We start from the raw sequence: 54,193 nt of genomic DNA, 5'->3' as shown, positions 1-54,193 counted from the left end.
CGACGTCAAGCGTGACGAGGTCGCCGCCGCGAAGAAGCGCATGCCGTTTGCCGACATGCGCCGCGACGCCGAGAGCCGCGTGCTCACGCGCGACTTCGTCGGCAGCATGCGCGCAAAAATGGCCGCCGGCCAGGCCGCGGTGATTGCCGAGATCAAGAAGGCCAGCCCGAGCAAGGGCGTGATCCGCGCCGACTTCTTCCCCGCCGACATCGCCCAGAGCTACGCCGAGGGCGACGGCCGGGTGAGCGCGGCCTGCCTGTCGGTGCTCACCGACCGCCAGTTCTTCCAGGGCCAGCCCGATTACCTGAAGCAGGCGCGCGCCAGCTGCCAGCTTCCCGTGCTGCGCAAGGACTTCATGGTTGACGCCTACCAGATCTACGAGTCGCGCGCCATGGGTGCGGACTGCGTGCTGCTCATCGCCGCCTGCCTGGACGACGGCGCCATGGCCGAGATGGAGGCCATCGCCCATGGCCTGGACATGGCCGTGCTCGTCGAGGTGCACGACGGCCATGAGCTCGAGCGCGCGCTGAAGTTGAAGACCCCGCTCGTGGGCATCAACAACCGCAATCTGCGCAGCTTCGAGGTCAGCCTGCAGACCACGCTGGAGCTGCGCCGCGAGGTGCCCGCCGACCGCCTGCTGGTGACCGAGTCGGGCATCCTCACGCCCGCCGACGTGCGCCTGATGCGCGATGCTGGCGTGAACGCCTTCCTCGTCGGCGAGGCCTTCATGCGCGCCGGCGAGCCGGGGCAGGCCTTGGCGCGGCTGTTTGCCTGAGCCCATGGGAGCGGCCTGCGCGGCCCCGACCATGCGACGCCCGCCCGAGCGGGCGTGGCTGCGTCCGCTGTGGTGGCTGGCGCTCGTCTGGCTGCTGCTCGGCATGGTGCTCGCCGCATATTCCTGGGGTGAGTACCAGCGCACGGAGCAGCGCGAGCGCGCGCTGCTGAGCCAGCAGGCCGGGGTGCTGCACGACAACCTCGTGCCGCAGCTGCAGGCCATCCATCACGCGCTCGCCGGCCTGCGGGCCGATCTGCAGCAGGGCGGCTGCCGGGCCGACGGGCGGGCGCGGCTGGAGGAGCGCCTGCGCACGTTTGCGGATGCCATACCGGCCGTGCGCGATTTCAGTCTGCTGGACGCGCACGGACGGGTGCTGGCCTCCAGCAATGCCGCGCTCGCGGGACGGGACCTCAGTGGCCGCGAGTACTTTCGGTCCGCATTGCGCTCGGCGCATGCCGACACCCTGTTCGTGGGGCAGCCCCGCACCGGCCTGTCGGGCGACAGCGTGCTGGTGCTCGGCCGGGCCTTGCTCGGACCCCAGGGCGAGCTGGCCGCCATGGTGACGGCATCGCTCGACACGCGACTCTTTCAGTCCCTGCTGCAGTCCGTGCGCTATGCGCCGGACATGCTCAGCGGGCTGACCCATGGCGATGGCCAGCCTTATCTGATGCTCGGCGACGATGAGGCGCCCGCGGGGCGTGACACGCCACGGCGCGACTGTGCATTCACGCGCCACCTGGCCAGCGGCCAGCCGGCCTCGATGCCGCTCGGGCCCGTGTACGAGCAGGGCGCGCCCTACCTGATGGCCTTGCGCACCGTGCAGCCAGCGGCGCTGCACATGGACGGGCCGCTCGTGACCGGGGTCGGCAGGCCCGTGAGCATGGTGTATGCGGAATGGCGCGCGCAGGCTCGGGGCCTGGCCATCGCGTATCTGCTGGCAGGGCTGGTGGTCGCGACCGGAGCGCTGCTGATGCTGCGCTACCGGCGCGGGCAGAACCTGCGGATGCGCTGGCTCGTGGCCGAGCAGCGCCGGCAAAGGGAGCTGCTGAACCGCCTTGCGGAAAGCCTGCCCGGCATGCTCTACCAGTACCAGCGCGAGCCCGACGGGCGCGAGCATTTCCCCTACGCGAGTCCCGGCGTGGCGGACCTCTTCGGCCTCACACCCGACGCGCTGCGCGAGGATGCCGCCCCGCTGCTGGCACGCGTGCATCCCGATGATGTGCAACTGGGCGCGTACAGGCTGCGCGAGGCGGAGTGCACGCTGGCCGACTGGCGCCACGAGTACCGCGTCAACCTGCCCGGGTACGGCGAGCGCTGGCTGCGCGACGTGGCGCGGCCCCAGCGGCTGGAGAGTGGCGCCGTGCTCTGGCATGGCTACGTCGACGACATCACCGACACCAAGCGGCAGGCGCTGCAGCTGCAGGAGACCGAGCGCGTGCTGCAGCATCTGATGAACGAGATGCCCCTGGGCCTGTGCATGGTCGACGCGCACAGGCGCATCTACTTTCGCAACCGGCGCTTTCTGCAGGACTTCGGCCTGGGTGAGTCCGAGGCGCCCACGCTGCACGCCTGGTCGCTGCAGGCCTATCCCGACCCCGCATACCGACAGCAGGTGGTGGAGACCTGGTCGCGGGCGCTGGAGCAGGCCAGGCAGGGCGATGGCCAGATCCCCGAGCACGACTACCGCATCACGTCCCAGGACGGCACGCAGCGCGTCGTCGCCATCGGCGGGCTGGTCTTTGGCGCGCATGTCTTGGCCATCTTCCACGACCGGACCGCGCAGCTCGCGCAAAGCGAGGCGCTGCACAGGCTGGCCTACGCGGACAGCCTCACGGGCATTGCCAACCGGCGCCATTTCGACCAGCAGCTGCAGAGCGAATGGCGCCGCTGCATGCGCAGTGGCAAGCCGCTGGCATTGGTGCTGCTGGACGTCGACCACTTCAAGCCGTTCAACGACCTCTACGGCCATCCGCGCGGCGATGCCTGCCTGCGCGTGGTGGCCCACGAGCTGCGCAGCCGGCTGGGGCGGTCACACGATCTGGTGGCGCGCTATGGCGGCGAGGAGTTCGCCTGCCTGCTGCCCGAATGCGACCTCGAGGACGCCAGCGAGATCGCCGGCGTGCTCTGCCACGCCGTGCGCGCGCTGGGCATCGTGCACGGCGCGTCGCCCGTGGCGGACGTGGTCACCATCAGCCTGGGCGTGGCCGCCCAGGTGCCCGACGCCGCCAGCACTCCCGAGGATCTGCTGGCCCGCGCCGATGCCCACCTGTACCGCGCCAAGCAGCAGGGCCGCAACCGCGTGGACAACGGCAGCGATTCACTATCGTAACCATAGCTGTTCGCGCTTGATGGACAAGCGCTGGAGGTCTGTCGGATGCAAGAAATGTCCGCCGATGCGTCGACCCAGCTGGCCAGTGCCAGCCCCGCCGACTGGCCCGTCGCGCCGCTCTGGCGGCCGCTGGTCGACGATTTTTTTGCCGGCGCGCGCGGCCAGGCGCTGCTCGCCTTTCTCAGCGCACGCCTGCAGGCCGGGGCCAGCATCTTCCCGCCGCGGCCGCTGCGCGCGCTCGAGCTCACGCCGCCCGAGGCCGTGCGCGTGGTCATCCTGGGCCAGGACCCCTACCACGGGCGCGGCCAGGCCGAGGGGCTGGCGTTCTCGGTGGCGCCGGGCGTGCGCCTGCCGCCCTCGCTGCAGAACATCTTCAAGGAGATGCGGCGTGACCTGGGCGTGCCGTTTCCGCCATTTCCCGAGCCCGGCGGCAGCCTGGTGGCCTGGGCCAGAAACGGCGTGCTGCTGCTCAACACCTGCCTCACGGTGGAGGAGGGCCAGGCCGCAAGCCACGCGGGCCGTGGCTGGGAGCTGCTCACCGACGCCGTGATCCGCCATGTGGCCCAGGGGCAGCGGCCCGTGGTCTTCATGCTCTGGGGCGCGCATGCCCAGTCCAAGCGCGCCCTCATCCCGCAGGACCGCGGCCATCTGGTGCTCACGGCCAACCACCCCTCGCCGCTGTCGGCGCTGCGCCCGCCCCAGCCCTTCATCGGCTGTGGGCATTTCGGCCAGGCGCGTGCGTTTCGCGTGCAACATGGCTATTGATACGGCCATCACCACGGCACAGCGACCACCATGCAGCAGCTCGACTGGAACCAGCCCTATGCCTCGCGGCGCAGCGCGGTGCTGGGGCGCAACGTCGTCGCCACCTCGCAGCCGCTCGCGGCCCAGGCGGGCCTGGCCATGCTGCAGGCCGGCGGCAACGCGGTGGACGCGGCGATTGCCTCGGCCATGGCGCTCACCGTGGTCGAGCCCACGGGCTGCGGCCTGGGCAGCGACGGCTTTGCCATCGTCTGGGACGGCCGGCAGCTGCACGGCCTGAACGCCTCGGGCCGCGCGCCCGCGGCCTGGACGCCCGAGTATTTCGCGCGCCTGGGCGGCATTCCCGAGAAGGGCTGGAACGCCGTCACCGTGCCCGGCGCCGTGTCCGCCTGGGTGGCGCTGCACCGGCGCTTCGGCACGCTGCCGCTGGCACGGCTGGCGCAGCCCGCGATCGGCTACGCGCGCCAGGGCTTTGCGGTCTCGCCCGTCATCGCGCGCCTGTGGCGGCTGGGCGCGGCCAGGCTCGGTGACCAGCCCGGCTTTGCCGAATGCTTTCTGCCCGGTGGGCGGCCCCCGCACGTGGGCGAGATCTTTCGCAGCGAGGCCCATGCGCGCACGCTCGAGCGCATCGCGGCCACCGAGGGCGAGGACTTCTACCGCGGCGCGCTGGCAGAGCAAATGGTGGCGCATGCCCGGGCCCATGGCGGCGCGCTCACGCTCGAGGACCTGGCCGCCCACCGGGCCGACTGGGTGGGCACGGTGAGCCAGCGCTTTGGCGACGCGGTGATCCACGAGATACCGCCCAACGGCCAGGGCATTGCCGCGCTCATGGCGCTGGGCATGCTGGACGCCCATGGCGTGGGCGCGCAGGGTGTCGATGAGGTGCAGACCGTGCACGCGAGCATAGAGGCCATGAAGCTGGCGCTGGCCGACCTGCACCGATACAACGCCGATAGCGACCACATGCGCGTGGCGCCCGCCGAGTTGCTCGCGCCCGACTATCTGCGCGCACGCGCCGCGCTGATCGACCCCACGCGCGCGGGCGATCCCGTCCACGGCGCGCCGCGCCCCGGCGGCACGGTGTACCTGGCCGCGGCCGATGCGCAGGGCATGATGGTCTCGTTCATCCAGTCCAACTACATGGGCTTTGGCTCGGGCGTGGTGGTGCCGGGCACGGGCATCAGCCTGCAGAACCGCGGCCATGGCTTCAGCCTCATCCCCGGCCATGCGAACGAGGTCGGCCCGGGCAAGCGTCCGTCGCACACCATCATCCCGGCCTTTGCCATGCATGCCGACGGCCGGCCGCTGATGGCCTTTGGCGTCATGGGCGGGCCCATGCAGAGCCAGGGCCATGTGCAGATGGCGCTGCGCGTGCTGCGCTACGGCCAGAACCCCCAGGCCGCGGCCGACGCGCCGCGCTGGCGCGTGACGGGCGGGCGCGGCCTGGCCGTGGAGCCGCACTTCGACCCCGCCGTGGTCGAGCGGCTGCGCGCCCTGGGCCACGAGGTCACGGTGGAGACGGGCAACGGCGTGTTCGCCTTCGGCGGCGCGCAGCTCGTGCTGCGCCAGGGGGACTGCTACATCGCCGGCTCCGACCCGCGCAAGGATGGCTGCGCCGTCGCCTTCTAGGTCAAATAGGGCTGAAGTGCTTGCCAGCAAAGCGCCGGCAGCTATTGTTTTTGGCTGTCAGGCGCCTGCCCACCGCCCATGCCGCCGGGCGGCGGCGCCGGCAGCCAGAGCTCCAGGGTGTTCGGCTGGCCCTTGAGGCGCGCGGGCAGCGGCGTGACCAGGACCTGACCGCCCGCCGGCGGGCTCCAGCGCTGCTGCAGCGCCTGGGCCAGCGCCTGTGCGCAGTCGCGGACCTGGGGGTCGTGCACGACGAGCGTGGGCTGCTGCCAGGGCACGGGCGGGCGCTGCTGGCGCAGGGTGGCGCTGCGTGTCACGTTCTCTATGGGGGCCTTCAGGGGCAGGCCGGCCTCGAGCAGCCGCTGGCGCAGCAGCTCGGCGCGCGGGCGCATGGCCTCGTCGTAGATCTGCAGGTAGAGCCGCGTGCCCTCGCGGCAGGCGCTCTGGAGCGCGGCCGCCTGGGCGGTCTCAAATGGGGCGTTCCAGGCCAGCGGCGCGGCGCGCTCCGGTGTGCGGCCGAGCAGCTGTGCCCACAGGGATGAAGCGAGCCTACGGGCATCGGGCTGGCTGCGGGGCGGGTGCCAGTAGTTGAGGGCGCTGCCGTCACTGCGCAGCATGAGCGCCACCTCGCACAACTCCTTCTGATGCGCCTGCTCGGTCGGGCCGCATGACTGCGGCAGCGCGGGGCCGGCCTGGCACTGCGCCTTCAGGCGGTCGAGCAGCCGGGTGACGGTGACCTGCTGGGCGGCGTCGAGCCGCGCGCTGCCGTCGAGCGCGCGCAGCTGCTCCACATGGCCCAGCGTCTGCGCGCCCACGCGCACACAGCTGCCGGCCGCGGCCAGCAGCTCCCTGGAGGCGTCGCCGAGCAGCTGGCGCATGGCGGCCTGCTCGCTGTCGGCCGCGCGGTTGAGCTGCTCCTGTACCTGCCACAGTGACAGCAGCAGCGTGCCCGTCACGCCCAGACCCACCGAGGTGCCTATCGCTGCCGCGCCCACGCCGCGGCGCCAGCGTGGCACGCCGGCCTGGGCGTCCGCGGGCTGCGGTGGCTGGACCTCGGGCGGCCGGTACAGGCGCGCGGTCTGCGCCAGCCGGTGCAGCTGCACCCGGTCCCAGCCGGGCAGCTGGCCCAGCCAGCGGTCATAGAGCGCCAGGCCCATGTCCTGGCCCAGGCGCTGGTAGCTCTCCCACTGCGCCTCGTCGAAGAACTGGTCGCCCGTGGACTCATGCGGAAAGCGCGGATGGCGCTGCGCGTAGGCCAGCAGGTCCAGGTCCAGCCCCACATGCAGATTGGGCTTGATGACGAGCAGCGTGGCCTCGCGCTCGCCATGGGCGGGGTCGCTGCGGCGGTAGCGTATGCGCGCGAGCAGCACGCCGCGGCGCGTGCTGTTGTCGACCAGCTCGTCGGGCGAGAGCACGGTCAGGCCGTCGCCCGACAGGCTCAGCAGGCGCGCGGCCTCCTGGCGCGAGTAGAACTCGATCTCCGCGTCCAGGTCGATGCGCGCCTTGCGCACCAGGTTCTCGATGTCGGCAAAGCGGTACTCGGGGTCGGCGCTGGCGTCGGCGAGGATGATGAAGTCGCACTCGCGCTTGATCAGCGCGTACACGCCCGTGTTGTCGAAGTGGCCGCCGTCGGACAGATACCACCAGGGCCGCGCGGGGCCGAAGAAGGTGGCGCGGGCCTCGCTCCACAGCATCAGCGGCTTGGCGGCATGCCGCCAGAGCCAGGACTTCAGGCGTGGCAGGGACTGCGGCAGGGGCGAGGCGATCCAGTGCCCCAGGCGTATGCCCAGCAGAAACATCACCAGCGCCCAGCCGCGCGAGGTGTAGGCGCCCGCGCCCGGCGCGGCCGCGGCGCCCGAGACGGCCACCCAGCGCCCGAGCGTGCCGGCGCTGCGGGCCGCGGGGCCTGCCATGTCGCCCGCCTCCCAGCGCACCACCTCTTGCGGCCCGACCTCTAGCGCGCGGGCCGAGGCGATGGTCAGCAGCCCCTTGCGGTCGGCGTTGAACAGGCCCGAGGCGTCGCTGCGCGTCTGGTTCAGGCAGGCGCCTATCAGGTGCAGCGGGCCGCCGCGCAGCTCCGGGCGGTGCGCGGTGAGGGCGATGTCGTCGTCCTCGGCCACCTCGGTCACGTTGCGCAGACGCTCGTCGGCCGGCGTGAACGGCGTGCACAGGCCGCGGCGCGGGTTGCCCACGGCCATCCAGGCGCGCACCAGCCGCGCCTGGTAGAAGCCCGAGAGCGACGAGGCATTGGCCGCCTGCGGCAGCCGCCCCGTGGTCAGCCACCAGGCCAGCGCCAGCACGGCCAGCAGGGCCCAGCGCAGCCAGGCCGGCCAGTCGCCCAGCACCTCCAGCGGGTCCGGGGCGAACACCCACCACTGCACGGCCAGCAGCCACGCCAGCAGCAGCACCACGGCCCCGAGGTGGCCGGCTGCGTTCAGGACCACCGGGCCCGGCGCCAGCGTGTGGCGGGCCTGCGCCTGGATGGCCAGCTGCTGCAGCACCGGCGCCAGGGCGCGCAGCGCCAAGAGCAGCGCGCCGCCCAGGCCCAGCCCGCCCCACACCCATTGCGGCGGCGCGGCGCTCGAGAGCATCAGCAGCAGCTGCCAGCTGAGCCAGTCCAGCACGCCAGCGCAGGCCAGCAGCACGGTGCCCAGCAGCGCGGCGCGCAGCCCGTAGGTGAGGCGGTGGCGCAGCCTGGCCACGGCCAGGGCTCGGACCTCGTGCGCGCGCGCCAGCCAGACCATGGCGCCCGCATGGCCCAGCGCCGCCGACCACAGCGCCAGCGCCAGCAGCGGCACGACGGGATGGGCCAGGCGCCAGGCCTGAAGCAGCGGCGGCTTGCCCGGCAGCAGGCTCACGAACAGCGCCAGGGCGATGAGCGCCGCGAGCAAAAGGCTGTCGGCCGGGTAGAGGCGGCGGCCGCCGAGCTCGGGGCTGCGCGTCTCGGGCGCGGCCCAGTAGCCCACAAGCAGGCCGGGCAGCAGGGCCGCGGCCCACAGCAGGGCCAGCGCCAGCCAGGGCGAGGGCCAGCCGTCCCAGGCCGTGGCGTCGAGCAGGTCCAGGTGCAGCTGCAGCAGGTGCGGCAGCGTGAGCAGCAGGGCCACGGGCATGAGGGCGAAGAAGGCCTCGATGTGCACGGCCAGGAAGGCGCGCAGATAGCTCACGATGAGGACGCCGACGTCGCGCGAGCCCGCCGGCGTGAGGTAGCGGCCATTGCTGCGCAGCCAGTCGAGCACCTGCGAGTTGCCCTCGGCGAGCCGCTGCTGCGCCGCCTCGAGGCCCAGCGCCGCTATCAGCCGCCCGAGCATGGCGCCCACATAGCCGCCGCCCGAGATCGTGGACAGGTAGTCCACGCGCGTGAGCAGCTCCTGCGCCGCGAGCCCGCGCAGCAGGCCCAGGCCGAAGGTGGCGCTGCGCACGCCCCCGCCCGACAGCGCCAGCCCCACGGTGGGCAGCTGGCGTGCGCGCGCATTGTCAAAGCCGGCCCGGCGCCGGCGACGCAGGATCGCCGCGCGTTCGTCGCGCCGCAGCTGCTCCGGCGCCGAGCGTGTGGACATGCGGGCAGCCATGGTCTGCACGATAGGCCTGCGCCCCCAGGCCGTCAACCGCTCTGGATGTGAGGTAAAAATAGCCTCCAGCGCTTGTGCATAAAGCGCTGGCAGCTATTGTTTTTGATGCTCAACGCGTCTCGCGCACGGTCAGCCAGGTGCTCGCCGCACCGCTGGCCGCGATCAGGCCCATGCCCAGCAGGGACCAGTGGTCGGGCATGTGGCCGTACACGGCCCAGCCCGCGAGCATGGCGAACGCGATCTGGCTGTAGAGAAACGGGGCGATGGTGGCCGGCGTCGCGAGCGCGTAGGCCCTGAGCAGCAGCATGTGGCCGAGTGCGCTCGACAGTCCCATGAGCGCGAGGCCCAGCCAGACCCAGGCGCTGGTGATGGCCGTCCACACGAAGGGCGCGGTCAGCGTCATCAGCGCCGCGGCGATCCAGCTTGTGTAGAACTGCGTGGTGGCGGGCTCTTCCCGGGTGGCCATGCGGCTGCTCAGGATCTGGTAGCCCGTGCCGCAGGCCAGCATGCACAGCGGCAGCACCAGGGCCCAGCCGGCGCCGGCACCCCCGCCGCCCGGGCGCAGTATCAGCAGCACGCTGGCCAGGCCCGTGGCCACGAGCAGCCAGCGCAGCGCGCTCACGGGCTGGCGCAGCCAGAGCGCGGCCACCAGCGTCACGCACAGCGGCGTGGCGGCGACGACGGCGGTGAACTCGGCCAGCGGCATGACATGGATGCTGAAGATGCCGAACAGGCTGGTTGCGCCAAACAGCAGCGCGCGCAGCACCTGAAAGCGCGGGTGGGCCGTGCGCGGCCAGCGCCAGCCGGTGCGCGGCAGCACGTAGGCGCAGGTGAACAGCGACTGGAACAGGTAGCGCAGCCACAGGGCCAGCACCAGCGGCGTGGTTGCGCTCACGAGCTTGGTGGAGGTGTCGAGCAGCGCAAAGCAGGCGCATGCGCCCACGGTGAGCGCGATGCCCGCCAGGGCCGTGCCGCGATGGTCGGCGCGCGTCATCGCCACCGCAGGGGCTTGGCGGGCCCGGGGCTCATGCGCGCTCGCCCTGGCGCTCGAGCAGCATGGCGTCGCCGTAGCTGAAGAAGCGGTACTGCTCGGCGATGGCGTGGCGGTACAGCGCCATCACCTGCTCGTAGCCCGCGAAGGCGCTGACCAGCATCATCAGCGTGCTCTTGGGCAGGTGGAAGTTGGTGATGAGCAGATCCACGACCCGGAAGCCGAAGCCCGGCGTGATGAAGATGCTGGTGTCGCCCGTGGTCCGGCCGGTCTGGGCCCAGGACTCGAGCGTGCGCACCGTGGTCGTGCCCACGGCCACCACGCGCCCGCCGCGCGCGCGGCAGCGCTCCAGGGCGGCCAGCGTGGCCGCAGGGATGTCGTACCACTCGCTGTGCATGCGGTGCTCGGCCAGGTTCTCGGTCTTGACGGGCTGGAAGGTGCCCGCACCCACATGCAGGGTGACGCTGGCGCGTTCGATGCCGCGCGCGTCCAGCGCATCCAGCACCCCCTGGTCGAAATGCAGCGCGGCCGTGGGCGCGGCCACGGCGCCGGGCGTGCGCGCAAACACCGTCTGGTAGCGCTCGGCGTCCTCGGCCGCGTCGGGGTCGTGAGCGGCGTTCTGCTGGCGCTCTATGTAGGGCGGCAGCGGCAGGTGGCCGTGGCGCTGCATGAGCTCCCAGGCGCTCTCGCCCGCCGGGCCCTGCAGCTCGAAGCGAAACAGCGGGCCGTCGGCGTCGGGCCAGCGCCCGAGCAGGCGCGCGTCGAACCCTCCCGCGGCCAGGCCGCCGGCCAGGTGCACGGTGGCGCCGGGCAGCGGCTTCTTGCTGACCTTCATGTGGGCCACGACCTCGCCGGGCGTGAGCACGCGCTCGATGAGCAGCTCCAGCCGGCCGCCGCTGGCCTTCTCGCCGAACAAGCGCGCCTTGAGCACGCGCGTGTCGTTGAAGACGACGAGGTCGCCGGGCGCGAGCAGCTCGGGCAGCTCGCGAAAGATGCGGTCGGTGGGCGGATGCCTGCGCGCGTCGAGCAGGCGCGAGGCGCTGCGCTCGGGCGCGGGATGCTGGGCAATGAGGGATTCGGGCAGCGCGAAGTCGAAGTCGCTGAGCGTGAACGGGTGGGATGGGGAGGACATGCGTTGCTTGAGGGCCGGACGGGCCCGTTCCAAGAAGAAGCCGGCGATTGTCCCAAATCCCGCGGTACCCTGCGCCCGTCAGGGCGGGTGCGGGGTATCGGCCCAGAGCCGGTCCAGATCGGGGAACTGCCAGCGCTCGGGGTCTTCGCGCCCCGCTATGCGCTCCCTGCAGTCGGGTGCCGACAGGTCGAGCTCGTAGGGTGGGATGCGCATGCCCGAGCGCGTGGAGAAGAACACGCGCACATGGGGCGTGGTGAGGGACTCATCGCTTTGCCGCGTGACGACCGCCAGGCGTCCCGAGCTCAGGCGCAGCAGCGAGCCCACGGGGTAGATGCCCAGGCTTTTGACAAAGGCCTGGAACAGCCGGCTGTCCAGATGGCCGCGCGTCCACTCCGCCATGCGGCGCAGCGCCTCGGCAGGGTCCCAGCCGCGCTTGTACGGGCGGTGGGAGGTGACGGCGTCGTACACGTCGCAGATCGCCGTCATGCGCGCCAGCGTGCCGATGTCGTCCTGGGCGAGCCGGTCCGGATAGCCCGTGCCGTCGATCTTCTCGTGGTGGTGCAGACAGGCGTCGAGCACGGGAGGGGGCACGCCGTTGCCCTGCAGCATGGCGTGGCCGATCGCGGGATGGCAGCGCACGATGGCGAACTCCTCGTCGGTGAGCCTGCCGGGCTTGTTCAGTATCTCCAGCGGAATCTGGGCCTTGCCCAGGTCGTGCAGCAGGCCGGCCAGGCCCGCCATGCGGCAGCCGTCCTCGTCCAGGCCGATCTGCCGCGTCAGCGCCACCATCAGCGCGCTCACCGCCACCGAGTGCATGTAGGTGTACTCGTCCGCCGTCTTGACGCGCGCCAGGCTCAGCAGCGCATGGGGGTGGCGCCGCACCGAGTCGGAGATGTCGTTGACCAGATCCTGCGCGCCCGCGAGGTCTATGGCCTGGCCCATGCGCGCCTCGGCAAACATGGAGATGACGGCCTCCTTGGCATGGGCGCAGATGGCGGCCGCGCGGTGCAGCTCCTCGTGCAGCGTCGCGGGCTCTGCGGCTGCGGGGAGAGGCGCAGGTGAGGGCGTGGGCGGCGGGGCTGGCTGGGCGTCATCGCCGTGGACCGGTGTCTTGGCCGCCGTGGGGGCGGTCGCAGCGGCAGGCGTGGCGCTCTCGGGCAGGTCCAGGCCCTTGTCCGTGTCTATCCACACCTCCCGGATCTGCGTCTCGCGTATGCGTGCCAGATCCTGCGCATCCTCCAGCAGGAAGCGCGTCCGCCAGAACGGGTGCTCTATCCATGAGCCGCAGAACTCGTGCAGGTACATTCCCAGACTGAGATGCCGCACGTCGATGCGCTTGAGCATGAAGCTTGGTCACAATGAAGTTGGTAACCAGATATTTTAATTGTTGCTGTGTATCAGAGGCGGCAGCGCCGGCGCCTGCGCCATGGCGGCGGCGATGACGGAGCGCAAGAGCCCCGCCCAGCAGGCCCTGGTCAAGCTGGGTCTGACGCGCGACATCGACCTGGCCCTGCACCTGCCGTTGCGCTACGAGGACGAAACCCGCATCACGCCGATCAGGAGCGCGCGCGAGGGCGAGACGGTGCAGATCGAGGCCACGGTCACGGCCAGCGAGGTGCAGCTGCGCCCGCGCCGCCAGCTCGTGGTGACGGTGGAGGACGGCACGGGCAGCTGCGAACTGCGCTTCTTCAGCTTCTACCCCTCGCACCAGAAGACCCTGGCCGTGGGCGCGCGCCTGCGCGTGCGCGGCGAGGTGCGCGGCGGCTTCTGGGGCCGGCAGATGGTGCACCCGGCGTTCCGCAAGGCCGAAGGGGAGCTGCCCGCGGCGCTCACGCCCGTCTACCCCACGGTGGCGCAGCTGCCCCAGGCCTATCTGCGCCGCGCCATTGCCACGGCGCTCTCACGCGTGCAGCTGCCCGAGACCCTGCCGCCGGGCCTGGAGCCGCCGCTCGCGCGGTTTGATAGAACAAATGGCCTGCAGCGCCCGTGGAGTCTGCGCGAATCGCTATTGTTTTTGCATCACCCCACGCCCGATGTGGCGCTGGCCACGCTGCAGGACCACAGCCACCCGGCCTGGCAACGCCTGAAGGCCGAGGAACTGCTCGCGCAGCAGCTCTCGCAGCTCACGGCCAAGCGCGAGCGCGCGCGCCTGCGCGCCCCGGTGCTGCGCCCGCGGCCCGAGGCCGGCGCCGGCGCGCTGCACGAGCAGCTGCTGGCCCGGCTGCCGTTTGACCTCACGGCCGCGCAGCGCCGCGTCTGCGAGGAGATCGCGCGCGACCTCGCGCGGGCCGTGCCCATGCACCGGCTGCTGCAGGGCGACGTGGGCTCGGGCAAGACCGTGGTCGCGGCGCTCGCGGCCACCGTGTGCATCGACGCGGGCTGGCAATGCGCGCTGATGGCGCCGACCGAGATCCTGGCCGAGCAGCATTTCGCCAAGCTCATAGGCTGGCTCGAGCCGCTCCTGGCCGTGCGCGGCCAGCAGGTGGCCTGGCTCGTCGGCGGGCAGAAGAAGAAGGAGCGCGCCGCCATGCTCGAGCGGATCGAGAGCGGCAGCGCGGCCCTGGTCGTGGGCACGCATGCGGTGATCCAGGAGCAGGTGCGCTTCAAGAACCTGGCGCTGGCCGTGATCGACGAGCAGCACCGCTTCGGCGTGGCCCAGCGCCTGGCGCTGCGGCAGAAGCTGCACAGCGACGGCAGCAGCGACGCCATGGAGCCGCACATGCTGATGATGAGCGCCACGCCGATTCCGCGCACCCTGGCCATGAGCTACTACGCGGATCTGGACGTGTCCACCATCGACGAACTGCCGCCCGGGCGCACGCCCGTGGTCACCAAGCTCATCGCCGACAGCCGCCGGCACGAGGTCGTCGAACGCATAGGCGCGCAGGTGGCCGCGGGCCGGCAGGTGTACTGGGTCTGCCCACTCATCGAGGAGAGCGAGGCGCTGGACCTGTCCAACGCCACGGCCACGCATGCGGAGCTGGCCGAGGCCCTGCAGGGCGTGAGCGTGGGCCTGCTGCACTCGCGCATGCCCACGGCCGAGAAAAAGGCCGTGATGGAGGAATTCAAGAGCGGGACCATGGGCGTGCTGGTCTCCACCACCGTCATCGAGGTCGGCGTGGATGTGCCCAATGCCTCGCTCATGGTCATCGAGCATGCCGAGCGCTTCGGCCTGTCGCAGCTGCACCAGCTGCGCGGGCGCGTGGGGCGCGGCGCGGCGGCCTCGGCCTGCGTGCTGCTGTACTCCACGGGCGACTCGGGCCGCCTGGGCGAGACCGCGCGCGACCGCCTCAAGGCCATGGCCGAGACCAATGACGGCTTCGAGATCGCGCGGCGCGACCTCGACATCCGCGGGCCGGGCGAATTTTTGGGCGCGCGCCAGTCGGGCGACGCGCTGCTGCGCTTTGCCGACCTGGCCACCGATACGCTGCTGCTCGACTGGGCGCGCGAGGTCGCGCCCGTGATGCTCGACCGCCACCCGCAGCTGGCCGAGCGGCATGTCCAGCGCTGGCTCGGTGGAAAATCGGACTACCTGAAGGCGTGATTGAAGGTGTAATGTGTCTGCGGCCGTGGTGCACCACAGCCCGGTACAGCGCAATGATCCGACCCAGCCGGCCCAACATCCCATGACGCTCACAGAACTCAAGTACATCGTCGCCGTCGCGCGCGAAAAGCATTTCGGCCGTGCGGCCGACGCCTGCTATGTCTCGCAGCCGACGCTGTCGGTGGCCGTGAAAAAGCTCGAGGACGAGCTCGACGTGAAGATCTTCGAGCGCAGCGCGGGCGATGTCTCGGTGACGGCGCTGGGCGAGGAGATCGTGCGCCAGGCGCAGAGCGTGCTGGAGCAGGCGGCCGAGATCAAGGAGATCGCCAAGCGCGGCAAGGACCCGCTGGCCGGCCCGCTGACGCTGGGCGTGATCTACACCATAGGCCCCTATCTGCTGCCCGAGCTCGTGCGCCACTCCATCGCGCGCACGCCGCAGATGCCGCTGATGCTGCAGGAGAACTTCACGGTCAAGCTGCTGGAGATGCTGCGCACGGGAGAGATCGACTGCGCCATCCTCGCCGAGCCCTTTCCCGACACGGGCCTGGCCATCGCGCCGCTGTATGACGAGCCCTTTCTCGCGGCCGTGCCCGCCAGCCACCCGCTGGCCGAGCGCAGGTCGGTGTCGGCGCTGGAGCTCAAGAACGAGACCATGCTGCTGCTCGGCGCGGGACACTGCTTTCGCGACCATGTGCTCGAGGTCTGCCCCGAGTTCGCGCGTTTTGCGAGCAATGCCGAGGGCATACGCCGCACCTTCGAGGGTTCGTCGCTCGAGACCATCAAGCACATGGTCTCGGCCGGCATGGGCGTGACACTGGTGCCGCGCCTGTCCGTGCCGCGCGACGCGCTGCATACGGGCGCGCGCCGGCGCAAGAGTGACGACGCGCATATCCGCTACCTGCCCGTGGTCGAGACCGACGGCAGCGCCCCGCCCATGCGCCGCGTGGTGCTGGTGTGGCGGCGCAGCTTCACGCGCTACGAGGCCATCGCCGCGCTGCGCAACGCCATCTATGCCTGCGAGCTGCCGGGCGTCAAGCGCCTGAGCTGATCGGGCCGTCGATGGCTATGCCGGTGATTGCCACAAGTCATGGCGCGGCCACGTCAGTGCGCTACAGTTGTTGCATGTCAACCAAGGAGTGAACAATGGCCAAAGCCACAAAAACCACCAAGGCACCCAAGACCTCCGCCGCCGAACAGGGCATCGCCGCACCCGGCATCCGCATCGGCATCAGCGACAAGGACCGCGCCGCCATCGCACAGGGGCTGTCGCGCCTGCTGGCCGACACCTACACGCTGTACCTGACCACGCACAACTTCCACTGGAACGTGACGGGGCCCATGTTCAACACCCTGCACACCATGTTTATGGAGCAGTACACCGAGCTGTGGAACGCGGCCGACCCGATCGCCGAGCGCATCCGCGCGCTGGGCCATGTGGCGCCGGGCTCCTATGCGGCGTTCGGCAAGCTCGCCTCCATCGCCGACGCGCCCGCCGAGCCGCCCAAGGCACTGGAGATGGTGCGCATCCTGGTGCTTGGCCACGAGGCCGTGGCCCGCACCGCGCGCGAGCTCTTCCCGCTGGCCGACAAGGCCTGCGACGAGCCCACGGCCGACCTGCTCACCCAGCGCATGACGGTGCACGAGCAGACGGCGTGGATGCTGCGCTCGCTGCTAGAAGATTGATAGCTTCCAGCGCTTCATACACAAGGGCTTCGGCCCTTTTTTGCTTTTGACCAGCCCATGTCCTCCACCCCGCGCAGCCGCCTGTCCCTCTATCTCGACCTGATCCGCTTCAACCGCCCGGCCGGCTGGCTGGTGCTGGTGTGGCCCACGCTGGTGGCGCTGTGGGTGGCGGCCGGGGGCTTTCCGGGCTGGCATCTGCTGATCGTGTTCGTGGCCGGCACGGTGCTCATGCGCAGCGCCGGCTGCTGCATCAACGACATTGCCGACCGCGACTTCGACCGCCATGTCAAGCGCACCACCGAGCGGCCCATCACCAGCGGTCAGCTCGGCGTGAAGGAGGCGGCGCTGGTCGGCGCGGTGCTGGCGCTCGTCGCCCTGGCGCTGGTGCTGACCACGCGCTGGGAGGCCGTGGCCTGGTCGGTGCCGGCCGTGGCCTTCACCATCCTCTACCCGTTCACCAAGCGCTTCTTCGCCATGCCCCAGGCCTTTCTGGGCATTGCGTTCAACTTCGGCATCGTGATTGCCTTTGCCGCCGTGCTGGGCCGCGTGCCGGGCCAGGCCTGGGTGCTGTGGCTGGCCAACATGTTTCTGGTGCTGGCCTATGACACCGAGTACGCCATGGTGGACCGCGACGACGATCTCAAGATCGGCATGAAGACCTCGGCCATCACGCTCGGGCGCTTCGACGTGGCGGCCATCATGCTGTTCTTCGTGCTGTGCCTGGCGCTCACGGCCGCGGTGCTCGCGCCCCTGGGCCTGGGCTGGCCGCTGTGGCTGGGCCTGGCCGTGGCGGCGGCGCAGGTGGCGTGGCACTACACGCTGATCCGCGGCCGCACGCGCGAGGGCTGCTTCGTCGCCTTCAGCAAGAGCCACTGGATTGGCGTGGCCATCTTCGCGGGCGTGGCGCTGGGGTTTGCGCTGCGCTGAGCGGCGGCCGGGGGCGCCGCTCCCAAGCCACGCTCAGGCGGCGCTGCCGAACTCGTCACCGAGCTCGCGCGCGCGGTGCTCGGCCGCGTCGAGTGCACGCATGAAGCGCTGGGCGATCTGGTCGGCCTCCATGGATTCGATGGCCGCATGTGTGGTGCCGCCCTTGGAGGTCACGCGCTGGCGCAGCTGGGCCAGGGTTTCGCTCGAGCGGCGCGCGAGCTCGGCCGCGCCGGAGAAGGTGGTGACTGCGAGCTGGCGTGCCTGCTCGCGCGTGAGGCCCATGTCCACGCCGGCCGTGGTCATGGCCTCGAGGAAATAGAACACATAGGCCGGGCCCGAGCCCGACAGGGCCGTGACGGCGTCGAGCAGCGGCTCCTGCTCCACCCACAGATGACTGCCCGTGGTGGCGATGACCTGCTCGACCAGCGCGCGCTCCTGCGCGCCGACGCCGCTGGCCGCGTACAGGCCGGTCATGCCCTGGCCGATCAGGGCCGGCGTGTTGGGCATGGCGCGCACGATGCGCTCGCTGCCCAGCCATTGGGCGATGCTGGCCGTGCGTATGCCCGCGGCCACGCTCAGGTGCAGCGCGCCCGCGGTGTGCGGCGCCGCCTGCTGCGCGGCCTCCTTGAAGGTCTGCGGCTTGACGGCCCAGACCACCAGCCCGACACGCGCGAGCGCCGCCGTGGGCGCGGCCTGTGCCGCGATGCCGAACTGCTGCGCGAGCATGGCACGCGCGGACTCCAGGGGCTCGACCACCTCGATCTGGCCGGCGGGCTGGCCGCGGCGGATCAGTCCGCCGATGATGGCGCTGGCCATGTTGCCGCCGCCGATGAAGGCAATGGGGGGAAGGGTGGGGGCGCTGGTGCTCATGGTCGGTAGCTGGGTTGGGGCGATGGTTTGATGTACGTCAGCTCCAATTGTGCGCCCGTGCGGACTGTCAAAAGGAATAGCTGCTCACGCCCGTAGTTGGCCGTTTCAAAGGCATTTGTCATTGAAACGACCGTGTGATGGGCGCTGGCAGCTATGCTTTTTGTGGCGCCGTCATGGCGTGGGCAGCACCGTCTGCGCCACCGCATGCTCCCAGCGCGCCATGAGGGCCAGGGCCTGGTCCCGGGGCAGGGTGGGCACGAACTGGCGCTCGGCGCGCCACAGGCGGGTCAGCTCCTCCTGGCTGGCGTAGATGCCGCAGGACAGTCCCGCGAGATAGGCCGCGCCCAGGGCCGTGGTCTCCACGCAGGCCGGGCGCACGACGGGGATGCCGAGCAGGTCGGCCTGGAATTGCATCAACAGGTCGTTCACGCAGGCGCCGCCGTCCACGCGCAGCTCGGACACGGGGGCGCCGCCCGCGGCCACGGCGTCGCGGCTCATGGCGCCGAGCAGGGCCGCGCTCTGGTAGGCAATCGATTCGAGCGCCGCGCGTGCGATGTGGGCGAGCGTGGTGCCGCGCGTCAGGCCCGTGATGGTGCCGCGCGCGTCGGGCTTCCAATAGGGCGCGCCCAGGCCGGTGAAGGCCGGCACCAGCATCACGCCGCCCGAGTCGGGCACGCTTTGCGCGAGCTGCTGCACCTCGCTGCTCGCGCGAATCGCGTTGAGCCCGTCGCGCAGCCATTGCACCACGGCGCCGCCGACGAAGACGCTGCCCTCGAGCGCATATGCCGGCGCCGCGTCGGGCTGGGCCGCGCTGGTCGTGATGAGGCCGTTTTCGCTGGCCTGGAACTGCCCGCCCGTGTGCATGAGCATGAAGCAGCCCGTTCCATAGGTGTTCTTGGCCATGCCCGCCGAGAAGCAGGCCTGGCCGAACAGCGCGGCCTGCTGGTCGCCGGCCACGCCACCGATGGCGATGGCGCCGCCGAGCAGGTCGGCCTGGGTGTGGCCGAAGTCGCTGGCCGAGGGCAGCACCTCGGGCATCAGGCTGCGCGGGATGTTCAGGAGCCCGAGCAGCTCGTCGTCCCACTGGTTGCGGTGCACGTCCAGCAGCATGGTGCGGCTGGCGTTGGAGACGTCAGTGACATGGCGCCGCCCGCCCGTGAGCTGCCAGATGAGCCAGCTGTCCACGGTGCCGAAGGCGAGCTCGCCGCGCTCGGCCTGGGCGCGCGCGCCGGGCACATGGTCGAGCAGCCACTGCAGCTTGGTGGCGGAGAAATAGGCGTCGACGAGCAGCCCGGTCTTGGCCGCGATGGTGGCCGCGTGGCCGGCCTCGCGCAGGCGCGCGCAGGTGGGCTCGGCGCGCCGGTCCTGCCAGACGATGGCGTGGTGCAGGGGCTGGCCCGTCCTGCGGTGCCACAGCACGGTGGTCTCGCGCTGGTTGGTGATGCCTATGGCGCGCACCTGCGCGGCGGTTATGCCCGCCTGCGCCAGCGCCTGGCGCGCCGTGGCCAGCTGGGTGCGCCAGATCTCCATCGGGTCATGCTCGACCCAGCCGGGCTGGGGGTAGATCTGCGGCAGCTCCTGCTGCGCCAGCGCCACGATGTGGCCCCGGGTGTCGAAGACGATGCTGCGCGAGCTGGAGGTGCCTTGGTCGAGGGCGAGCAGATAGGTCATGGTGGGCGGCGGGTCGGTGGTTCGGATCAATGGGGCTGCGCGACCGTGCATTCCACGGCCGCATCGTGCAGCAAGGCGGGGAAGGGCTCGGGCGGCGGCGCGTCGGTGAACAGCCGGTCGATCTGCGCCAGCGTGGCGAGCTGCACCATGGCCGGCCGGCCGAACTTGCTGTGGTCGGCGGCCAGCCAGACCTCGCGCGCCTGGGCGATGATGGTCTGCGCCACCTTCACCTCGCGCAGATCGAAGTCGCGCAGCGTGCCGTCGCTCTCGATGCCGGAGATGCCGATCACGGCGATGTCCACGCGGAACTGGCGCATGAAGTCCACCGCCGCCTCGCCCACGATGGCGCGGTCGCGCGCGCGCACCACGCCGCCGGCGACGATGACCTCGCAGTCCGGGTTGGCGCAGAGGATGGCGGCCACGTTGAGGTTGTTGGTGATGACGCGCAGCCCCCGGTGCTGCAGGAGCGCGCGCGCAATGGCCTCGGTGGTCGTGCCGATGTTCAGTATCAGCGAGCAGCCCTGGGGCACCTGGGCCGCCACCGCGCGTGCGATGCGCGCCTTGCCCTCGGCGTTGAGGTTCTCGCGCTGGGTGTGGGCCAGGTTCTCCACCGTGGAGCCGGGCATGCGCACGCCGCCGTGAAAGCGCGTGACCAGGCCCTCCTCGGCCAGCCGCTGCACGTCGCGGCGCACGGTCTGCAGCGTGACGCCCAGTTGTTCGGCCAGCGCCTCGACGCTGGCGCTGTGGCGCTGGCGCAGAACCTGGAGCAGTTGCAGTTGGCGTGGGTTGTGGGTGTACATGGGCGGATGAGACGGCGCGGGGATGGGATTGTCGCCGCCAGGGCGCGAAGGAAGCCGTTGTTTGTTCAATTGCACTGTAAAAGCGAACAGAAACGAACATATCGAGGGTAATCCCTTGGTTGATTCGATCAAAATCGAACAACAATGAACAGATTCGCGCGATCAGACCATGAGCGCAGCAATTCACGAGGGGCCCCGCGCGGGCGATAGGAAGGGAACAATGCAACTGGCTTTGGATGCCATCGTCAAGCGGGTAGGGCCCGAGACCTGGCTCTATCCCATGGACATGGCCTTGCACAGTGGCGCCGTGACCGTGCTGCTGGGCGCCACGCAGGCGGGCAAGACCAGCCTGATGCGCATCATGGCGGGGCTGGATGTGCCCACCGAAGGGCGTGTGCGTGTCGATGGCCGCGACGTGACCGGAATGCCGGTGCGCGAGCGCAACGTGGCCATGGTGTACCAGCAGTTCATCAACTACCCCTCGCTCACGGTGGCGGACAACATCGCCTCGCCTTTGAAGCTGCGCGGCGAGACGAACGTGGAGCAGCGCGTGCGCCAGATCGCCGAGCGCCTGCATATCGACATGTTCCTCGATCGCCTGCCGGCCGAGCTCTCCGGTGGCCAGCAGCAGCGCGTGGCGCTGGCGCGCGCCCTGGCCAAGGGCGCGCCGCTGATGCTGCTCGATGAGCCCCTGGTCAACCTGGACTACAAGCTGCGCGAGGAGTTGCGCGACGAACTCACCCAGCTGTTTGCCGCAGGCGACTCCACCGTCGTCTATGCCACCACTGAGCCCGGTGAGGCGTTGCTGCTCGGTGGCTACACGGCCGTGCTGCACGAGGGCGAGCTGCTGCAGTACGGGCCCACGGCCGAGGTCTTTCACGCGCCTTGTTCGCTGCGTGTGGCGCGTGCCTTCAGTGACCCGCCGATGAACCTGGTGCCGGCCGAGGCGGGCGGCCCGGGCCTGGTCCTGCCCGGCGGCCAGACGCTGGCGCTGGCCCTGCCGGCGGGGCTGGCCGGCGGCGTGACGCTGGGCCTGCGCGCCAGTGCCCTGCGCCTGCAGGCCCAGCCCGGCGATGTGGCGCTGGGCGCGCGCGTGCAGCTGTCGGAAATCTCGGGCTCGGACACCTTTGTGCACGCCGAGACGCCCTGGGGCGAGCTGGTGGCGCAGGTCCCGGGCGTGAACCATCTGGCGCTGGGCAGCCAGGTCACCCTGCACCTGCAGCCCGGCGATGCCTATGTGTTTGACGCCAGCGGCGCCCTGGCACTTGCGCCGCGGCGCGCCGCGCGCGCGGGAGGGCAGTGACCATGGCACGCATCGAATTGAAGCTGGCCCATTCCTACAAGGCCAACCCGCAGCAGGACAGCGACTACGCGCTGCTGCCGCTGGACATGACGTTCGACGATGGCGGCGCCTATGCGCTCTTGGGGCCGTCGGGCTGCGGCAAGACGACCATGCTCAACATCATGTCGGGACTGCTCGTGCCCTCGCATGGTCAGGTGCTGTTCGACGGGCGCGATGTCACGCGCACCAGCCCTCAGGAGCGCAACATCGCCCAGGTGTTCCAGTTCCCGGTGATCTACGACACCATGACGGTGGCCGAGAACCTCGCGTTTCCCTTGAAGAACCGCAAGCTGCCCGAGGCGCGCATCCGCGAGCGCGTGGGCAGGATTGCCGAGATGCTGGAGATGAGCGGCCAGCTCGACCAGCGCGCGGCCAATCTCGCGGCCGATGCCAAGCAGAAGATCTCGCTGGGCCGCGGTCTGGTGCGCGAGGACGTGGCCGCCGTGCTGTTCGACGAGCCGCTCACCGTCATCGACCCGCACCTCAAGTGGCAGCTGCGGCGCAAGCTCAAGCAGATCCACCACGAGCTGAAGCTGACCTTGATCTACGTCACACACGACCAGGTCGAGGCGCTGACCTTTGCCGACCAGGTGGTGGTGATGACGCGCGGGCGCGCGGTGCAGGTGGGCACGCCGGGCGAGCTGTTCGAGCGGCCGCGCCATGCCTTCGTCGGGCATTTCATCGGCTCGCCGGGCATGAACTTTCTGCCTGCCCGCGTGGAGGATGGGCGCATCAGCGTGGCCGGCATGCGCCTGGCCGCGCCGCGCGCGCTACCCGCTGGCGAGCTGCGCCTGGGCATACGCCCCGAATATGTGCAGCTGGCCGCGCCCTACCAGGCCGGCGCGCTGCCCTGCGCCGTGGCGCGCGTGCAGGACCTGGGCACGCACCAGATGCTGACGGCGGGCATCGACGGCCAGCAGATCAAGGTGCGCTGCGCCAGCGACCAGGCGCTGCCGCCCGTGGGCGCCACGGTATGGCTGCAGGTGCTGGGCGAGCACAGCTGCTTCTACCAGAACGAGGAGTTGCTTCCATGAGCGTAGCGGAGAACCGCTTCAAGCAAGCTCGCGCCCCCTTGGGGGGCAGCGAGGACACGCAGTGCCGAGTGTGGGGGACACCATGAGCGCCATCACCAAGCCCGTGAACCAGAAGGCCTGGTTCCTGATCCTGCCCGTGCTGCTGTGCGTGGCGTTCTCGGCCATCCTGCCCCTGATGACGGTGGTCAACTACTCCGTGCAGGACATCATCAGCCCCGAGCGGCGCGTGTTCGTGGGCACGGAATGGTTTGCCGCCGTGATGCGCGACGAGGAGCTGCACGCGGCCCTGTGGCGCCAGCTCACCTTCTCGCTGGCCGTGCTGCTGGTGGAGATCCCTCTGGGCATTTTGCTGGCGCTGTCCATGCCCGCGCAGGGCTGGAAGTCCTCTGCCGTGCTCGTGGTCGTGGCGCTGTCGCTGCTGATCCCCTGGAACGTGGTGGGCACGATCTGGCAGATCTATGGCCGCACCGACATCGGCCTGCTGGGCGCGGCGCTGCAATGGCTGGGCGTGGACTACAACTACACCGGCAGCGCCACCGATGCCTGGGTGACCGTGCTGGTCATGGACGTGTGGCATTGGACGCCGCTCGTGGCCCTGCTGTGCTTTGCCGGCCTGCGCTCGATTCCCGACGCCTACTACCAGGCCGCACGCATCGACGGCGCGAGCAAATGGGCGGTGTTCCGCTACATCCAGCTGCCCAAGATGCGCGGCGTGCTCATGATCGCGGTGCTCCTGCGCTTCATGGACAGCTTCATGATCTACACCGAGCCCTTTGTTCTGACCGGCGGCGGGCCGGGCAACGCGACCACCTTTCTGTCGCAATACCTCACGCAGAAGGCCGTGGGCCAGTTCGACCTGGGGCCGGCGGCGGCGTTTTCGCTGATCTACTTCTTCATCATCCTGCTGCTGTGCTTCATCCTCTACAACTGGATGCAGCGCGTGGGCACGGCAGACAAGCAAGGAGCCGGCCATGAATGAACCGCGCTTTCAGAAACGCACGCTGTTTCTCATCGCCTACCTGGTGTTCGCCATCCTGCCGATCTACTGGATGGTGAACATGAGCTTCAAGACCAACGAGGAGATCCTCTCGACCTTCTCCCTCTGGCCCCAGCATTTCACCTGGGCCAACTACCGGACCATCTTCACCGACGAGAGCTGGTATTCGGGCTACATCAACAGCCTGATCTACGTGGGCATCAACATGGTGATCTCGCTCACCGTGGCGCTGCCCGCGGCCTATGCCTTCAGCCGCTACCGCTTCCTGGGCGACAAGCATGTGTTCTTCTGGCTGCTGACCAACCGCATGACGCCGCCGGCCGTGTTTCTGCTGCCGTTCTTCCAGCTCTACACCACCGTGGGGCTGATGGACACGCACATCGCCGTGGCGCTGGCGCACCTCTTGTTCAACGTGCCGCTGGCGGTGTGGATTCTCGAGGGCTTCATGAGCGGCATCCCGCGCGAGATCGACGAGACGGCCTACATCGACGGCTACTCGTTCCCGCGCTTCTTCCTCACCATCTTCCTGCCGCTGATCAAGGCCGGCGTGGGCGTGGCGGCGTTCTTCTGCTTCATGTTTTCATGGGTCGAGCTGCTCCTGGCGCGCACGCTCACCAGCGTCAACGCCAAGCCCATCGTGGCCACGATGACGCGCACCGTGAGCGCCTCGGGTATGGACTGGGCAACGCTGGCCGCCGCGGGCGTGCTGACCATCGTGCCCGGCGCCATCGTGATCTGGTTTGTGCGCCACTACATCGCAAAGGGCTTTGCGATGGGCCGCGTGTAAGGAGCTGACATGTTTGCCTGGATGGCCTGGACCACACCGGTGGCCGTGTTCTTCATCTGCATCGCTCTCATGCTCGTCGGCATGACGGTGTGGGAAATCAAGTCGCCCACCATGGAGCGCAAGGGCTGGCTGCCGATTGCGACCACGCGCGGCGACCGCCTGTTCATCGGCCTGCTGACGGCCGCCTACATCAACCTCATCTGGGTGGGCCTGGGCGAGAAGATGCAGGAATGGTTCGACCTCGAGGCCGAGCCCACGGTGTGGATCAGCTTCGTGCTCTCCATGGCGGTCCTCGCGCTGCTGATGCGCAAGGGTTGATATGAAAACGATAGCTGCTTGCACTTGGTATGCGGCAGTTTCAATGCGAAATTGTTCGCACCTGGCGTGTACCAACCGCGGCAAGCTATCAAAGTGATAGTAAAAGGGCTGACCCGATCCTCCCCCGAGGTCATGCGCCCATTCACCCCAGGGGAGTCTGAACTGAGGAGACAGCAATGAGCATGCAATTCAAGGCGATCGCTTTCGCCGCGGCCGCCCTGGCGCTGGGGCAGGCCAGCTGGGCCGGTGAGGCCGAGGCCAAGAAGTGGATCGACAGCGAGTTCCAGCCATCGACGCTTTCCAAGGACCAGCAGATGGCCGAGATGAAATGGTTCATCGAGGCCGCCAAGAAGCTCCAGGCCAAGGGGGTGAAGGAGATCTCCGTCGTCTCCGAGACCATCACCACGCACGAGTACGAGTCCAAGACCCTGGCCAAGGCCTTCAGCGAAATCACCGGCATCCAGGTCAAGCACGACCTGATCCAGGAAGGTGACGTGGTCGAGAAGCTGCAGACCTCGATGCAGTCGGGCAAGAGCATCTACGACGGCTGGGTCTCGGACTCCGACCTGATCGGCACGCATTACCGCTACGGCAAGATCCTCAATCTGACCGACTACATGGCCGGCGCCGGCAAGGACTACACCAACCCGGGGCTGGATCTCAAGGACTTCATCGGCACGAGCTTCACGACCGCGCCCGACGGCAAGCTCTACCAGCTGCCCGACCAGCAGTTTGCCAACCTGTACTGGTTCCGCGCCGATCTGTTCGACCGCAAGGACCTCAAGGACAGGTTCAAGGCCAAGTACGGCTACGACCTGGGCGTGCCGCTGAACTGGAGCGCGTACGAGGACATCGCCGAGTTCTTCACCAACGATGTGAAGGAAATCGACGGCAAGCCCATCTATGGCCACATGGACTACGGCAAGAAGGATCCCAGCTTGGGCTGGCGCTTCACCGATGCCTGGCTGTCCATGGCCGGCAGCGCCGACATCGGCAATCCCAACGGCCTGCCCATCGACGAATGGGGCATCCGCGTGGCCGACGACAAGTGCACGCCCGTGGGCGCCAGCGTGGCCCGCGGCGGCGCGACCAACTCTCCGGCTGCGGTCTACGCGCTCACCAAGTATGTGGACTGGATGAAGAAATACGCGCCCAAGGAGGCGACGGGCATGACCTTCAGCGAGTCCGGCCCCGTGCCCGCCCAGGGCCAGATCGCGCAGCAGATCTTCTGGTACACCACCTTTACCGCGGACATGATCAAGCCCGGCCTGCCCGTGGTGAACGCCGACGGCAGCCCCAAGTGGCGCATGGCCCCCGGCCCCAACGGCCCGTACTGGAAGCAGGGCATGCAAAACGGCTACCAGGATGTGGGCAGCTGGACCTTCTTCAAGGATCACAACCCCGACCGTCTGGCGGCCGCCTGGCTGTACGCGCAGTTCGTCACCGCCAAGAGCACCTCGCTCAAGAAGACCATCGTCGGCCTGACGCCGATCCGCGAGTCCGATATCCGCTCCAAGGCCATGACCGACATGGCGCCCAAGCTCGGCGGCCTGGTCGAGTTCTACCGCAGCCCGGCACGCGTGGCCTGGTCGCCCACCGGCACCAATGTGCCCGACTATCCCAAGCTCGCCCAGCTGTGGTGGAAGAACGTGGCCCAGGCCGTGACCGGCGAAAAGACCCCGCAGGCCGCCATGGACACGCTGGCCGAGGAAATGGACCAGGTGATGGCCCGTCTGGAGCGTGCGGGCATGGAACGCTGCGCGCCCAAGCTCAACAAGAAGCAGGACCCGAAGAAGTGGCTGAGCGACAAGCACGCACCCTGGGCCAAGCTGGCCAATGAAAAGCCCAAGGGCGAGACCATCAACTACAACACCTTGCTGCAGGCCTGGAAGGACGGCAAGGTTCGCTGAGGCCATGCGGGGCCGCCAGCCGGCCCTGCGGCCCGGGCAAACCTTTGTTGCTCCCCGTGGATATCGTGAAAATACCTAGGGTTAACCCTGATATTTTTCGCGAAGCAGAGGACAATCACGCACCATGACCACCGATTCCGAAGCCCCCTCTGCCACCGACCGCGCCGCATTGCTGGCGCGCCTGGCCCAGCCGCAGACCTATGACGTCGCCGTCATCGGCGGTGGTGCCACGGGCCTGGGCGTGGCGCTGGACGCCGCGGCGCGGGGCTTTTCCGTGGTGCTGGTGGAGTCGCATGACTTTGCCAAGGGCACCTCCTCGCGCGCCACCAAGCTCGTGCACGGTGGCGTGCGCTATCTGGCCCAGGGCAACATCGCCCTGGTGCGCGAGGCCTTGCACGAGCGCACCACGCTGCTGCACAACGCCCCGCATCTGGCCCAGCCGCTGGCCTTCGTCATGCCCTCCTACAGGCTGTGGGAGACGCCGTTCTACGGCGTGGGCCTCAAGATGTACGACGCGCTGGCCGGCAAGGCGGGTCTGGGCTCCACCGAGTTCCTGGGCCGCATGGAGACCCTGCGCTGCCTGCCCACGGTGCGTGCCGATGGGCTCAAGGGTGGCGTCAAGTACTGGGACGGCCAGTTCGACGATGCGCGGCTGGCCCTGGCCCTTGCGCGCACGGCCGCGGGCCGCGGCGCGCTGCTCGTCAACTACTGCCCCGCGCGCGGCCTGCTGCACGAGGCGGGCAAGCTGGTCGGTCTGGTCTGCGAGGACGCGGAGTCCGGCCGGCGCTTCGAGCTGCGTGCGCGCGCCGTGGTCAATGCCACGGGCGTCTGGGTGGACGAGCTGCGCCAGCAGGACGGCCAGGCCCTGGGCAAGAGCGTGCGCCCCATGGTTGCGCCCAGCCAGGGTGTGCACATCGTCGTGGACCGCGACTTCCTGCCCTCCGACCATGCGCTGCTCGTGCCCAAGACGGCCGACGGGCGCGTGCTGTTTGCCGTGCCCTGGCTGGGCAAGCTCATCCTGGGGACCACCGACAGTCCGCGCCACGACCTCGCGCGCGAGCCGCTGGCGTTCAAGGAGGAGGTGGACTTCATCCTCAGCGAATCCGCCAAATACCTGCGCCGCGCGCCCGCTGCTTCGGACGTGCGCAGCATCTGGGTGGGCCTGCGCCCGCTCGTCAAGCCGCAGGACGACGAGGGCGGCAACACCAAGGCCATCAGCCGCGAGCACACGGTGCTGGTGAGCAGCAGCGGCCTGATCACCGTCACCGGCGGCAAATGGACCACCTACCGCGCGATGGCCGAGGACGTACTCCAGAAATGCTTCGATGCGCAGCTGTTGCCCGCGCGTCCGGCCGGCGTCACGCAGCAGCTGGCGCTGGTGGGTGCCCCGGCGCAGCCGCAGCGCAAGCGCATGTGCGATGCGCAGGGGCTGCATTCCTACGGCGCCGACGCGGCATGCGTGCAGCAGTTGCCCGGCGCCGATCAGTGGCTGGCCGATGGACTGAGCGAGGCCATGGTGCGCTTTGCCGCCCGGTTCGAATACGCGCGCACCGTCGAGGACATGCTGGCGCGCCGCAGCCGTCTGCTGTTCCTCGACGCCCGCAGGGCCGCCGAGCTCGCGCCGCGCGTGGCCGCCATCCTGCAGGAGGAGCTGGGCCGCGACCCGCAGCTGTCCGCCTTCGTGGCGCTGGCGCAGCAGTACAGCCAGCTGCCCGGATACGCCGATCGTGCAGGCGCTTGACTTTTCCTGAGAGTGCAACGACAATCGCAGGCTTCGCGTTAAATGCGCGAGGTTTCTGCCCAGACGGTTAAGCGCCGCAAAATGGTTTGCGGTGTGGACGACGGGCCCAAGACTGACTGGCTGCTCGCGGCCCTTGAGAGGTTCTCTGGGGCTGTTGGGATGTGCTGGAGCAAGTTGGGAATATTGAAATGATCCAAACAGAATCTCGGTTAGAGGTTGCCGACAATACCGGCGCCAAGTCCGTCCTGTGCATCAAGGTGCTCGGCGGCTCCAAGCGTCGTTATGCAAGCGTTGGCGACATCATCAAGGTGAGCGTGAAAGAGGCTGCTCCGCGTGGTCGCGTCAAGAAGGGCGAGATCTACAGTGCGGTGGTGGTTCGTACGGCGAAGGGTATTCGCCGTGGCGACGGCTCGCTCGTCAAATTCGATGGCAATGCAGCCGTGCTGCTCAACGCCAAGCTGGAGCCCATCGGCACCCGCATCTTCGGCCCCGTGACGCGTGAACTGCGTACCGAGCGCTTCATGAAGATCGTGTCCCTGGCTCCTGAAGTTCTCTAAGGAAGCGCCATGAACAAGATCCGCAAGGGCGACGAGATCATCGTCATCGCCGGTCGTGACAAGGGCAAGCGTGGCACCGTCACGCTGCGCAAGGATGACTCCCATCTGGTCATCGATGGCATCAATCTGGTCAAGAAGCACGTCAAGCCGAACCCCATGAAGGGCACCACCGGCGGCATCGTGGAAAAGGCCATGCCGATCCACCAGTCCAACGTGGCCATCTTCAATGCCGCCACCGGCAAGGCCGATCGCGTGGGCATCAAGGTGCAGGCCGACGGCACGCGCGTGCGCGTGTACAAGTCCAGCGGCGCCGAAATCAAGGCCGCCTGAGGAGTAGCACATGGCACGACTGCAAAAACTCTATCGCGAAAAGATCGCCGCTGAACTGAAGGAAAAGTTCGGCTACAAGTCCACCATGGAAGTCCCGCGCCTGACCAAGATCACCCTGAACATGGGTGTGAGCGAGGCCGTGGCCGACAAGAAGATCATGGACAACGCCGTGGGCGATCTGACCAAGATCGCCGGCCAGAAGCCTGTGGTCACCAAGGCGAAGAAGGCCATCGCCGGTTTCAAGATCCGCGAAGGCCAGGCCATTGGCTGCATGGTGACGCTGCGCGGCGCCCGCATGTACGAATTCCTGGATCGTTTCGTGACCGTGGCCCTGCCGCGCGTGCGTGACTTCCGTGGTATTTCCGGCCGCGCCTTCGACGGCCGTGGCAACTACAACATCGGCGTCAAAGAACAGATCATCTTCCCTGAGATCGAGTACGACAAGGTGGATGCCTTGCGCGGCCTCAACATCAGCATCACCACGACGGCCAAGACCGACGAGGAGGCCAAGGCTCTCCTGGCTGGTTTCCGTTTCCCGTTCAAGAACTAAAGGCAGCGCAATGGCTAAAGTAGCTTTGATCCAGCGCGAACTCAAGCGCGAAAAACTGGCCGCCAAGTACGCTGCCAAGTATGCGGAACTGAAGGCAATTGCCGGCGATGCCAAGCGCAGCGACGAAGAGCGCGAGGCCGCTCGTCTGGGCCTGCAGAAGTTGCCCCGCAACGCCAACCCCACGCGTCAGCGCAACCGTTGCGAAATCACCGGTCGTCCCCGTGGCACCTTCCGTCAATTCGGTCTGGGCCGCGCCAAGATCCGTGAACTGGCATTTGCCGGCGACATCCCCGGTGTCGCCAAGGCCAGCTGGTAAGCGCAGCAGGAGAGATACAACATGAGCATGAGTGATCCCATCGCTGACTTGCTGACCCGCATTCGCAATGCGCAAATGGTGTCCAAGGCCTCCGTGTCGGTTCCTTCCTCCAAGGTGAAGGTCGCCATCGCGCAGGTGCTGAAGGACGAGGGTTACATCGACGGCTTCGAAGTGAAGACCGAAGGTGGCAAGTCTGAACTGCAAATCGCCCTGAAGTACTACGCCGGTCGCCCCGTGATCGAGCGCATCGAGCGCGTCAGCCGCCCCGGCCTGCGCGTGTACAAGGGCCGTGATTCCATTCCCCAGGTCATGAACGGCCTGGGCGTGGCAATTGTCACGACGCCCAAGGGCGTGATGACGGACCGCAAGGCGCGTGCTACCGGTGTCGGTGGCGAGGTGCTTTGCTACGTCGCCTAACGTGGCATTGAGGAGAAGACTGAAATGTCCCGTGTAGCAAAGACCCCGGTGACCATCCCCGCAGGCGTGGATGTGTCCATCAAGGACGACCAGATCAGTGTCAAGGGTGCAGGCGGCTCGCTGTCGCTGGCCCGCAACGCACTCGTGAAGGTCTCCAGCAACGAAGGCAAGCTGAGCTTCGAGCCCGTGAACGACTCGCGCGAAGCCAATGCCATGAGCGGTACCGTGCGCCAACTGGTGAACAACATGGTGCTGGGCGTCAGCAAGGGCTTCGAGAAGAAGCTCACGCTGATCGGCGTGGGCTTCAAGGCCGCAGCCTCCGGCTCCAAGCTGAACCTGAATGTCGGTTTCTCGCATCCCGTGAACTTCGACATGCCCGCCGGCATCACCGTCGCCACCCCGACCCCGACCGAAATCGTGATCAAGGGTGCCGACCGCCAGGTGGTGGGCCAGCTGGCTGCCGAGATTCGCGCCGTTCGTCCTCCCGAGCCCTACAAGGGCAAGGGCATCCGCTATGCGGATGAGAAGGTCGTGATCAAAGAGACCAAGAAGAAGTAAGGAGCTGCAGCATGTTGACCAAGAAAGAGCAGCGTCTCCGTCGTGCCCGTCAGACCCGCATCCGTATTGCCCAGCAAGGCATTGCGCGTCTGTCGGTGAACCGTACCAATCTGCACATCTACGCCTCCGTCATCTCTGGCTGCGGCACCAAGGTGCTGGCCTCTGCGTCCACCGTCGAAGCCGAGGTGCGCTCCCAGCTGGGCGCAGCGGGCAAGGGTGGCAACACCGCGGCTGCGACGCTGATCGGCAAGCGCATTGCCGAAAAGGCAAAGGCTGCCGGCATTGAGAAGGTGGCTTTCGACCGCGCAGGTTTTGCCTACCACGGCCGCGTCAAGGCCCTGGCTGACGCAGCCCGCGAAGCAGGTCTGCAGTTCTAAGCGGAGCGGATAGAAATGGCTAAATTTACCCCCAAGGTGCAAGACGAAGGTCGTGACGACGGTCTGCGCGAAAAAATGATCGCGGTCAACCGCGTGACCAAGGTCGTGAAGGGCGGTCGTATCCTCGGCTTCGCTGCACTGACCGTGGTTGGCGACGGTGATGGCCGTGTCGGCATGGGCAAGGGCAAGTCCAAGGAAGTGCCCGCTGCCGTGCAGAAGGCCATGGAAGAGGCTCGTCGCAACATGGTGAAGGTGTCGCTCAAGAACGGCACCATTCACCACAACGTGACCGGCCACCATGGTGCCGCCGTGGTGCAGATGGCTCCGGCCCCCAAGGGTACCGGCATCATCGCCGGTGGCCCGATGCGCGCCGTGTTCGAAGTCATGGGCATCACCGACATCGTGGCCAAGAGCCATGGTTCGTCGAATCCCTACAACATGGTCCGCGCCACCTTCGACGCTCTGGCCAATTCCACCACTCCGGCGGAAGTGGCAGCCAAGCGCGGCAAGTCGGTCGAAGACCTGTTTGCCGTTTGATTGGGAGGCGATCAATGACAACGCAACAAACGATCAAGATTCAACTGGTGCGCAGCCCCATCGGCACCAAGGAATCGCATCGCGCCACCGTGCGTGGCCTGGGCCTGCGCAAGCTCAACAGCGTGAGCGAGCTCAAGGACACGCCCGAAGTGCGCGGCATGATTAACAAGATCAGCTATCTGGTCAAAGTCCTCTGAGAGGTTGATGATGGAACTCAATAGCATCAAGCCCGCAGCAGGAGCCAAGCACGCCAAGCGCCGCGTCGGTCGCGGCATCGGTTCCGGCCTGGGCAAGACGGCAGGTCGTGGTCACAAGGGCCAGAAGTCGCGCTCCGGCGGCTACCACAAGGTGGGCTTCGAGGGCGGTCAAATGCCCTTGCAGCGTCGCCTGCCCAAGCGTGGCTTCAAGTCGCAGTCGCTCAAGTTCAACGCAGAGGTCACTCTGTCGGCGCTGAATGCGCTGGAACTGGCCGAGATCGACCTCCTTGCTCTGAAGCAGGCTGGCCTCGTGCCGGCCCTGGCCCAGGTGGTCAAGGTGATCAAGAGCGGCGAGCTGAGTCGTGCCGTCAAGCTGACGGGCATCGGCGCGACCGCCGGCGCAAAGGCAGCGATCGAGGCGGCTGGCGGCAGCCTGGCCTGATTTGGTTCTGACGAAAGGCATCTGTGGCTACTAACGCAGCTCAACTGGCAAAAACCGGAAAGTTCGGCGACCTGCGCCGACGACTGGTGTTCTTGTTGCTCGCGTTGGTGGTGTACCGCGTGGGGGCACATATTCCCGTCCCGGGAATCGACCCCGCGCAGTTGCAGCAGCTGTTCAGCGGCCAGCAGGGCGGCATTCTCAACCTGTTCAACATGTTCTCGGGTGGGGCGCTGTCGCGCTTCACGGTCTTCGCGCTGGGCATCATGCCGTACATCTCGGCATCGATCATCATGCAGCTGATGACCTACGTCCTCCCGACGTTCGAGCAGTTGAAGAAGGAAGGGGAGGCCGGCCGTCGCAAGATCACGCAGTACACCCGCTACGGCACGCTGGGTCTGGCGATCTTCCAGTCGCTCGGCATTGCGGTTGCGCTGGAAAGCTCCGCTGGCCTGGTGCTCGCACCGGGCTTTGGCTTCCGCCTGACCGCCGTGGTGAGTCTGACCGCGGGCACCATGTTCCTGATGTGGCTGGGCGAGCAGATCACCGAGCGCGGGCTGGGCAACGGCATCTCGATCCTGATCTTCGCGGGCATCGCGGCCGGGCTGCCAAGCTCCATCGGCGGTCTGCTGGAGTTGGTGCGCACGGGTGCGATGAGCATTCTGGCGGCCATCTTCATCGTCATCGTCGTCGGTCTGGTGACCTACTTCGTGGTGTTTGTCGAGCGTGGTCAGCGCAAGATCCTGGTGAACTATGCGCGTCGTCAGGTGGGCAACAAGGTGTATGGCGGGCAATCGTCCCACCTGCCCCTGAAGCTCAACATGGCGGGCGTGATCCCCCCGATCTTCGCCTCGTCCATCATCCTGCTGCCTGCAACGATCGTGAACTGGTTCAGCGCCGGTGAGTCCATGCGTTGGTTGCGCGACATCTCCGCCGCGCTGACGCCCGGGCAACCCGTGTATGTGATCCTGTACGCGGCCGCCATCGTGTTCTTCTGCTTCTTCTATACGGCGTTGGTCTTCAACAGCCGCGAGACGGCAGACAACCTGAAGAAGAGCGGGGCCTTCATCCCCGGCATTCGTCCAGGTGAGCACACGGCGCGCTACATCGACAAGATCCTCGTGCGACTGACGCTGGCTGGTGCCATCTACATCACCTTCGTGTGCCTGCTGCCCGAGTTCCTGATCCTGAAGTACAACGTGCCGTTCTATTTCGGCGGCACCTCGTTGCTGATCATCGTGGTGGTGACGATGGACTTCATGGCCCAGGTGCAGAATTACATGATGTCGCAGCAGTACGAGTCACTGCTGAAGAAGGCCAACTTCAAGACGACACCAGGTACCTGATACCGACATGCCTTGGGCGAATGCGTTATAGTCGCGGGTTCCCCTGAGGAGCAACGGTTTGTTGATGCCCTTCGATCCATCGCGGGCACTGATTTTGTGTTCCGCGCGCATCGAGTAAGTGGCCGGAACGATTGGACAAGAGTTTAGGAGAATGCAATGAGAGTTTCGGCTTCTGTCAAGAAAATCTGCCGCAACTGCAAAATCATCCGCCGCAAGGGCGTGGTGCGCGTGATCTGCACGGATCAGCGTCACAAGCAGCGCCAAGGTTGATTGGGAATTATTAGAGGACGCACATGGCACGTATTGCTGGTATCAATATCCCGCCCCATCAGCACACCGAGATTGGTCTGACGGCCATCTACGGGATCGGGCGTACCCGCGCTCGCAAGATCTGCGAGGCTTGCGGCATTGCTTATTCCAAGAAGGTCAAGGAATTGACCGACGCTGATCTGGAGAAGATTCGCGACCAGATCGCACAGTTCACCATCGAAGGTGACCTGCGCCGCGAAACCACGATGAACATCAAGCGCCTGATGGACATCGGTTGCTATCGCGGTTTCCGTCATCGCCGTGGTCTGCCGATGCGCGGCCAGCGTACGCGCACCAACGCCCGCACCCGCAAGGGCCCGCGCAAGGGTGCAGCGGCACTGAAGAAGTAAGACTGAGAGAACACTATGGCCAAGTCTCCCGCCAACAACGCCGCCGCTCGCGTGCGCAAGAAGGTTCGCAAGAACGTCTCGGACGGCATCGCCCACGTGCATGCCTCCTTCAACAACACCATCATCACGATCACCGATCGCCAGGGCAATGCCTTGTCCTGGGCTTCTTCGGGTGGCCAGGGCTTCAAGGGCTCGCGCAAGTCGACGCCTTTTGCCGCACAGGTCGCTTCCGAAGTCGCTGGTCGCGCTGCCATGGAGCAGGGCATCAAGAACCTCGACGTGGAAATCAAGGGCCCCGGTCCTGGTCGCGAGTCGTCGGTGCGCGCTCTGGGCGCACTGGGCATCCGCATCACCTCCATCTCGGACGTGACCCCGGTCCCGCACAACGGCTGCCGCCCCCAGAAGCGTCGCCGTATCTGATTCTTTCAGTAAGCCCACCGCCACCGATCGCCTGGTGCGATGGTGGCTCCCGCAGCCTGCTGCGGTAGTTGACAATTCAAGGAAATACAAGTGGCACGATACCTCGGCCCCAAGGCCAAACTCTCCCGCCGTGAAGGCACCGACCTGTTCCTGAAGAGCGCTCGTCGCTCCATCGCCGACAAGGCCAAGTTCGACTCCAAGCCCGGCCAGCACGGCCGCACGTCGGGCTCGCGCACGTCGGACTACGGCCTGCAGCTGCGCGAAAAGCAGAAGGTCAAGCGCATGTATGGCGTGCTGGAAAAGCAGTTCCGCCGCTACTTTGCCGAGGCCGAGCGCCGCCGCGGCAACACCGGTGCCAATCTGCTGGCACTGCTTGAATCGCGTCTGGACAACGTCGTGTATCGCATGGGTTTTGGCTCCACGCGCGCCGAGGCACGCCAGCTGGTGTCGCACAAGGCCATTACCGTCAATGGCCAAAGCGTGAACATCGCCTCCTACATGGTCAAGGCAGGTGACGTGGTGGCCGTGCGCGAAAAGTCCAAGAAGCAAGCGCGCATCGTCGAAGCACTGCAACTGGCGCAGCAGGTTGGCATGCCCTCGTGGGTCGAGGTGAGTGTCGACAAAGTCGAAGGCACGTTCAAGCAAGTGCCCGATCGCGACCAGTTTGGCGCAGACATCAACGAATCGCTGATCGTTGAGTTGTACTCGCGTTAATCCTTGACATCACTGTTAGCGTAATCTGCTCCTGAACCGCGAGGCATCGCGGTTTAGGCGCTGCATCAGCCTTACCGGTGTAACGAGCTGGGGGCATTGAGAAGGAAGTCTGCATGCAAACGAATTTGCTGAAACCCAAGGCCATCAATGTCGAGCAACTTGGTCACAACCGTGCCAAGGTCGAACTGGAGCCTTTCGAGCGAGGCTATGGTCACACCTTGGGCAACGCCATTCGGCGTGTTCTGCTCTCGTCCATGGTGGGTTATGCAGCAACCGAAGTGACCATCGCGGGTGTCCTGCACGAATACTCATCCATCGATGGCGTTCAGGAGGATGTGGTCAACATCCTGTTGAACCTCAAGGGCGTGGTGTTCAAGCTGCACAACCGTGACGAGGTCACGCTGAGCCTGCGCAAGGATGGCGAAGGCATCGTCACCGCGCGCGACATTCAAACGCCGCACGATGTGGAAATCATCAACCCTGACCATGTGATCGCGAGCCTGTCCGCTGGCGCCAAGCTGGACATGCAGATCAAGGTGGAGAAGGGGCGCGGCTACGTGCCGGGCAATCTGCGTCGCTATGCCGACGAGGCGACCAAGTCGATTGGTCGCATCGTGCTGGATGCCTCGTTCTCCCCCGTCAAGCGCGTGAGCTACACGGTGGAAAGCGCCCGCGTCGAACAGCGTACCGATCTGGACAAGCTGGTCCTGGAGATCGAAACCAATGGCGCCATCACCGCCGAGGAAGCCGTGCGCGCTTCGGCCAAGATCCTGGTCGAACAGCTGGCCGTCTTCGCGCAGCTCGATGGCGGCGAGATTCCCGGTGCGGGCACCGATGGTCCTCGCGCGGCCGGTGGTGCCACGTTTGATCCCATCCTGCTGCGTCCCGTGGACGAGCTCGAACTCACCGTGCGTTCGGCCAACTGCCTCAAGGCCGAGAACATCTACTACATCGGTGATCTCATCCAGCGCACCGAGAACGAGCTGCTCAAGACGCCGAATCTGGGCCGCAAGTCTCTCAACGAGATCAAGGAAGTCCTGGCATCCCGCGGCCTGACGCTCGGCATGAAGCTCGAGAACTGGCCGCCCGCCGGGCTCGAAAAGCGTTAAGTTATAATTCCCGGCTCATTTTTGAGCCAGCGCCTCGGGCAGTACCTGATACGGCTGCTCGATTTAATTTTTCATAAGGAAAGCACCATGCGCCACGGACACGGCCTTCGTAAGCTCAACCGCACAAGCTCGCATCGCCTTGCGATGCTGCAGAACATGATGAACTCGCTCATCGAGCACGAGGCCATCAAGACCACGCTCCCCAAGGCCAAGGAACTGCGCCGCGTCATCGAGCCCATGATCACGCTGGCCAAGGAGGACACCGTCGCCAACCGCCGCCTGGCATTCAACCGCCTGCGCGACCGCGACAGCGTGACCAAGCTCTTCAATGACCTCGGGCCCCGCTTCAAGGCACGTCCCGGTGGCTACACCCGTATCCTGAAGATGGGTTTTCGCGTGGGTGACAATGCGCCAATGGCGTTTGTCGAATTGGTGGATCGCCCCGAAGTTGCCGATACTTCCAGCGCAGAAGCCTAAATCAGTGATATAATTTCGGTCTACCGCGCGATGGAGCAGTCTGGTAGCTCGTTGGGCTCATAACCCAAAGGTCGGAGGTTCAAATCCTTCTCGCGCAACCAAAACAATCAAAGGCCTGGCACAAATGCCAGGCCTTTTTTGTTCTCCACGAATTCTCGCTGCAGGTTTGCTGCAATCGGGGCCATGCCCGGCAACCGGTGAGATGGTCCCTGCACATGGCGTCAGCCGGGGTATTGGCTACCACACGCACCGTTTCGGGGGGCACCCCTCCCCGAACAATCCCGCATCGTCGCCCGCGTCACCGAGCTGCGCGCCCTGTGCGCCGAGCTGCGCCAGCGCCTGGCCGATGCGCAGGCCACCCAGTCCCGCCTGGCGCAGGCGCTGGTGGATGCGTCCTGCGCGGGCTGATGGCGGGCCGGATGTCGATTCGCGCAACGCACTACAGTCGTGACCATGAATGATTTCTCGCGATCGCATTTGCTGACGGGCGCCTCCAACTTCCGTGACCTCGGCGGCTACCGGGCCGCCGACGGCCGCGTGGTGCGCTGGCGCACGATCTTCCGGTCCGATCATCTGGCCACGCTCACGCCGCGGGACAGGGATGTGCTGGCCTCCCTGGGGCTGCAGCGTGCGGTGGATCTGCGCGGCCGGGCCGAGAGCGCGGCCCTGGCCTACGAGCTGCCCCATGTGCGCTACCAGGCGCTTCCCATCGAGCCCGTCGTGGCCGAGCGGGCCCGGGAGATGGCGCAGGCCGGCCAGCGCATGACGGCATCGGTGGCGGTCGAGTGGATGCAGGACACCTACCGCGCCTTCGTCTCGGACAATGCGCGGCAGTTCGCGGGGCTGTTCGAGCAACTGCTGTCCGAGGACACGCCGCTCGTGTTTCACTGCACCGCGGGCAAGGACAGGACGGGCTTTGCCGCGGCATTGATCCTGCTGGCGCTCGGTGTGCCGCGCTCGACCGTGATGGAGGACTACCTGCTCACCAACCGGCTGTATCGGCGCCCTGCCGCCGTCGGCAGCTCTACCCCCGACGAGGTGCTGGACGTGATCTGGACCGTGCAGGAGGGCTTTCTGGAGGCGGCGCTGCAGGCCGTCGAGCGCGACCATGGCGGCGTGCCGTCGTACCTGGAGCGCAGCCTGGGGGTGGGCGATGCGGCGCGCAGGCGCCTGGCGGATCTGTACCTGCAGTCGCCCGCCAGCAGCTGAGGCCCATGAAAAAAAGCAGCCCGGGGGCTGCTTCTTCGCGGGTGCCGGAGTGCGCTCAGGCGGTTGCGTCCTTGAGCTTCTTGAGTGCGCGCGTCTTGATCTTGACGGACGCGGGCTTGGCCGGGAACCAGCGCTCTTCGCCGGTGAACGGGTCCTTGCCGAAGCGCTTCTTCTTCGCGGGGACCTGCTGCAGGCCGATCTTGAGAAGGCCGGGCAGCGTGAACTCGCCGCAGCCCTTCTTGTGCACCGCGCCCAGGATGGCCGTCTCCAGCGCGGCCAGCACGGCCTTGGCGGCCTTGGGCTCGACGCCGGCCTGGGTGGCCAGGTGGGCGATCAGCGCCGTCTTGGTGAAGGGCTCCTTGATGGGCTTGAGGGCCGCTGCCGCAGGTGCGGCGGCCTTCTTGGCTGCCGCGGGCTTGGCGGCGGCGGTCTTGGGGGAAGCGGCGGTTTTCTTTGCAGTTGCCATGATGGATGGATTGGATTTCTGGAGGTATCAAAGCGCGCCAGCGGCGCTGGCTGCGCGATTCTAGAGCGTGTGCCGGCGCAGGTCGCTGGGTCAATGGAGCTCGATGCTTGGGGATTACCAGAAAAACACGCGCCCGGGCGGCGCGCCACGGGCCTGTCGATGTGCAAGCGCAGGCATTGGCAGTAAGCTTGCGAAGGGCTGTTTTCCCGTTTCCATTCGATGAGGTGCGAGCATGAGCGATACGACTCCCTTTGGCTTTGGACGCTTCGTCCCGGGCTTTGACTTCCTGCAAAACCTTGCCAAGGGCGCCGCGGCCGGCATGCCGGCCATGCCCGCCACGCTCTCGGGCTGGGTCGCGCCGACCCTGAGTGTGGAAGAGCTCGACAAGCGCATCCAGGAGCTCAAGGCCGTGCAGTTCTGGCTGGAGCAGAACGCCCGCGCACTCACGGCCACGGTGCAGGCGCTCGAGGTTCAGAAGATGACCTTGGCCACGCTGCAGGGCATGAACGTGGCCATGGGCGACATGGTGGGCGCGATGGGCGCAGCGGCCCGGCAGGCACCCGAGCCGAAGGCGCAGGCGCAGACGCAGACATGGCCCGGCGTGAGTCCAGCGCCCGCACCGGCCGATGCGCCGCAGCCCAAGGCCTCACCCAAGGATGCGAAGGCCGCGCAGCCCGATGCCGCGGCCGCGCCCGATGCCGGCCAGGCACAGCCTCAGGCCAAGGCCGAGGGCGCAGCCGCGGGCATGGTCGACCCCATGCAGTGGTGGGGCGCGCTCACCAACCAGTTCCAGCAGCTGGCCGCCAACGCCATGAAGGATGCGACGGCGCAGCGCGCGGCCTTCGAGGCCACGCGCGAGATGGCCAGCGGCGCGTTGAAGACCGCCACCGACATGGCGGCACAGATGGCGGCGCAGGGCATCCAGGGAGCGGCGGCCGTCGCCAAGCAGGCCAGCGCCGCCGTCCCCAAGGCGGCGCCGAAGGCCGCGGCCAAGCCCGCGCCCGAAGCGCCGGCGCAGGAGCAGGCCAAGCCGCGATCGGCGCCGCGCAAGTCGGCAGGTGCCGCGAAGAAGGCCGCCGCGCCGCGTGCGCCCCGGTAATGGCCGGCCACGGGTGAACCATGAAGCTCTTTCCCAGCGCCCATGCCACCCACCCGCAATGGCGCATGGCCGCGGCGCTGGTGCTTGCGCAGCTGCAGGCGCAGATGGCCTGGCAGCAGTACGCGCGCCAGCCCACGCTGGGCTTGCTCTACATCACCGATCACTACGTCGATGACGCCGCGGCGCTGCTGCATTTCCTCGCGCAGCAGCTGCCCTCGGTGACCGACTGGAGCGGCACGGTCGGCGTCGGCGTCGTCGGCAACAACGTGGAGTATTTCGACGAGCCCGCGCTGTCCGTCATGCTGTGCGATGTGCCGCCCGAGCGCTACCGCGTGTTCTCCGGCAGGGCGCCGCTGCCTGCGGCGGCGAGTGCGGGGCAGAGGCCGTTTGTCGCCCATACGGCGCTGGTGCATGCCGATGGCCACACGCCCGATCTGGCGGAGCTGCTCATGGAGATGGCCGGCCGCACGGCAACCGGCAGCCTGTTTGGCGGCGTGGCGGCCAGCCGCGGCACCAGCGTCGCCTTTGCGCGCCATGCGGGCAGCGCCAGCGGGGCGAGCGGCGTGCTCTCGGGCGGGCTCTCGGGCGTGGCCTTTGCCGAGGGCGTCGATCTGGTCAGCCGCGTGACGCAGGACAGCCAGCCCATTGGGCCGCAGGCCGTGATCACCGAGGCGCAGGGCAATGTAGTGCTGCGGCTCGATGGCGAGCCGGCGCTCGACGTGCTCCTGCAGACCCTGAGCGTGAGCCTGGGTGGCGACATGCAGCGTGCGCTGCGCAGCGTGCGGGCCACGCTCGCGGGCCTGACGGATGCGGACACGCCCGCGCAGAAGCGCACGGGCCATTTCGACGCCGACACGCGCGTGCGCCACATCGTGGGCCTGGACGTGTCGCGCGGCGGTGTGGCCCTGGCCGAGCGCGTGGAGGCCGGAATGCACCTGACCTTCTGCCAGCGCCATGTGGCGGCGGCGCGCGCCGACCTCACCCGCATCTGCACCGAGATCCGGGAGGAGCTACAGTCCGCGCCGCCGACGCGGCAAGGGCAGGGCGACGGGGGCCGGGCGGCCGCGAGAGCGCCGGGCGCGCGCCGCATCTGCGGCGCCATCTACGTGAGCTGCTCGGGCCGCAGCGGGCGCCATTTCGGCGGGCCGAGCGCGGAGCTGCAGATCGTGCGCAATGCGTTGGGCGACGTGCCGCTGGCGGGCTTCTTTGCCTCGGGCGAGATCGCCGGGCATTGCCTCTACGGCTACACCGGCGTCCTCACGGTGTTCGCCGGGGCTGCCGTGTGAGCGGTTTTTTTGGGGTGTTTTTGGCATCCAGTGCCCGTCCATAAAGCGCTTGCAGCTATACAAACAATAGTATTGGAGGGTGCGCGGCCGCGCCCCGCGGCTCGCGCGGGCCATGTGCGCGAGCCTGCCCGACGCCCGGGTCGAGTCGTTGTCAACATGGTTCAACCGAGGAGTGATGATGCAGAAAGCCCTGTTTGCCTGCGCTGCAGCAATGCTTGTTTCTGTCGGCGTCGCGCCGCAGGCCCGTGCGGCCGATGACCTGTGCTTTGAGAAGGCCCAGACCCAGACGCAGTTGACGGCCTGCGCGGCCGACGCGCTCAGGCGCAACGATCAGGAGCTCAACCGCCTGTACCAGCAGATGCAGGGCCGGCTCAAGGGTGATGACAAGATGCGCCAGCGCCTGACCGAGGCGCAGCGCCGGTGGATCGAGTTTCGCGATGCCGAATGCGCCTTCACCACGGCAGGGACCATGGGCGGCAGCATTCACGCGATGAACCTGAACAACTGCCTTGCCGAGCTCACGCGCAACCGCGTCATCGAGCTGCAGAACCATCTGGCATGCGGCAAGGGGGCCGACGAGCAGACCGCGCTCGAATGCGCGCTGCCCCGATAAGGTGCGGTGTCAGCCTGCGCGCCGCATCTGCGCGAAGGCCGCAAATTCCCAGCTGCGCATGGCCAGCAGCAGCGTGTAGCCTTCGCGCTCCTGCTCGGGCAGGCGCTGGTCGGCCAGGTGCTGCTGGGCAAAGTCCTGGGCCACGCGCTGCAGGCGCTCGACCAGCGCGGGCGCCAGGCTGCGGGCGATGGAGCCATGCACCAGCATCAGGCCCTCGCCGGCGCCGTCGAAGCCGCCGCCGAAGTAGTCGAGCAGCGCGTGCTCGCGAAAGAACTCCATCACCGGGCCGTGCGGGCGCCAGCGAAAGGTCTTGGCGAGCTTGAGGCGGTAGCGGTTGAGCGGGCGCAGTTCGATGATGCCGATGCGGTCGAGCTGGGCGAGGTATTTCACGGCCTCGGCCTCGCTCAGGCGGTAGGCGGCGGTGATCTGCTCGAGCGTCCACTGGCTCAGCACGCAGATGGCCATGAGCAGCAGCTTCTTGTCGGCCACCACGGCGCGCTCCTGCTCCTGGCTCAGCTCGGCCAGCAGCGGCTGGCTGTCGGCCACGCGCCGCGCGAGGTCGGCAAAGTCCAGCCGGAGCGCGCGGCAGATGGCGTCTATGCGCGACAGCGGCATGTCGCCGCGCGCGAGCATGCGCTTGACGCTGGATTCGGCCATGCCCAGGGCCTGGGCCAGGTCGGCATAGGTCATGTGGGCGGCCTTGAGTTCTTTTTTCAGGGCCTTGATCAGGTCTGCGGTGGTGCTCATGCCGGGGTGGGTATCAAGTGGTGATACCACGAGTGTGGTTCAAGCCACAAAGTCCCACAAGCTGCGGCGTTGTCCGGGCTTTTTGCGCACAATGCGCTGCACTTCGACACCGGCAGCCCTTCATGAGCGACACCCATTCCAACCAGTTTGCGCTGCTCGGCCAGCGCCGCTTCGCCCCGTTCTTCTGGACGCAGTTTGCCGGCGCGGCGAACGACAACCTGTTCAAGTTCGCCTTCACGGTCATGGTCACCTACCAGCTGCAGGTGGCGTGGCTGCCGCCGGCCATGGCGGGGCTGGTGATTGGCGCGCTGTTCATCCTGCCGTTCCTGCTGTTCTCGGCCACGGCCGGGCAGATCACGGACAAGATCGAGAAGACGCGCATTCCGCTTCGTGAAGAACCTGGAGATCGCCATCATGCTGCTGGCGGGCGCGGGCTTCATGGCGGGCAGCGCGGCCGTGCTGCTGGCCTGCGTGTTCCTCATGGGGCTGCATTCCACGCTGTTCGGGCCGGTCAAGTTCGCCTATCTGCCGCAGGCCCTGAACGAGCGCGAGCTCACGGGCGGCAACGGCATGGTGGAGATGGGCACCTTCGTCGCCATCCTGCTGGGCAATGTGGCCGGTGGCCTGCTCGTCGCGCTGCCGGACGTGGGCCATGGCGCCGTGGCCGCGGCCTGTCTGGCGCTGGCGCTGGCCGGGCGGCTGGTGGCGCAGTTCATCCCGCGCGCGCCCGCCACCGACCCGGGCCTCACCATCAACTGGAACCCGGTGAGCGAGACCTGGCGCAACCTCAAGTTGGCGCACGAGAACATCGTGGTCTTCCGCTCGCTGCTGGGCATCAGCTGGATGTGGTTCTTCGGCGCGGTGTTCCTCTCCCAGTTCCCGAGCTTTGCCAAGGAGGTGCTGCATGGTGACGAGCAGGTGGCCTCGCTGCTGCTCGTGGTGTTCTCGGTGGGCATAGGCGTGGGCTCGCTGCTGTGCGAGGTGCTCTCGCGCCGCCATGTGGAGATAGGCCTGGTGCCGCTGGGCGCCATCGGCATGAGCGTGTTTGCCATCGACCTGTACTTCGCCTCGCGCGGCCTGCCGGCGCGGCCCACCATGGGCCTGGCCGCGTTCCTGGCCCAGGGCGCGCATTGGCGCGTGATGCTGGACTTGCTGCTGCTCTCGCTGTTTGCGGGCCTGTACAGCGTGCCCATGTACGCGCTGATCCAGATGCGCAGCCAGAGCACGCACCGCGCGCGCATCATCGCCGCCAACAACATACTGAATGCGCTGTTCATGATCGCCAGCGCCGTGCTGGCCGGCGCGCTGCTGTCGGCGGGTTTCACTGTGCCGCAGGTGTTCCTGTTCACGGCCATTGCCAACGCCATCGTGGCCTTCTACATCTTCATGCTGGTGCCCGAATACCTGCTGCGCTTCTTCTCGTGGGTGCTGTCGCGCTGCATCTACCGCTTCAGGGTGCGCGGCGACGAGCATCTGCCAACGCAGGGCGCGGCCATCCTGGCCTGCAACCATGTGAGCTTCATCGACGCCGTGCTGCTCATGGCCGCGAGCCCCCGGCCCATCTACTTCCTCATGGACCACCGCATCTTCCGCATCCCGGTGCTGGGGGCGATCTTCAGGCTGGCCAAGGCCATACCCGTGGCGCCGCAGAAGGAAGACCCCGCGACCTACGAGGCCGCGTTCGAGCGCGCCGCCCAGGTGCTGCGCGAGGGCGACCTGCTCGCCATCTTCCCCGAGGGCGGCATCACGCGCGACGGGCAGCTGCAGGAGTTCAAGGGCGGCATCATGAAGATCATCGAGCGCGCGCGCGCCGATGGCGTGGATGCGCCCGTGGTGCCCATGGCGCTGACCCATCTCTGGGGCTCGTTCTTCAGCCGCATAGAGCAGGGCGGGGCCATGGTGCGGCCGTTCAGGCGCGGGTTCTGGAATCGCGTGGGGCTGAACGTGGGCGAGCCCCTGGCCGCGGCCAGCGTGCAGCCCCATGCGCTGCGCGAGCGCGTGGCGGCTCTGCTGGAGCTGGGTTGATGGCTCTGGGTTGATGGCATGGCCATGGCCGGGTGAGAAGTATCTTCAAACGATACTGATGGCATGAATTCATAGATCAAGTGCAAAAATCAGCCGGCTTCGGCCGGCCTGCGCGGCACCATGGCGCCCATGTTCAACCCACTGAGTGCCGCTGCCATGCAAAACCTCTCCTCCATCCCCCCACGTGACACCCGCGCCTGGCAGCTCCAGGTCTGGGCCTCGTTCGGCATTGCCCTCGTGCTGTGCGCCGTCGGCCTGGCCTGGCTGCCGGGCGAGCCGCTGGCGCGGGCCTTCATGTTCATGGGCTATGTGTTCTGCCTGTCCACGGCCTTTGCGCTGGCCAAGTTCGTGCGCGACAACCAGGGCGGCGCGGCCCGCGGCGCCGGCGACACGCCGCTGTGGAAGCTCGTGGTCTGGGGCGGCTTTGCCACGGCCATGGGCCTGACCGGCTGGGGCCTGTGGGGCATGGCCATCAACCCGACCTACAAGGCCTTTCTGGGCGTGAGCTGGCTCTACCTCATCACCAGCGCCTTCACCCTGGCCAAGATGCTGCGCGACCGCCATGAGGCCGACCTGTTCGAGGCGCGCCTCGCGGGCCGCCGCGAGGCTGCCCGCGAAGCCGCCCGAGACAGCGACCGCGACGCCTGAGCCCATCCACAGTCCACAAGGAGACGATCATGACCCTGCATGACTTGCGCAAGACCCTGATGGCCGCGGCCCTGGCCTGCGGCCTGGCCTGGGGCCTGCCCGCCAGGGCGCAGAGCGAGGCCTCGGCCGCGCTGTCGCTGATGCCCGTGGCCTCGGTGGTCGCGTCCACCGGGGCGGCCTCGGCGGCAGCCGGAGCGGCGGTGGTGCTGCCCGCGGCGCTGTCGGTGGCCGGCGCCGTGCTCACGGTGCAGGCCGTTGAGGTGTCGGCCAACGCCACCGTGTATGTGCTCGAGCGCGCATCGGACGGGGCGCGCGTGAGTGTCGAGGTATCGGGCCGCGCCGCCACATCCGCCGTCCACGGCGTGGGCACGGTGGTCGCCTGCAGCGTGATAGGCACGGGCGTCATCCTGTCGGCCGCGGGCGAGGTGCTGGCCTTTGTGCCCAATGCCCTGGGCCGGGCGCTGCTCTACAACGAAAGGCTGTGACCATGCGTACCGTGCATCGTGTGATCTGGGTCGCCGCCATGCTGCTGGCGGCCGGGGCGGCGCAGGCGGGGCGCTCGTGCGAGCAGCGCAAGCCCAGCGTGCAAACCATAGAGCGCGGCATGCAGCTTGCGAGCGGCACGGCCCGCGCGCTCGACGCCAGCGGCGCGCGCGTGGTGCTGCTCGCGCGCGCCGGGCAGGACCTGTCGGCCTACGGCCTGCGCTATTCGCACCTGGGCTGGGCCTACAGGACGGACGATGGCCTGTGGCGCGTGGCGCACAAGCTCAACGACTGCGGCACGGCCAGCGGCCACCTCTACCGCCAGGGCCTGGGGGAGTTCTTTCTCGACGACCTGTGGCGCTACGAGGCCGTCTGGGCCGTGCCCACGCCCGAGGTGCAGCAGCGCCTGCTGGCCCTGTTGCAGGACGGCGCACGCACCACGCTGCTGCAGCATGCGCCCTACAGCATGGTCAGCTACGCCTGGGGGCTGCGCTACCAGCAGTCCAACCAATGGGCGCTGGAGACGCTGGCCGCGGCCATGGAGCCCGAGACCGTGCGCACGCGCGCGCAGGCCCAGGCCTGGCTGCGCTTCAAGGGCTATGCGCCCTCGGCGCTGCGCATCGGGCCGCTCACGCGGCTGGGCGGGCGCATGACGGCGGCGAACGTGGCCTTCGACGACCACCCGAACGAGAAGCGCTTTGCCGACCGCATCGAGACCGTCACCGTCGATTCGGCCCTGGCCTGGCTGCAGGCCGCGCGCCTGGCCGGCGCGCCGCAGCGGCTGGTGCAGTAGGGGCCGCGGCGTGCAGGACTTACCCGCCCGCCTTGCGCCGCGCGAGCTCGGCCAGGTAGCGCTCGGTCACGTCGCGCGCCATGGCGGCCGAGCCCAGCGTCTGGCCGGCACCGTCGGTGACCACGCAAAAGCTCATGTCCACGTAGAGCTTGCGCCCGTCCTTGTGCCTGCCGCGCGTGGTGCGCACCTCGCGGCCGCAGTGGCCGCGCGCCAGCGCCCGGTCGTAGCCGCGCCAATGGGCCTCGCGCAGGTGCTCGGGGATGATCAGGTCCAGGCTCTGGCCCAGCGCCTCGTCGGCGCCAAAGCCGAACAGCGCCGCGGCGGCCGGGTTCCAGGCCCGGATGATGCCGTCGCGGTCGGCGTAGATCAGCGCGTCGGCCACGTCGGCGACGATGCGCTCCCAGGGGATGGTGGGGGTGGGTTCCGTGCTCATGACGGCCATTGTGCGCGCGGCGCCCGGGTGTCATGCAGATATTTAGATAAAAATGGGCTCTGGCGCTTATGTATAGTGCGCAGGCAGCTATCAATTCAGTAGTTATCAAGTGGGAAGGCACTATGAGCAAGGCATTGCGTCTGTCGGAAAAATGGTTTCGCCGCGGCCTGTGGCTGGTGGCGCTGGTGTTCGCCAGCTTTCTGATCGGGCTGGGCGGCACCATCGTGGGCGACCTGCCGCGGGTGGAGCGGCCCCTGCAGCTCGACGACTTCCTCGACAAGCCGGCGGCCGAGCGGCTGCGCCAGCAGGTCCGGGACGCGGGCGAGGCCGAGCAGGCCGCCCAGGCGGCGCTGGAGCAGGCGCGGCTGCAGCATGCCAAGGCACGCAGCGACACCCAGGCCGAGCGCGAGGGCTATGCCAACTGGCTGGCCGCGCGCAGCGCCACGCAGCGCGCCGAGCATGACCCCGAGGTGATCGCGCGCACGCGCGCGCTCGACGCTCTCAAGGCCGCCGAGCACAAGGCCCAGCAGGCCGTGCAGGCCGAGCAGCAGGCGCAGCTCGACGCGCGCCAGAGCGCCCAGGCCGCGCGCCAGCGCCTGGGCGAGATGGAGCGCGCGGGCCGGGAACGGCTCACCGCCGAGCGCCATCGCGTGGAGCTGCGCGTGTTTCTCTACCGCCTGGCGCTCACGCTGCCGCTGCTGATCGTGGCCGGCTGGCTGTTCGTGAAGAAGCGCAAGGGCATGTACTGGCCCTTCGTCTGGGGCTTCATCTTCTTCGCGCTGTTTGCCTTCTTCGTCGAGCTCGTGCCCTACCTGCCGAGCTACGGCGGCTATGTGCGCTACATCGTCGGCATCGCGCTCACGGCGCTCGTGGGGCGCTACGCCATCGTGGCGCTCAACCGTTACCTGGAGCGCCAGAAGCAGGCCGAGGCCCTGCCCGAGCGCGAGCGGCGCAAGGAGCTCGGCTACGACGTGGCGCTGGCGCGCCTGGCCAAGGGCGTGTGCCCGGGCTGCGAGCGGCCCGTGGACCTGAAGGACGGGGCGACGGACTTCTGCCCGCATTGCGGCATAGGCCTGCATGTGGCCTGCGGCAGCTGCGGCGCGCGCAAGAGCGCCTTCACGCGGTTTTGCTTTCGCTGCGGCGCGGCGCAGGAGGACGCGGCCAAGGACGCAGGCCATGGCGGGCCGGCAGAGCCGCGGCCTCAGACGGGCGCGGCCTCCCGCATGTCCACATAGGGGCGCACCTGGTCGCGCCCTGCGGCCTTGGCGCCGTACAGCGCCTTGTCGGCCCGCGACAGCAGCCGCTCGAGGCTGTCCTCCGCGCCGACGCGCCGCACCTGGTACAGGCCGGCGCTGAGCGTGACCTGCAACGCGCCCCCCTCGGGCAGGGCAAAGCGCTCGGCCTTGAGCTGCTCGCGCAGGCGTTCGCCCACGGCCAGCGCCTGGGCGTGGGAAAGATGGGGCAGGAACACGGCGAACTCCTCGCCCCCCAGTCGACCGAACAGATCCTGCGGGCGCAGATGCTGCTGGGCCATGGCGGCGAATTGCTGCAGCACCGCGTCGCCCTGGGCGTGGCCATGGCGGTCGTTGATCTGCTTGAAATGGTCCAGATCGAGCATCAGGACGGCGACGCTCGCGCCTTCCTCACGCAGCCGCTCCAGCATGCGGTCGCCGCGCTCCATGAGCGCACGGCGCCCCAGCGTGCCCGTGAGGAAATCGTGATTGACGGCGTGGTTGAGCTTTTCCAGCGCCTGCAGCCGCAGCGCGTAGGCGCAGGCCACCGCCAGCGGCGCCACCGACAGCAGCCCCATGCCCATGCGCAGCGACACCACCTCCCACAGGTGGTTGTGCGTGAACGAGAGCGCGCCCAGCGCCGCGAAGGCCGTCTTCCAGCCATAGAGCAGCAGGTTCAGCACCGTGATGGGAAACACCCCATAGGCCATGGCGCACCAGACCAGGGCCGGCATGACGAAGCCCAGCGAGCCCGGCCCGCCCACCAGCACCGTCACGACCTCCGACACCAGCAGCGCCAGCAGCGGCATCAGCGGTGGTCTGGGGCGCCCGCGCAGCGGCAGCATGGCGTCCTGCAGACGCCATTGCCAGGGCCAGCCCCGCGGGGCGGCCAGCAGCACGGGCGTGACCAGGATGAAGTTGAAGAACTCCGAGAACATCCACATGGCCGCGGACTCGACCAGCGAGATATTCAGGAAATGGCTGCCCGCGGGCCCGCCGACCAGCGCGCACCCCGTTGCGGCTACGGTGCAGCCCGCGAGCAGGTGCAGCACCGAACGCTGGTGGCGCAGATGCACGACCGCCTCGGGCAGGCGCGACAGGTAGAGCCAGCCCGCCAGCACGCCCGCCAGGTTGCCCAGGTTGAGCGCCAGGGCCTTCTGCCATGAGGTGCCGGTGATCATGTCGGCCGCCACAAAGGCCGCGAGCGACCAGAGCCAGGTGCCGGGCGCTGCCGCCCAGCGCGGGTGGCGCAGCAGCAACCCCAGCAGGATGGCGTTGGCCGGCCAGAAGGCCGACAGGTAGTTGATGGGGCGGCTGAAGATCCCCACCAGACTGGCCAGAAAGACACAGCCCGCGAGCAGCAGCTGCGCGCGCCACAGCGACTGCGTGGCGGGCGGCGCTGCAAGGGCGGGGGCTGTGCGTTCCGGCATCAGCGCTCCACAGGCGGCCACGCCCGGCCCTGGCGGCGCATGCAGGGGCGGCGGGTCTCGATGGCGGGTGGGAGAGGGGGAGGCATGGTCCGTCGGCAGCAGGGGCATCCAGGCGAGCGCCGGCCGGGATGCAAGAGGTGGCGTCAGATCAAACCGCGCATTTTGCGCAATTGGGGCGCTTTCGGCTACACCCCGCGTGCCCTGTCCGCCTTGAAGCGGGCGCGGAACTCGGCAAAGCGCCCGGCGTCGAGCGCGTCGCGGATCTCCTGCATCAGGTTCAGGTAATAGTGCAGGTTGTGGATGGTGGTGAGCATGGGGCCGAGCATCTCGCCACAGCGGTCCAGGTGGTGCAGATAGGCGCGCGAGAAGCCGCCGCGGCCGCCGTCCTGCCAGGCCACGCCGTCCTTGCCCGCGCAGGCGTGGCAGGTGCAGCTGGGGTCGAGCGGCTGGTGGTCACTCTTGTGGCGCGCGTTCCTGATCTTGAGGTCGCCGTAGCGCGTGAACAGCGTGCCGTTCCTCGCATTGCGCGTGGGCATGACGCAGTCGAACATGTCCACGCCGCAGGCCACGCCCTCGACCAGATCCTCGGGCGTGCCCACGCCCATGAGGTAGCGCGGCTTGTGCGCGGGCAGGCGGTGCGGCGTGTGCGCCATGATTTGCAGCATCTCGTCCTTGGGCTCGCCCACGCTGACGCCGCCGATGGCGTAGCCGGGAAAGTCCATCTCCACCAGGGCCTCGAGCGACTCCTGGCGCAGGTGCTCGAACATGCCGCCCTGCACGATCCCGAACAGCGCATTGGGATTGGAGAGGCGCTCGAACTCGGCCTTGGAGCGCACGGCCCAGCGCCGGCTCATCTCCATGCTCTTGCGCGCCTCGTGCTCGGTGGTCTTGTGGCCGTTGGTCTCATACGGCGTGCATTCGTCGAGCTGCATGACGATGTCGGAGTTCAGAATCGTCTGGATCTGCATGCTGACCTCGGGCGACATGAACAGCTTGTCGCCGTTGACGGGGCTGGCGAAGTGCACGCCCTCCTCGGTGATTTTGCGCATCGGGCCCAGGCTCCAGACCTGAAAGCCGCCTGAGTCGGTCAGGATGGGCTTGTGCCACTGCTCGAAGCCATGCAGGCCGCCAAAGCTCTGCATGATGTCCAGGCCCGGGCGCATCCAGAGGTGGAAGGTGTTGCCCAGGATGATTTGCGCGCCCATGTCGGTGAGGCTTTGCGGCATCACGCCCTTGACGGTGCCGTAGGTGCCCACGGGCATGAAGATGGGGGTTTGCACGACGCCGTGGTTGAGCGTGAGGCGGCCGCGGCGGGCGTGGCTCGAGGGATCGGTTTTCAGCAGGTCGAATTGCAGCATGGGCGGCATTTTCCCAGACCCCGCAGGGTGGGCGCTGGCCTACACTGAACGCATTGAAGTCCCCAAGGAGAGGATCGCCATGCTGAGAATCATGATTGCCGTCGACGGCTCCGAACTGGCGCTCGATGCCGTGCGCCACGCCCTGATGCTGATGCGCCGCGGCGGCCTGCAGGCCACGCTGGTGCTGGGCCATGTGCAGGAGGAGGCCAGCTTCATGGAGCTGGCCACGCGCGGCGCCGACATGGTGGCCGCCGCCAGCGTCGAGGCCGGGCAGGACCTGCTCGCCTCCGCCGTGGCGCTGGTCGAGGCCGCGGGCGTGCCCTACGAGACCGAGATCGGCCTGGGCTCGCCGGCCGCCACGCTGGTGGACATGGTGGAGCGCTGCGGCTGCGATGCGCTCATCGTCGGCGCGCGCGGCATGGGCGGGCTGCGCGGCGCCTGGCTGGGCTCGGTGTCGCAGGACCTGGTACACCACAGCCCGGTGCCCGTCACCGTGGTCAAGCACGCCGAGCCGCAGGAGCTGCCCGATGAGGACGACGAGGGTGAAGACGAGGATGAGGCGGCGTGACGCCTCGAATGGTCAATCCCGCGAAAGCGGGCAGCCACGGTGGTGAAGGCGGTGGAGTCCTTCAGGCCGCTTTTCTCCATTGCTCCGCGCCGCGCTGCAGCTTGCCGTGCGGCAGGCTGGCCAGGCGCGCGAACAGGCGTGCGCAGTAGCCGCTGATCCACAGGCATTTGTTGAGCTCGTCCACGGGCAGCGGGCCCGAGACGACGACGATGCCGTTGGCCTCCTCGAGCGCGCCCGCGGCGCGCAGGCGCCGGCGCTGGTGCGCCGCCCAGGACTGGATGCGCGCGGGGCTGCCATGCTGGTGCATCTGGCCCGTGCGCCGGTCGAAGGCAATGGCCACGCTCTCGGTCCTGAGCCTGCAGCGGCGCTCACCCGTGACGGTGCTGGGCGCCTCGCGCATGTCGTACAGGCAGTAGCTGCCGGCCTTGAGCTCGTAACGCAGGTCCATGGTCTCCTCCTTCGCCGGCATTGTGGCGGGAAGGGCCCGCGCGCAAAGCGCTGAGAACCGAGCAAAACCGGGGCCAAATCGACTCTGATGTCGGCGCCGCGGGGCGCAGAGCTTCTTGAATGCTCAGGCCAGCGCCTCGGCGGGGCCGAAGAACTCGTAGTGCACCTGGCTGTCGGGAACGCCCAGGGCCTTGAGCGACTGCTTGACCGAGCGCATGAAGGGGCGCGGGCCCAGGAAGTACACATCGGCGTCGCGTGACGTGGGTAGCCATTCGCCCAGGCGCTGTGTGGTGAGATAACCCTCGGCGTCCACGTCGTCTCCTGATTCGGCGCGGTCATAGCAGTAGTAGCGCGTGAGCTGCGGGTGCTGTTCGGCGAGCTGGTCGATGCGCTCGCGGAAGGCGTGCACCGCACGCTCGCGCGCGCAGTGGATGAACACCACCGGACGCTCGCTGGGCAGGGCCGCGGCCAGCATGGGCAGGGTGGGGGTGATGCCCACGCCGCCGCTGATCAGCACCACCGGCCGGTCGCCTTCCTTGAGCGTGAAGTGGCCGGCCGGCGGAAAGACCTGCAGCCGGTCGCCCACATGGACCTGGTCGTGCAGATAGTTCGAGGCCTTCCCGCCGGGCTCGCGCTTGACGCTGATGCGCAGGCTCTTGCCGTTGGCCGGGGCCGACAGCGAGTAGTTGCGGCGCTGCTCCTGGCCGTCGATGTACAGCCGCAGGCCGATGTATTGGCCCGGCTGGTGTCTCACCACGGCGCCGCCATCGGCGGGCACCAGATAGAGCGAGGTGATCTCGGAGCTTTCCTCCACCTTCTTCTCGACCACGAAGCTGCGCTCGCCGCGCCAGCCGCCCTCGGCCGCGGCATTGCTGTCATAGGCCCGCGCCTCGGCGGCGATCAGGATGTCGGCCAGTTGCTGGTAGGCCGCACCCCAGGCATCGATGACCTCGTCGGTGGCCACCTCGGCGCCCAGCACCTCGCGGATCGCGCGCAGCAGACAGGTGCCCACGATGGGGTAATGCTCGGGCAGCACCTGCAGCGCGACATGCTTGTTCACGATCTGCGCGGGCAGGTTGCCCAGGGCCTCCAGGCGGTCGATGTGCTTGGCGTACATCAGCACGCTGTGGGCCAGCGCGCGTGGCTGGGCGCCGCTTTGCTGGTGCGCGGAGTTGAAGAGCGGGCGCACCTCGGGGTACTCGCCCAGCATGGTCTTGTAGAAATGGTTGATCAGTGCCTCGCCTCCAGTCTCCAGCAGGGGAACGGTGGATTGGACAATGGCGCGTTGGCGATCGGTCAGCACGTAGAAAACTCCTGGGGTAGAAAAACAGTCACCGGACACCGGAGGACGTCCGACGAGCGCATCAACAGGGAGCGTGGGCGGCGTAAGTGGCCCGGGCCGAGGGGGGCGATTGTTCACCGACTTCCTGTCCCACAGCGGCGTCATGGGCATGCTCATCGGGCTCGCCAGGGGGCGCGCCAATGACATGTCGAGCATTTTGGGGGCCCGGCCCGCACGCGGGGCCGGGAGGCTCAGAAGTCCAC

56 protein-coding genes, 1 tRNA gene and 1 pseudogene (2 of these 58 running past the window's edge) are annotated in these 54,193 nt (G+C 68.1%); 43 read left to right on the top strand and 15 right to left on the bottom strand.

Features of this window, described 5'->3' with window-relative positions:
* The 4 genes in view from trpC to ABUE11_RS16570 are tightly spaced (at most 45 nt apart) and all read left to right on the top strand, a layout consistent with a single transcriptional unit that may run on beyond the window.
* Positions 1–775: the 3' portion of an indole-3-glycerol phosphate synthase TrpC gene (gene trpC, locus ABUE11_RS16585; protein ID WP_367066491.1), read on the top strand. It extends 26 nt beyond the left edge of the window; only the last 775 of its 801 coding nucleotides appear in the window; its start codon lies beyond the left edge, outside the window; its stop codon occupies positions 773–775.
* A 31-nt stretch (positions 776–806) separates the two neighbouring features.
* Positions 807–3,104, top strand: a complete 2,298-nt coding sequence (locus ABUE11_RS16580) for a diguanylate cyclase (RefSeq protein WP_367066490.1) — start codon at positions 807–809, stop codon at positions 3,102–3,104.
* Positions 3,105–3,149: 45 nt separating this feature from the next.
* Positions 3,150–3,869, top strand: coding sequence for a uracil-DNA glycosylase (locus ABUE11_RS16575; RefSeq protein WP_367066489.1), 720 nt, complete (start codon positions 3,150–3,152; stop codon positions 3,867–3,869).
* A gap of 30 nt (positions 3,870–3,899) precedes the next feature.
* Positions 3,900–5,495 (top strand): gamma-glutamyltransferase family protein, encoded by a 1,596-nt coding sequence (locus ABUE11_RS16570; protein WP_367066487.1) that lies wholly within the window; start codon positions 3,900–3,902, stop codon positions 5,493–5,495.
* Positions 5,496–5,536: 41 nt separating this feature from the next.
* Here ABUE11_RS16570 and ABUE11_RS16565 read toward each other — a convergent pair whose 3' ends face one another.
* The 4 genes from ABUE11_RS16565 to ABUE11_RS16550 form a co-directional block, all read right to left on the bottom strand.
* Positions 5,537–9,049 (bottom strand): patatin-like phospholipase family protein, encoded by a 3,513-nt coding sequence (locus ABUE11_RS16565; RefSeq protein WP_367066486.1) that lies wholly within the window; start codon positions 9,047–9,049, stop codon positions 5,537–5,539.
* 121 nt (positions 9,050–9,170) lie between these two features.
* The gene (locus tag ABUE11_RS16560; protein WP_367068851.1) at positions 9,171–10,055 is read right to left on the bottom strand and encodes a DMT family transporter; all 885 of its coding nucleotides are present in this window, start codon (positions 10,053–10,055) and stop codon (positions 9,171–9,173) included.
* Positions 10,056–10,086: 31 nt separating this feature from the next.
* A complete protein-coding gene (gene queA, locus ABUE11_RS16555) occupies positions 10,087–11,184 on the bottom strand; it encodes a tRNA preQ1(34) S-adenosylmethionine ribosyltransferase-isomerase QueA (RefSeq protein ID WP_367066484.1) in 1,098 nt (365 codons plus the stop codon).
* Between the two features lie 78 nt (positions 11,185–11,262).
* The gene (locus ABUE11_RS16550; protein ID WP_367066483.1) at positions 11,263–12,528 is read right to left on the bottom strand and encodes an HD-GYP domain-containing protein; all 1,266 of its coding nucleotides are present in this window, start codon (positions 12,526–12,528) and stop codon (positions 11,263–11,265) included.
* Between the two features lie 82 nt (positions 12,529–12,610).
* Between ABUE11_RS16550 and recG the strand changes: the two genes are divergently transcribed.
* From recG to ubiA, 4 genes are all read left to right on the top strand, one after another.
* Complete coding sequence (gene recG / locus ABUE11_RS16545; RefSeq protein WP_367068850.1) at positions 12,611–14,728, top strand: ATP-dependent DNA helicase RecG; 2,118 nt, start codon at positions 12,611–12,613, stop codon at positions 14,726–14,728.
* 82 nt (positions 14,729–14,810) lie between these two features.
* A complete protein-coding gene (locus ABUE11_RS16540) occupies positions 14,811–15,776 on the top strand; it encodes a LysR substrate-binding domain-containing protein (protein WP_367066481.1) in 966 nt (321 codons plus the stop codon).
* A gap of 95 nt (positions 15,777–15,871) precedes the next feature.
* Positions 15,872–16,411 carry a Dps family protein gene (locus ABUE11_RS16535; protein ID WP_367066480.1) on the top strand — a complete coding sequence of 180 codons (540 nt, stop codon included), beginning with the start codon at positions 15,872–15,874 and terminating at the stop codon, positions 16,409–16,411.
* 57 nt (positions 16,412–16,468) lie between these two features.
* Positions 16,469–17,338: a 4-hydroxybenzoate octaprenyltransferase gene (gene ubiA, locus ABUE11_RS16530; RefSeq protein ID WP_367066479.1), complete on the top strand. Its 870-nt coding sequence runs from the start codon at positions 16,469–16,471 to the stop codon at positions 17,336–17,338.
* 33 nt (positions 17,339–17,371) lie between these two features.
* Here ubiA and proC read toward each other — a convergent pair whose 3' ends face one another.
* From proC to ABUE11_RS16515, 3 genes are all read right to left on the bottom strand, one after another.
* Positions 17,372–18,208, bottom strand: coding sequence for a pyrroline-5-carboxylate reductase (gene proC, locus ABUE11_RS16525; protein ID WP_367066478.1), 837 nt, complete (start codon positions 18,206–18,208; stop codon positions 17,372–17,374).
* Between the two features lie 171 nt (positions 18,209–18,379).
* Complete coding sequence (gene glpK, locus ABUE11_RS16520) at positions 18,380–19,879, bottom strand: glycerol kinase GlpK (protein WP_367066477.1); 1,500 nt, start codon at positions 19,877–19,879, stop codon at positions 18,380–18,382.
* 26 nt (positions 19,880–19,905) lie between these two features.
* Positions 19,906–20,679 (bottom strand): DeoR/GlpR family DNA-binding transcription regulator, encoded by a 774-nt coding sequence (locus tag ABUE11_RS16515; protein WP_367066476.1) that lies wholly within the window; start codon positions 20,677–20,679, stop codon positions 19,906–19,908.
* 220 nt (positions 20,680–20,899) lie between these two features.
* On the opposite strand from ABUE11_RS16515, the gene ABUE11_RS16510 reads away from it, so the two are divergent.
* The 26 genes from ABUE11_RS16510 (at position 20,900) to ABUE11_RS16385 (ending at position 39,020) form a co-directional block, all read left to right on the top strand.
* The gene (locus tag ABUE11_RS16510; protein WP_367066475.1) at positions 20,900–21,982 is read left to right on the top strand and encodes an ABC transporter ATP-binding protein; all 1,083 of its coding nucleotides are present in this window, start codon (positions 20,900–20,902) and stop codon (positions 21,980–21,982) included.
* Positions 21,983–21,984: 2 nt separating this feature from the next.
* Positions 21,985–23,055, top strand: coding sequence for an ABC transporter ATP-binding protein (locus ABUE11_RS16505; protein WP_367066474.1), 1,071 nt, complete (start codon positions 21,985–21,987; stop codon positions 23,053–23,055).
* Positions 23,056–23,137: 82 nt separating this feature from the next.
* Positions 23,138–24,034, top strand: coding sequence for a sugar ABC transporter permease (locus ABUE11_RS16500; protein ID WP_367066473.1), 897 nt, complete (start codon positions 23,138–23,140; stop codon positions 24,032–24,034).
* On the top strand, positions 24,027–24,839 hold the full coding sequence (locus tag ABUE11_RS16495; RefSeq protein ID WP_367066471.1) for a carbohydrate ABC transporter permease: 813 nt from the start codon (positions 24,027–24,029) through the stop codon (positions 24,837–24,839). The genes ABUE11_RS16500 and ABUE11_RS16495 overlap by 8 nt, the downstream gene beginning before the upstream one ends.
* A gap of 9 nt (positions 24,840–24,848) precedes the next feature.
* On the top strand, positions 24,849–25,157 hold the full coding sequence (locus ABUE11_RS16490) for a DUF2160 domain-containing protein (RefSeq protein WP_367066470.1): 309 nt from the start codon (positions 24,849–24,851) through the stop codon (positions 25,155–25,157).
* Positions 25,158–25,333: 176 nt separating this feature from the next.
* Positions 25,334–27,067, top strand: a complete 1,734-nt coding sequence (locus ABUE11_RS16485) for an ABC transporter substrate-binding protein (protein ID WP_367066469.1) — start codon at positions 25,334–25,336, stop codon at positions 27,065–27,067.
* Between the two features lie 124 nt (positions 27,068–27,191).
* The gene (locus ABUE11_RS16480) at positions 27,192–28,808 is read left to right on the top strand and encodes a glycerol-3-phosphate dehydrogenase/oxidase (RefSeq protein ID WP_367066468.1); all 1,617 of its coding nucleotides are present in this window, start codon (positions 27,192–27,194) and stop codon (positions 28,806–28,808) included.
* Positions 28,809–28,996: 188 nt separating this feature from the next.
* On the top strand, positions 28,997–29,365 hold the full coding sequence (gene rplN, locus ABUE11_RS16475) for a 50S ribosomal protein L14 (RefSeq protein WP_367066467.1): 369 nt from the start codon (positions 28,997–28,999) through the stop codon (positions 29,363–29,365).
* Positions 29,366–29,374: 9 nt separating this feature from the next.
* Entirely contained in the window at positions 29,375–29,695 is a 321-nt protein-coding gene (rplX, locus tag ABUE11_RS16470; RefSeq protein WP_367066465.1) for a 50S ribosomal protein L24, read from the top strand.
* 10 nt (positions 29,696–29,705) lie between these two features.
* On the top strand, positions 29,706–30,245 hold the full coding sequence (rplE, locus tag ABUE11_RS16465) for a 50S ribosomal protein L5 (RefSeq protein ID WP_367066464.1): 540 nt from the start codon (positions 29,706–29,708) through the stop codon (positions 30,243–30,245).
* Positions 30,246–30,255: 10 nt separating this feature from the next.
* Entirely contained in the window at positions 30,256–30,561 is a 306-nt protein-coding gene (gene rpsN, locus ABUE11_RS16460) for a 30S ribosomal protein S14 (protein WP_367066463.1), read from the top strand.
* Between the two features lie 21 nt (positions 30,562–30,582).
* Positions 30,583–30,978: a 30S ribosomal protein S8 gene (gene rpsH, locus ABUE11_RS16455; RefSeq protein WP_367066462.1), complete on the top strand. Its 396-nt coding sequence runs from the start codon at positions 30,583–30,585 to the stop codon at positions 30,976–30,978.
* Positions 30,979–31,002: 24 nt separating this feature from the next.
* Positions 31,003–31,536 carry a 50S ribosomal protein L6 gene (gene rplF / locus ABUE11_RS16450; protein ID WP_367066461.1) on the top strand — a complete coding sequence of 178 codons (534 nt, stop codon included), beginning with the start codon at positions 31,003–31,005 and terminating at the stop codon, positions 31,534–31,536.
* 11 nt (positions 31,537–31,547) lie between these two features.
* Entirely contained in the window at positions 31,548–31,913 is a 366-nt protein-coding gene (rplR, locus tag ABUE11_RS16445; RefSeq protein WP_367066460.1) for a 50S ribosomal protein L18, read from the top strand.
* Positions 31,914–31,928: 15 nt separating this feature from the next.
* Positions 31,929–32,450: a 30S ribosomal protein S5 gene (gene rpsE, locus ABUE11_RS16440; protein ID WP_367066458.1), complete on the top strand. Its 522-nt coding sequence runs from the start codon at positions 31,929–31,931 to the stop codon at positions 32,448–32,450.
* Positions 32,451–32,464: 14 nt separating this feature from the next.
* Positions 32,465–32,647 carry a 50S ribosomal protein L30 gene (gene rpmD, locus ABUE11_RS16435; RefSeq protein ID WP_013520738.1) on the top strand — a complete coding sequence of 61 codons (183 nt, stop codon included), beginning with the start codon at positions 32,465–32,467 and terminating at the stop codon, positions 32,645–32,647.
* A 10-nt stretch (positions 32,648–32,657) separates the two neighbouring features.
* Entirely contained in the window at positions 32,658–33,089 is a 432-nt protein-coding gene (gene rplO, locus ABUE11_RS16430) for a 50S ribosomal protein L15 (protein WP_367066456.1), read from the top strand.
* Between the two features lie 23 nt (positions 33,090–33,112).
* Positions 33,113–34,432 (top strand): preprotein translocase subunit SecY, encoded by a 1,320-nt coding sequence (gene secY, locus ABUE11_RS16425; protein WP_367066454.1) that lies wholly within the window; start codon positions 33,113–33,115, stop codon positions 34,430–34,432.
* Positions 34,433–34,588: 156 nt separating this feature from the next.
* Positions 34,589–34,702 carry a 50S ribosomal protein L36 gene (gene rpmJ / locus ABUE11_RS16420; protein ID WP_003050535.1) on the top strand — a complete coding sequence of 38 codons (114 nt, stop codon included), beginning with the start codon at positions 34,589–34,591 and terminating at the stop codon, positions 34,700–34,702.
* Between the two features lie 23 nt (positions 34,703–34,725).
* Positions 34,726–35,091 carry a 30S ribosomal protein S13 gene (rpsM, locus tag ABUE11_RS16415; RefSeq protein ID WP_011803864.1) on the top strand — a complete coding sequence of 122 codons (366 nt, stop codon included), beginning with the start codon at positions 34,726–34,728 and terminating at the stop codon, positions 35,089–35,091.
* Between the two features lie 15 nt (positions 35,092–35,106).
* A complete protein-coding gene (gene rpsK / locus ABUE11_RS16410) occupies positions 35,107–35,511 on the top strand; it encodes a 30S ribosomal protein S11 (protein ID WP_367066453.1) in 405 nt (134 codons plus the stop codon).
* A 90-nt stretch (positions 35,512–35,601) separates the two neighbouring features.
* On the top strand, positions 35,602–36,225 hold the full coding sequence (gene rpsD / locus ABUE11_RS16405) for a 30S ribosomal protein S4 (RefSeq protein ID WP_367066452.1): 624 nt from the start codon (positions 35,602–35,604) through the stop codon (positions 36,223–36,225).
* Between the two features lie 113 nt (positions 36,226–36,338).
* On the top strand, positions 36,339–37,334 hold the full coding sequence (gene rpoA, locus ABUE11_RS16400; RefSeq protein ID WP_367066451.1) for a DNA-directed RNA polymerase subunit alpha: 996 nt from the start codon (positions 36,339–36,341) through the stop codon (positions 37,332–37,334).
* An 87-nt stretch (positions 37,335–37,421) separates the two neighbouring features.
* On the top strand, positions 37,422–37,811 hold the full coding sequence (rplQ, locus tag ABUE11_RS16395) for a 50S ribosomal protein L17 (protein WP_367066450.1): 390 nt from the start codon (positions 37,422–37,424) through the stop codon (positions 37,809–37,811).
* 24 nt (positions 37,812–37,835) lie between these two features.
* A tRNA-Met gene (locus ABUE11_RS16390) sits at positions 37,836–37,912 on the top strand.
* A 352-nt stretch (positions 37,913–38,264) separates the two neighbouring features.
* On the top strand, positions 38,265–39,020 hold the full coding sequence (locus ABUE11_RS16385) for a tyrosine-protein phosphatase (protein WP_367066449.1): 756 nt from the start codon (positions 38,265–38,267) through the stop codon (positions 39,018–39,020).
* Between the two features lie 55 nt (positions 39,021–39,075).
* On the opposite strand, the gene ABUE11_RS16380 is transcribed toward ABUE11_RS16385, so the two are convergent.
* Positions 39,076–39,486: an HU family DNA-binding protein gene (locus tag ABUE11_RS16380; protein WP_367066447.1), complete on the bottom strand. Its 411-nt coding sequence runs from the start codon at positions 39,484–39,486 to the stop codon at positions 39,076–39,078.
* Positions 39,487–39,718: 232 nt separating this feature from the next.
* Between ABUE11_RS16380 and ABUE11_RS16375 the strand changes: the two genes are divergently transcribed.
* The 3 genes from ABUE11_RS16375 to ABUE11_RS16365 all read left to right on the top strand — a co-directional run bounded on the left by ABUE11_RS16375 (position 39,719) and on the right by ABUE11_RS16365 (position 42,484).
* Entirely contained in the window at positions 39,719–40,585 is an 867-nt protein-coding gene (locus ABUE11_RS16375; RefSeq protein ID WP_367066445.1) for a PhaM family polyhydroxyalkanoate granule multifunctional regulatory protein, read from the top strand.
* 20 nt (positions 40,586–40,605) lie between these two features.
* Positions 40,606–41,871, top strand: a complete 1,266-nt coding sequence (locus tag ABUE11_RS16370) for an FIST N-terminal domain-containing protein (RefSeq protein WP_367066444.1) — start codon at positions 40,606–40,608, stop codon at positions 41,869–41,871.
* 178 nt (positions 41,872–42,049) lie between these two features.
* On the top strand, positions 42,050–42,484 hold the full coding sequence (locus tag ABUE11_RS16365) for a lysozyme inhibitor LprI family protein (RefSeq protein ID WP_367066443.1): 435 nt from the start codon (positions 42,050–42,052) through the stop codon (positions 42,482–42,484).
* 9 nt (positions 42,485–42,493) lie between these two features.
* Here the strand turns inward: ABUE11_RS16365 and ABUE11_RS16360 are convergent, their stop codons facing one another.
* Entirely contained in the window at positions 42,494–43,231 is a 738-nt protein-coding gene (locus ABUE11_RS16360; protein WP_367066442.1) for a helix-turn-helix transcriptional regulator, read from the bottom strand.
* 122 nt (positions 43,232–43,353) lie between these two features.
* Between ABUE11_RS16360 and ABUE11_RS16355 the strand changes: the two are divergent.
* The 4 genes and pseudogenes from ABUE11_RS16355 (at position 43,354) to ABUE11_RS16340 (ending at position 47,180) form a co-directional block, all read left to right on the top strand.
* Positions 43,354–45,256: pseudogene (locus ABUE11_RS16355) on the top strand (MFS transporter).
* Positions 45,257–45,412: 156 nt separating this feature from the next.
* Positions 45,413–45,904, top strand: a complete 492-nt coding sequence (locus tag ABUE11_RS16350; RefSeq protein ID WP_367066440.1) for a YiaA/YiaB family inner membrane protein — start codon at positions 45,413–45,415, stop codon at positions 45,902–45,904.
* Positions 45,905–45,963: 59 nt separating this feature from the next.
* The gene (locus ABUE11_RS16345) at positions 45,964–46,389 is read left to right on the top strand and encodes a hypothetical protein (RefSeq protein WP_367068849.1); all 426 of its coding nucleotides are present in this window, start codon (positions 45,964–45,966) and stop codon (positions 46,387–46,389) included.
* Between the two features lie 2 nt (positions 46,390–46,391).
* Positions 46,392–47,180, top strand: coding sequence for a DUF2145 domain-containing protein (locus tag ABUE11_RS16340; RefSeq protein ID WP_367066438.1), 789 nt, complete (start codon positions 46,392–46,394; stop codon positions 47,178–47,180).
* Between the two features lie 19 nt (positions 47,181–47,199).
* On the opposite strand, the gene ABUE11_RS16335 is transcribed toward ABUE11_RS16340, so the two are convergent.
* Positions 47,200–47,613: a PAS domain S-box protein gene (locus tag ABUE11_RS16335; protein WP_367066437.1), complete on the bottom strand. Its 414-nt coding sequence runs from the start codon at positions 47,611–47,613 to the stop codon at positions 47,200–47,202.
* Between the two features lie 122 nt (positions 47,614–47,735).
* Here ABUE11_RS16335 and ABUE11_RS16330 point away from each other — a divergent pair, with 122 nt between their 5' ends.
* A complete protein-coding gene (locus tag ABUE11_RS16330; protein ID WP_367066435.1) occupies positions 47,736–48,848 on the top strand; it encodes a zinc ribbon domain-containing protein in 1,113 nt (370 codons plus the stop codon).
* On the opposite strand, the gene ABUE11_RS16325 is transcribed toward ABUE11_RS16330, so the two are convergent.
* Both ABUE11_RS16325 and tgt read right to left on the bottom strand, forming a co-directional pair.
* On the bottom strand, positions 48,815–50,275 hold the full coding sequence (locus tag ABUE11_RS16325; RefSeq protein WP_367066434.1) for a diguanylate cyclase: 1,461 nt from the start codon (positions 50,273–50,275) through the stop codon (positions 48,815–48,817). The genes ABUE11_RS16330 and ABUE11_RS16325 overlap by 34 nt on opposite strands.
* Positions 50,276–50,460: 185 nt before the next feature.
* Complete coding sequence (tgt, locus tag ABUE11_RS16320) at positions 50,461–51,633, bottom strand: tRNA guanosine(34) transglycosylase Tgt (protein WP_367066433.1); 1,173 nt, start codon at positions 51,631–51,633, stop codon at positions 50,461–50,463.
* A 79-nt stretch (positions 51,634–51,712) separates the two neighbouring features.
* On the opposite strand from tgt, the gene ABUE11_RS16315 reads away from it, so the two are divergent.
* Positions 51,713–52,201 (top strand): universal stress protein, encoded by a 489-nt coding sequence (locus tag ABUE11_RS16315; RefSeq protein WP_367066432.1) that lies wholly within the window; start codon positions 51,713–51,715, stop codon positions 52,199–52,201.
* A 61-nt stretch (positions 52,202–52,262) separates the two neighbouring features.
* On the opposite strand, the gene ABUE11_RS16310 is transcribed toward ABUE11_RS16315, so the two are convergent.
* From ABUE11_RS16310 to ABUE11_RS16300, 3 genes are all read right to left on the bottom strand, one after another.
* Positions 52,263–52,649 carry a hypothetical protein gene (locus ABUE11_RS16310; RefSeq protein WP_367066431.1) on the bottom strand — a complete coding sequence of 129 codons (387 nt, stop codon included), beginning with the start codon at positions 52,647–52,649 and terminating at the stop codon, positions 52,263–52,265.
* Positions 52,650–52,772: 123 nt separating this feature from the next.
* Positions 52,773–53,951, bottom strand: a complete 1,179-nt coding sequence (gene hmpA, locus ABUE11_RS16305; protein WP_367066430.1) for an NO-inducible flavohemoprotein — start codon at positions 53,949–53,951, stop codon at positions 52,773–52,775.
* Positions 53,952–54,181: 230 nt separating this feature from the next.
* A protein-coding gene (locus tag ABUE11_RS16300; protein ID WP_367066429.1) for a phospholipase A crosses the window boundary here: on the bottom strand, positions 54,182–54,193 show its 3' portion. The gene runs 1,131 nt beyond the window's last position; 12 of the gene's 1,143 nt are visible here — the last part of the coding sequence; its start codon lies beyond the right edge, outside the window; it ends in the stop codon at positions 54,182–54,184.

It is taken from the genome of Oryzisolibacter sp. LB2S (assembly GCF_040732315.1).
In the GTDB taxonomy this organism is placed as follows: domain Bacteria; phylum Pseudomonadota; class Gammaproteobacteria; order Burkholderiales; family Burkholderiaceae_C; genus Alicycliphilus; species Alicycliphilus soli.
This window is presented reverse-complemented; position numbering and strand designations above follow the sequence as displayed.

Excerpts from the sequence above, each read along its gene's own strand:
- ABUE11_RS16580 (WP_367066490.1), top strand. The coding sequence starts at position 807 with ATGCGACGCCCGCCCGAGCGGGCGTGGCTGCGTCCGCTGTGGTGGCTG.
- ABUE11_RS16575 (WP_367066489.1), top strand. The coding sequence starts at position 3,150 with ATGCAAGAAATGTCCGCCGATGCGTCGACCCAGCTGGCCAGTGCCAGC.
- ABUE11_RS16570 (WP_367066487.1), top strand. The coding sequence starts at position 3,900 with ATGCAGCAGCTCGACTGGAACCAGCCCTATGCCTCGCGGCGCAGCGCG.
- ABUE11_RS16565 (WP_367066486.1), bottom strand. The coding sequence starts at position 9,049 with ATGTCCACACGCTCGGCGCCGGAGCAGCTGCGGCGCGACGAACGCGCG.
- ABUE11_RS16560 (WP_367068851.1), bottom strand. The coding sequence starts at position 10,055 with ATGACGCGCGCCGACCATCGCGGCACGGCCCTGGCGGGCATCGCGCTC.
- queA (WP_367066484.1), bottom strand. The coding sequence starts at position 11,184 with ATGTCCTCCCCATCCCACCCGTTCACGCTCAGCGACTTCGACTTCGCG.
- ABUE11_RS16550 (WP_367066483.1), bottom strand. The coding sequence starts at position 12,528 with ATGCTCAAGCGCATCGACGTGCGGCATCTCAGTCTGGGAATGTACCTG.
- recG (WP_367068850.1), top strand. The coding sequence starts at position 12,611 with ATGGCGGCGGCGATGACGGAGCGCAAGAGCCCCGCCCAGCAGGCCCTG.
- ABUE11_RS16540 (WP_367066481.1), top strand. The coding sequence starts at position 14,811 with ATGACGCTCACAGAACTCAAGTACATCGTCGCCGTCGCGCGCGAAAAG.
- ABUE11_RS16535 (WP_367066480.1), top strand. The coding sequence starts at position 15,872 with ATGGCCAAAGCCACAAAAACCACCAAGGCACCCAAGACCTCCGCCGCC.
- ubiA (WP_367066479.1), top strand. The coding sequence starts at position 16,469 with ATGTCCTCCACCCCGCGCAGCCGCCTGTCCCTCTATCTCGACCTGATC.
- proC (WP_367066478.1), bottom strand. The coding sequence starts at position 18,208 with ATGAGCACCAGCGCCCCCACCCTTCCCCCCATTGCCTTCATCGGCGGC.
- glpK (WP_367066477.1), bottom strand. The coding sequence starts at position 19,879 with ATGACCTATCTGCTCGCCCTCGACCAAGGCACCTCCAGCTCGCGCAGC.
- ABUE11_RS16515 (WP_367066476.1), bottom strand. The coding sequence starts at position 20,679 with ATGTACACCCACAACCCACGCCAACTGCAACTGCTCCAGGTTCTGCGC.
- ABUE11_RS16510 (WP_367066475.1), top strand. The coding sequence starts at position 20,900 with ATGCAACTGGCTTTGGATGCCATCGTCAAGCGGGTAGGGCCCGAGACC.
- ABUE11_RS16505 (WP_367066474.1), top strand. The coding sequence starts at position 21,985 with ATGGCACGCATCGAATTGAAGCTGGCCCATTCCTACAAGGCCAACCCG.
- ABUE11_RS16500 (WP_367066473.1), top strand. The coding sequence starts at position 23,138 with ATGAGCGCCATCACCAAGCCCGTGAACCAGAAGGCCTGGTTCCTGATC.
- ABUE11_RS16495 (WP_367066471.1), top strand. The coding sequence starts at position 24,027 with ATGAATGAACCGCGCTTTCAGAAACGCACGCTGTTTCTCATCGCCTAC.
- ABUE11_RS16490 (WP_367066470.1), top strand. The coding sequence starts at position 24,849 with ATGTTTGCCTGGATGGCCTGGACCACACCGGTGGCCGTGTTCTTCATC.
- ABUE11_RS16485 (WP_367066469.1), top strand. The coding sequence starts at position 25,334 with ATGAGCATGCAATTCAAGGCGATCGCTTTCGCCGCGGCCGCCCTGGCG.
- ABUE11_RS16480 (WP_367066468.1), top strand. The coding sequence starts at position 27,192 with ATGACCACCGATTCCGAAGCCCCCTCTGCCACCGACCGCGCCGCATTG.
- rplN (WP_367066467.1), top strand. The coding sequence starts at position 28,997 with ATGATCCAAACAGAATCTCGGTTAGAGGTTGCCGACAATACCGGCGCC.
- rplX (WP_367066465.1), top strand. The coding sequence starts at position 29,375 with ATGAACAAGATCCGCAAGGGCGACGAGATCATCGTCATCGCCGGTCGT.
- rplE (WP_367066464.1), top strand. The coding sequence starts at position 29,706 with ATGGCACGACTGCAAAAACTCTATCGCGAAAAGATCGCCGCTGAACTG.
- rpsN (WP_367066463.1), top strand. The coding sequence starts at position 30,256 with ATGGCTAAAGTAGCTTTGATCCAGCGCGAACTCAAGCGCGAAAAACTG.
- rpsH (WP_367066462.1), top strand. The coding sequence starts at position 30,583 with ATGAGCATGAGTGATCCCATCGCTGACTTGCTGACCCGCATTCGCAAT.
- rplF (WP_367066461.1), top strand. The coding sequence starts at position 31,003 with ATGTCCCGTGTAGCAAAGACCCCGGTGACCATCCCCGCAGGCGTGGAT.
- rplR (WP_367066460.1), top strand. The coding sequence starts at position 31,548 with ATGTTGACCAAGAAAGAGCAGCGTCTCCGTCGTGCCCGTCAGACCCGC.
- rpsE (WP_367066458.1), top strand. The coding sequence starts at position 31,929 with ATGGCTAAATTTACCCCCAAGGTGCAAGACGAAGGTCGTGACGACGGT.
- rpmD (WP_013520738.1), top strand. The coding sequence starts at position 32,465 with ATGACAACGCAACAAACGATCAAGATTCAACTGGTGCGCAGCCCCATC.
- rplO (WP_367066456.1), top strand. The coding sequence starts at position 32,658 with ATGGAACTCAATAGCATCAAGCCCGCAGCAGGAGCCAAGCACGCCAAG.
- rpmJ (WP_003050535.1), top strand. The coding sequence starts at position 34,589 with ATGAGAGTTTCGGCTTCTGTCAAGAAAATCTGCCGCAACTGCAAAATC.
- rpsM (WP_011803864.1), top strand. The coding sequence starts at position 34,726 with ATGGCACGTATTGCTGGTATCAATATCCCGCCCCATCAGCACACCGAG.
- rpsK (WP_367066453.1), top strand. The coding sequence starts at position 35,107 with ATGGCCAAGTCTCCCGCCAACAACGCCGCCGCTCGCGTGCGCAAGAAG.
- rpoA (WP_367066451.1), top strand. The coding sequence starts at position 36,339 with ATGCAAACGAATTTGCTGAAACCCAAGGCCATCAATGTCGAGCAACTT.
- rplQ (WP_367066450.1), top strand. The coding sequence starts at position 37,422 with ATGCGCCACGGACACGGCCTTCGTAAGCTCAACCGCACAAGCTCGCAT.
- ABUE11_RS16385 (WP_367066449.1), top strand. The coding sequence starts at position 38,265 with ATGAATGATTTCTCGCGATCGCATTTGCTGACGGGCGCCTCCAACTTC.
- ABUE11_RS16380 (WP_367066447.1), bottom strand. The coding sequence starts at position 39,486 with ATGGCAACTGCAAAGAAAACCGCCGCTTCCCCCAAGACCGCCGCCGCC.
- ABUE11_RS16375 (WP_367066445.1), top strand. The coding sequence starts at position 39,719 with ATGAGCGATACGACTCCCTTTGGCTTTGGACGCTTCGTCCCGGGCTTT.
- ABUE11_RS16370 (WP_367066444.1), top strand. The coding sequence starts at position 40,606 with ATGAAGCTCTTTCCCAGCGCCCATGCCACCCACCCGCAATGGCGCATG.
- ABUE11_RS16365 (WP_367066443.1), top strand. The coding sequence starts at position 42,050 with ATGCAGAAAGCCCTGTTTGCCTGCGCTGCAGCAATGCTTGTTTCTGTC.
- ABUE11_RS16360 (WP_367066442.1), bottom strand. The coding sequence starts at position 43,231 with ATGAGCACCACCGCAGACCTGATCAAGGCCCTGAAAAAAGAACTCAAG.
- ABUE11_RS16350 (WP_367066440.1), top strand. The coding sequence starts at position 45,413 with ATGCAAAACCTCTCCTCCATCCCCCCACGTGACACCCGCGCCTGGCAG.
- ABUE11_RS16345 (WP_367068849.1), top strand. The coding sequence starts at position 45,964 with ATGGCCGCGGCCCTGGCCTGCGGCCTGGCCTGGGGCCTGCCCGCCAGG.
- ABUE11_RS16340 (WP_367066438.1), top strand. The coding sequence starts at position 46,392 with ATGCGTACCGTGCATCGTGTGATCTGGGTCGCCGCCATGCTGCTGGCG.
- ABUE11_RS16335 (WP_367066437.1), bottom strand. The coding sequence starts at position 47,613 with ATGAGCACGGAACCCACCCCCACCATCCCCTGGGAGCGCATCGTCGCC.
- ABUE11_RS16330 (WP_367066435.1), top strand. The coding sequence starts at position 47,736 with ATGAGCAAGGCATTGCGTCTGTCGGAAAAATGGTTTCGCCGCGGCCTG.
- ABUE11_RS16325 (WP_367066434.1), bottom strand. The coding sequence starts at position 50,275 with ATGCCGGAACGCACAGCCCCCGCCCTTGCAGCGCCGCCCGCCACGCAG.
- tgt (WP_367066433.1), bottom strand. The coding sequence starts at position 51,633 with ATGCTGCAATTCGACCTGCTGAAAACCGATCCCTCGAGCCACGCCCGC.
- ABUE11_RS16315 (WP_367066432.1), top strand. The coding sequence starts at position 51,713 with ATGCTGAGAATCATGATTGCCGTCGACGGCTCCGAACTGGCGCTCGAT.
- ABUE11_RS16310 (WP_367066431.1), bottom strand. The coding sequence starts at position 52,649 with ATGGACCTGCGTTACGAGCTCAAGGCCGGCAGCTACTGCCTGTACGAC.